Source organism: Methylocella tundrae (assembly GCF_901905185.1).
GTDB lineage: Bacteria > Pseudomonadota > Alphaproteobacteria > Rhizobiales > Beijerinckiaceae > Methylocapsa > Methylocapsa tundrae.
On record NZ_CABFMQ020000078.1, the window covers coordinates 1 to 56,812 of the forward strand.

Below are 56,812 nucleotides of genomic sequence, written 5' to 3' on the forward strand. Positions count from 1 at the left end.
CCAGAAGATACCGTTCAAGACGCGACGATCATCGACGCGCGGAACACCCCGCGGCTTGTTCGGCAACAACGGCTCAATCACCGACCATTCGAAATCCGTCAAATCAAACCGCGCCATCTCAGCCTCCGTGATTTGAATCACGCCACAGCCGATTCGGGAATCCCGATAATGGGTCTATGACCTAGGCGCCGGTGATAATCAAAAGAGGCGCTTCAACCTTTGGCTAAAAGCGACCGGCGCCATTCAGGCTGCCGAAGCCGGCCATTTCAGCCATGCTGAGGCCCTGTGTCCGATGGAAGAGATCCTGTGCGCCAGCGCCCTGTCCCGAACGCGGGCGATCAATACCGTTCGAACCAGCTGTGGCATATGTCACGCTTAAGGGCGCAGCCCCTACATCCGTGTTGACGACAGTTGCTCCATGGTCGGAGACGCCCAGCGCCGCCGCCTGCTGCGCGACGCCGACCGAGACCAATAAAGCGCCGGCGGCGAGGAGAATTTTGGTGTTGTTCATGGCTTTTCGCTTTCGAGAGATGTTTCGTTCCCACCGCTCCAAGTTAAATATGACCGGTCATATTGAGAATCCAGTAGCTGGAGGCGTGAACTGATCAGTCTCACGCGAAGGTGAAAGGTTTGGCTTCAGCAAGGGGTTTTTGGGAACGGCCCCGGCGCGGCGCAGGACGCGGCGCTCTCAAGCAGAATGCGTTCAAACGGAATCGCATTCTGCTCCTTAAGTCTTTGTTGTGACGGATCATGTTGACCCGGAAGTCTAGAACCTTTCGGCGTCATTTTCTAGGAGCGCACCGCCAATTGGACGGCGAAGCCGTAGATGCGGCGCCTTGCGGCGTCCGGCAGCGCGGCGAGGGTCTGGAGGTAGACCTCGCCCGCCTGGCACATCTCGCCGTCTTCGAGCGGCGGAATGGTCGCCTTTCCGTCGAGGAGGGCCTCGATCGCCGCGTTGGACAGCCCCTGCGCGCGCAGAGCGTTCTCCAGCGTATGAAAGTCCTCGTCGGTCGGCGCCTCCCGTTTGATCCGTTTGGCCCGTCCGTCATTGATCGCGTCGAGGCCCGCGGCCGCCATGGCGGCGAAGAGCGGGCGATGGGCGCGCAAAAAAGCGACGAAATCGCCATTGCCGCCCGAGAGAAAATCAACGCAGAGGGCTTTGTCGGCGCCGGCGAGCGCACGAAGAAAGGCGAGCTTCGCGTCGAAATAATGGTCGAGAGCAGGGCCGTCCGCGCTCGCCGCCAAAATGCCATGCGATCTGCGCAATCCGCGGGCCGCGTCGATCATAAGGGCGTCCGCGTTCGCGCCTTCGCCCGCTTCGGCGGAACCCTCGGCCGCGCGCGCGATAAAGGCTTCGTACTCAGCCGGAAAGGCGGCTTTGAGCTCATCGAAGAAACCCGCGTAGTCTGGCTCTCCCGCGACGGTTCGCTCGATGGCGCGCCGCATCGCCGCGACCTCTTGCGGCGAGGCCCGTCTCCCGTCGGTCCGAGCGCTGGAATCGGGTTCCCGAGGGGCGTTATGCAAAAATGTCCAGCCCAAAATGATCGCGACGAGCGCGGCGAGGCTCAGCAGCGCGAGCCGCAGCGTGTTCATGCCGGCCGTTCTCCCTGACTGATTTTGCGCTTGAATGTGCCCCACAACCGTGAGTCAGGGCAAGCTTCCTCGCGACCTGGACGCACGATGGCGGCGTTCAGCCCGAAGAGATCGCAATGACTCGCCCGCAAGCTCCTCAGCCCGCTTTGCGCAAACGTTCAAAACCCCGGTCGAGATCGGCCTTGAGGTCTTCGACATCTTCGAGGCCTATGTTGAAGCGGAGCGCCGGACCTGGCGGATTCCATGGCGTCGCCGTGCGGTAGGAGCGGCAGTCGAAGGGAATGACGAGACTCTCGAAGCCGCCCCAGGAAAATCCCATGCCGAACAGTTCGAGTCCGTCCAGCATGGCGGCGACAGCTCTCTGCGAACAAGGCGCGAGCAGCACCGAAAAAAGCCCTGATGAGCCCGAAAAGTCGCGTTTCCATAAGGCGTGTCCAGGACAGGACGGCAGCGCCGGATGCAGCACGGCGGCGACTTCCCGCCGGCCCTCCAGCCATCGCGCGATATCGAGCGCCTGGCGCTGCGCCTCGCGCAGCCGCAGTTCGAGCGTTCTGAGGCCGCGCAGGGCGAGGAAAACATCTTCCGGGCCGGCGCACATGGCGAAAGCGTCGGCGGTGGCGCTGAGACGGCCGAGCCACTCGGCATTGGCGGAGACGAGCCCGAGCAGCAGGTCAGAGTGGCCCGAAAGATATTTCGTTCCGGCCTCGATCGCCATATCGGCGCCGCGTTCATGCGGCGGAAAGAACAGGGGAGTCGCCCAGGTATTGTCGAGAATGACGCAAACGCCTTTTGCCCGCGCGAGGGCGGCGATAGCGGGAACGTCCGGCAGCTCGAAACTCTGCGAGCCCGGCGTCTCGAGGAATATCACGCTGGTGTTGGGGCGTATCAAGTGCTCGACCTTATGGCTGATCCAGGGATCGAAATAGGTCGTCTCGACGCCCATGCGGGCCAAAATCGTGTCGCAGAAGATGCGCGAAGGCCGGTAAATCGAATCAGTGACGAGGATGTGATCGCCGGCTTTGACCGCTGTCAGCAAAGCGAGGGTGATCGCTGCGAGCCCTGTCGGCGCGAGAATGGTCCCCGCCGCGCCTGACAACTCCGTCCATGCGTCCGTCAGCGCCTTCGTCGTTGGAGAGCCTTGCGTCCCATAGGTAAACTCGGCATTGCGCGTCACGAGATCGTGAAAGGTCGGAAACAGCACCGTCGAGCCGCGATAGATCGGCGTATTGACGAAACCATGTTGCTCCGAGGGGTGGCGCCCGGCATAGACGAGCTTTGTGCGCGTCTTGAGATTTTTGCGGTCTTTTTCGGTCGTCTCGATCATGGGGTCGTCCACTCAGCCTTATGTGCGGCGCAAACTGCGGGTCTCTCGTCCTCCTCGTCAAGCCCGCGTCGAGTTAAGGAGCCCTTAAGATGGTCTGGCGCCATTTTGATCCCGGCAAAATCAAATAGGGTTCTGTTTGCCGCCTGATCCATTTGATTGATGCAAATTTCGGTCGACGCAAGCCCAGACCGCCGAGACGAGGGGCGGGCGGCGAAGGATTGGCTCCCTTGACCGGATTTGCCAAAGCCCTCTAGTTGCACAAGTGGCCACGCATCCTCGCGCAGGATCAAATCCGGAACTTTTTCACATGCTCAAGATGAACGTGTTGATGAAAATCCTTGCCTTCGCCCTGCTGACGGCGTTCGCGCAAGCGGCGGCGCAGGCCGGCACGCTCGATCAGGTTCAAAAGCGCGGCTATCTGATGTGCGGCTCGAGCCCCGGCGTGCCGGGCTTCGGCCTTCCCGATGACAAGGGCGTCTGGACCGGCTTCGACGTTGATTTCTGCCGGGCGGTCGCCGCCGCGATCTTCAACGATCCGACCAAGGTGAAATTCATACCCCTCAGCGCCAAGGATCGCTTCACCGCCCTGCAATCGGGGGAAGTTGATGTGCTCGCCCGCAACACCACCTGGACGATATCGCGTGAGACAGGGCAGGGCTTTCTCTTCGTCGGCGTCACTTATTATGACGGCCAGGGCTTTCTGGTGCGCAAAAAGCTCAATCTGTCGTCGGCGCTCGAACTGTCCGGCGCCTCGATCTGCGTTCAGCAGGGCACGACGACGGAACTCAACCTCGCCGACTTCTTCCACGGCAACAATATGAAATATGAGCCGGTGAATTTCGCCAATGCCGACGAAGCCGTCAAAGCCTATGACGGCGGCCGCTGCGACGCCTACACGACGGATGCGTCCGGCCTTTACGTCGAACGTCAAAAGCTCGCGAACCCCGACGACAGCGTGGTGCTGCCGGAAATCATCTCCAAGGAGCCTTTGGGGCCGGCCGTCCGGCAGGGCGACGATCCGTGGTTCAATCTGGTAAAATGGGTGAATTTCGCGATGGTCGATGCGGAGGAACTCGGCGTCACCTCGAAAAACGTCGATGAAAAAGCGAAATCCGAGCGCCCGGAGATCCGGCGGCTTCTCGGTTTTGAAGGAAATTTCGGTGAGGGCCTCGGTCTTGGCGCTGATTGGGCCTTTCGCATCATCAAGCACGTTGGCAATTATGGCGAAGTCTTCGATCGAAACCTCGGCGAAGGGTCGCCCCTGAAGATCAAGCGCGGCATCAATGCGCTCTGGACCAAGGGCGGCCTCCAATATGCGCCGCCGATCCGATAGGGCCGAGGCCGCGTGGCGGAGAAGGCCGGGTTTCTGACGCCGGGCGGAGACGGGCCCGGCCATGTGCGGCGCCATCCGGCGCTTGCGCTTTGGTATGACGCCAAAGCGAGAGCCGCGCTGATCCAGCTCGCCTTCGTCATTGGCTTCGCGGCTCTTGCGGCGATGGCTTTCCTGGATGTCCGCGACAATATGCAGGCGCGGGGCATAGCGACGGACTTCAGCTTCCTTGGCAAAGTCGCTGGTTTTGACATTAACCAGAGCCTGATCCCCTATAGCGCCGCCTCGACCTATGGACGCGCCTTTGTCGTCGGCCTTCTGAACACATGCCTCGTCGGCGCGCTGGGCCTGATCTTCGCCACCATCATCGGCTTTTCCGTCGGATTCGCGCGGCTTTCAAAGAACTGGATCGTCGCCAGATGCGCGATGGCCTATGTCGAAACCTTGCGCAATGTGCCGCTGCTGCTCCAGTTGTTGTTCTGGTACAACGCCGTTCTGAAGCCGCTGCCGCCGCCGCGCGAGTCGCTCGAATTGCCTTTTGGCCTGTTTCTCAACAATCGCGGGCTTTTCGCGCCTGAGCCCGTGTTTGGCGGCGGGGCGGTCTGGATCCTCCTCGCGGCGCTTGTCAGTTGTCTCGGCGCGATTGCGCTGCGCTCCATGCCGGCGCGCAGAAAGTTCGGGAGCGATCGCGCCGCTTTTCTCAGCGGCGTCGCCGCGGCGTTGCTGCTCGTGCTTCCCCTCGCCGCTTTCGTCATCGCCGGAAATCCGATCGATTTCGTGCGGCCGGAGTTGCGGGGGTTCAATTTCAGCGGCGGCGTTCGCCTGCTGCCGGAATTTGTCGCGCTGGTTTTGGGCTTGAGTCTTTATACGGGCGCCTTCATCGCCGAGATCGTGCGCGCCGGCGTCGAGGCCGTGCCGCGCGGCCAGCGCGAGGCGGCGGCGGCGCTCGGCCTTTCCGCGCCGGACGCGAACCGCCTCATTATCGCGCCGCAAGCGATGCGCCTCATCATTCCGCTGCTCACCAGCCAATATCTGAACCTCATCAAGAATTCATCCCTCGCGGTGTTCATCGGCTATCCCGATCTCGTGCAGATCTTCGCGGGAACGGTCCTGAACCAGACCGGCGCGGCGGTGCAGGTGATCGTCATCACCATGGCGGTCTATCTTGCGATCTCGCTTCTGGCTTCGCTGGCGATGAATCTCTACGCCCGGCGCTTCGCGTTGAAGGAGCGCTGAGATGGCCACCACCAGGCTTCGAGCCACAGGCCGGGAAGCCTTTTATCTCAGGCGCGAGAGCGTCGCCGCCCGTCCGCCGCCGGACGTCAGGCCGAGCTTTGCCTCGGCGATCAGAAGCAATCTCTTCGATGGCTGGCGCGCGAGCCTTCTGACCATTGGCGCTTTGGCGTTGATCGGGATCTTTCTTCCCGCGCTTTTGCGCTTTCTCGTGTTCGACGCGGTCTGGTCCGCGCCCAACGGCGATCTCTGCCGCGCGCCCGGCGCCGGAGCCTGCTGGGCGTTCATTGGGCAAAAGCTTCCCTATTTCACCTATGGCTCCTATCCGCTGTCGGAACGCTGGCGCGTCGACGTGACGCTGATCATCGGCGCCGGCCTGATCGTCTGGTTGCTTTGGCTTGACGCCTCGCGCCGTTTGACGGCGGCGATTCTCTTTTTCGGCGTCTATCCGATTCTGTCCTTCATCCTGCTGCATGGAGCGCCTTGGGCAGGCCTGCCGCGCGTCGATTCCGATCTCTGGGGCGGCATTTTCGTGAGCCTTCTCGTCGCCATCGTCGGCATCGTCGTCTCGCTGCCGCTTGGAATTCTCCTCGCGCTCGGGCGTCGTTCGGCCTTGCCCGCGCTCAGCATCGCCTGCGCGAGCTTCATCGAGATCGTGCGCGGCGTCCCGATGATCACGGTCCTGTTCATGGCTAACACGATGCTGCCGCTGTTCGTGCCCGAGGATCTGGCCCCTGACAGGCTCGTGCGCCCGCTTATCGGCGTCGCGCTTTTCGCCTCGGCCTATATGGCGGAAGTCGTGCGCGGCGGCTTGCAAGCCATGCCCAAAGGCCAGTTCGAGGGCGCGCAGGCGCTCGGCTTCAGCCGGTGGCAGATGCTGCGGCTGATCATCCTGCCGCAGGCGCTCCGGCATGTCATCCCCGGCATCGTCAACACCTTCATTGGCCTCTTCAAGGATACGACCCTCGTCGCCGTCGTCGGCATCTTCGACTTTCTACGAACAGTCGATTCGGCGCGGCTCGATCCTGTCTGGGCGGGGCCTACCATTTCAACGACCGGCTATATTTTCGCGGCGCTGTTCTATTTTGTGTTCTGTTTCGGCATGTCGCGCTATTCGCTCTTTGTCGAGCGGCGCCTGTCGCTGGCAAGAGATCGCTAAGATGACCGATGAGGACAGGTCCGGCGCCGCGTCGGCGGAACAATCCATCGCGATTGAGATGATCGCCCTCAACAAATGGTTCGGCGCCTATCACGCGCTGCGCGACATTGACCTCTTGGTGGAGCGCGGCGAGCGCATCGTCATTTGCGGCCCCTCCGGCTCCGGCAAATCCACATTGATCCGCTGCGTCAACGGGCTCGAGGCGCATGAGAGCGGCCGCATTATCGTGGAGGGAACCGAACTCACGAGCGATCTGCGCCAGAGTCACGAGGTGCGCCGCGAGGTCGGCATGGTGTTCCAGCATTTCAATCTGTTTCCGCATCTGACGATCCTGGAAAACTGCACGCTTGCGCCGATCCATGTGCTCAAAATGGATCGCGCGGAGGCGGAAGCGGCCGCCATGCACTATCTTGGCAAGGTTCAGATCCCCGAGCAGGCCGACAAATATCCAGGTCAATTATCCGGCGGCCAGCAGCAGCGCGTCGCCATCGCGCGCGCGCTCTGTATGAATCCGAAAATCATGCTGTTTGACGAGCCGACCTCGGCGCTCGATCCTGAAATGGTCAAGGAGGTCCTGGAGACTATGGTGCAATTGGCGCGCGACGGCATGACCATGCTCTGCGTCACGCATGAAATGGCTTTCGCCCGTCAGGTCGCCGATCGGGTGATTTTCATGGACGCCGGGGCAATCGTCGAGATCAATCGCCCCGAAGCGTTTTTTTCCTCCCCCAAACATCCCCGCACCAAGCTTTTCTTAGGGCAAATATTATAGCAAAGGTTTGGAACAGCCGAGCTTGGTCGGGCGTTTATGGAATGGTTGAGGGCGGGTGCGCTCCACCGCGTGTGAGCCACGGAGTGTCGGGGGCGTCATTCGGTTGGACCGTCGCTGGCCCATTTGGAGGAAGTCATGAAGATCCAGAAGAGCCTGTTGCTTAGCGCGGCTCTCGGCTTTTGCGCCTTTGGACTTGCGACGCAAACGGCGTCGGCCCAGGCCGGCGCGCCGTTCAATGCGCTCGACCACACCTATCGTTCGCTCGAAGATTTGAGGGACGAGTCGCGCGCTGAAGCCGGATACCGGAAGCCGGAATGGGTCTGCCAGCCGGCGGGCCCCTGCGTCTGGAAGCCCGGCTATTGGGGTCCCCGGCCCGCCGCGCGGCCGCCCGGCGCCTATATCTATGTGCGCCCCTTCGATGGCGCGGGATGGAGCGGATATTATCCGGCTCCGCCGTACTGATCGGCTCTGCCGCCTCCGGCGCGGCGGCAGCGCCGCGCGGGCTTTCCCAACACCTCAGGGAGCGAGCGGCATGACCGATTCGGACGGTCGTTCATGCCGCTGATTTTATCGCCGCATGATCTGACGCGAAAACGCCGCGGCCTTCGGCCGCGCCAGCTCACCGCCGGAGGAGCCGTCTCGCGTTTTTTCTGGCGGCTCGCATGGCGTGGATCATCGCCGCCTTGGAGCGGTCGGCGACGATCGATTGTCCGGGCGAACGCGGCGACAGGCCGAGACGGCGCAGATAGTGGTTCGCGCGGTAGACATCCGCCTGCAGCCAGTTCGGAAATTCCATATTGAGGCTCAGCGAGACCGACACCTCATTGTGGTTTTGCACCCAATGGGCGCCATGCGTCGGAATGTGCACGGCGTCGCCCGGATGAAGCGTAAATTGCCGGGCCACCTCTTCTGCGTGAGGCTTATAGGTCCCCGCCGATATCGACACGCCGTAATATTGCTCGATCTCTTCTTCCGTTGTGACGCTGCGATCATTTGGGTCACAGACCCAAAGATTTTTCGATCCGGTGATCTGCACGAGAAAATTGACCTCGGCGTCGAAATGATAGGGCGTTTTGCGGTTCGGCGATGTGATGAACACCAGCATTTCGGCGTTCGTCAGAAGTTTTGAGCCCTCGGGCCCCGCGATTTCGCGCACGAAAGCCTCATATTCGTCGAGAAGCCGCTTATAGGCCGGATCGACCTCCACATGTTTCAGCACGACCCATGCGCCGGCCGTTTCAATTCGTTCGATAATCTCGGGAATCGGCATGGTGGGCGCCGGAACGGAGCCCCATTTATCGGTCAGTGAAAGATCGCCGACATCGGCGTAAAGGTCGCCGCTCCGTTTCGCAGCCCGCTCCGCCGCCGCGGTTAAAGCTTCAATGCTGAACAGTGGATGGCCGGCAAGGGGATGATGAACTGCAAAGGCCTTCTTGTGCAGCGCCTGGCGGCATTCCTCGATCGGATCGACCGTCGTCCATTTTTTAGCCACACGGGCTGACGGGGGCATGGTCAGCATTGAACGTCTCTTCAAAGCGGGGCCAGAGCCCGGCTCTATACCGCGAGTCGCCAATGAGGGCAAACCAAGCATCATTTCTGAAAAATGAATGCGGGCATTCGGATATCAATGAAGATCAAAAATGCAGTGCGCGGTTGCATTTGGCGCGCCAACGCAACTGTTCTTAGCATCCGCAGGCGAAACCGAGCCCGGCCACGCTGCCTCCCTAAAACGTTGGATGACAGCGCGGCCGTCGCAACGCGCCGTCGCTTTCAGCGCCGACTGGCGCTAGAATCCATCCTGCCGAATTTTGTATGGCGGCCGAATGTCGAGACCTCAATGGATCCCATGTCTTTAAGCCGCATCGAGGCCGACGTCGGCTTTGTGCACCTTCATGTCCATAGCTCTTATTCCCTGCGCGAAGGCGCGATGGGCATCGGCAAGCTCGCCAAATTCGCTTGCGCCGACAAAATGCCGGCGCTGGCGATCACCGACACCAACAATCTCTTCGGCGCGCTCGAATTTTCCGAAAAGCTGGCGAAAGAGGGCGTGCAGCCGATCGCAGGACTGCAGATCACGCTCGATTTCGGCGATGGCGCGACGCTCGCCCCGCGCGGAGAGGAGACCGGCGCCGGGCGCGCTTCAGTCGTTCTCCTCGCCAGGAACGAAGCCGGCTATCTGAATTTGATGCATATCGCCTCCCGCGCGTGGCTTGATCCCGAGCCCGGCGAGACGCCTCACGTCGCGCTTGCGCGCTTGCGCGGCCACACCGTAGGTCTGATTGCGCTGTCCGGCGGCCCAGGCGGGCCGCTCGACCGCGCCTTCGCCCTTAATCGCCCCGAACAGGCCACTTTGCGCGCAGAGGCGCTTCAAGAACTTTTCCCGGATTGCTTCTACGTCGAACTTCAGCGGCACAATCTGCCGTCCGAACGCGAGGTTGAGCCGCGCCTCCTCGATCTCGCCTATCGCCGCTCCCTGCCGCTCGTCGCAACAAACGAGGCCTATTTCGCCGCCGCGTCCGATTATGAGGCTCATGACGCCCTGATCTGCATTGCCGAGGGCGCGGTCGTCGGCGACGGCGCGCGCCGCCAGCTCTCGCCCGAGCACCGCTTCAAGACCCGCGCGGAGATGATCGCTCTCTTCGCCGATCTGCCCGAAGCGACCCGCAACACCGTCGAAATCGCGCGGCGCTGCGCTTATCGGCCGCTGACGCGCAAGCCGCTGCTGCCGCGCTTTTCCGCGACTGGCGCGTTCGAGGAAGAGGCGGCGGCGCTGCGCGCTGAGGCCGAGGCGGGGCTTGAGGCCCGCATCGCCACGCATGGTCTGACGCCCGGATTCACGACCGAGCAATATCGCGCGCGGCTGTCTTTCGAGCTCGACGTTATCGTCAAAATGAAGTTTCCGGGCTATTTTCTGATCGTTTCGGATTTCATCAAATACGCCAAGGCGCAGGGCATTCCGGTCGGCCCGGGCCGCGGCTCGGGAGCGGGATCGCTCGTCGCTTACGCGCTGACCATCACAGATCTCGATCCGATCCGCTTCGGCCTCCTGTTCGAGCGCTTTCTCAATCCCGAACGCGTTTCGATGCCGGATTTCGACATCGACTTCTGCCAGGACCGCCGCGACGAGGTGATCGCCTATGTCAGGCGCCGCTATGGCGTGGACAAGGTCGCGCAGATCATAACCTTCGGCTCCTTTCTGGCGCGCGGCGTGATGCGCAATGTCGGCCGCGTGCTCGAAATGCCGCTCGGCCAGGTTGATCGGCTGGCCAAGCTCGTGCCGCAAAACCCGGCGGCGCCCGTCAGCCTGAAACAGGCGATCGACACCGAGCCGCGCCTGAAAGAAGCCGCCGAAGCTGAGCCTCGCGTCGCCAAAATGCTGCAGATCGCGCAGACGCTGGAAGGGCTCTACTCCAACGCCTCCACCCATGCGGCCGGCATCGTAATCGGCGACCGCCCGCTCGAAGAACTCGTGCCGCTCTATCGCGATCCGAAATCCGACATGCCGGCGACCCAGTACAATATGAAATGGGTCGAGCCGGCCGGCCTCGTGAAATTCGATTTTCTGGGCCTCAAGACGCTGACGACGCTATCCACATGCGTCAAGCTTTTGGCAAGGCGCGGCATTGCGGTCGAAATCGACAAGATCCCCCTTGATGACGCAAAAACCTATGAAATGCTGGGGCGCGGCGAGACGGTCGGCGTGTTCCAGCTGGAAAGCGCCGGCATGCGCAAGGCTCTCGTCGAAATGCATGCCGACCGTTTCGAGGACATCATCGCGCTTGTCGCCCTCTACCGGCCGGGACCGATGGCCAATATCCCGCGCTATTGCGCCGTGAAGGCGGGCGAAGAGGAGGCCGACTACATTCACCCAAAGATTGAGAGCATTCTGAAGGAGACTTTCGGCGTCATCATCTATCAGGAACAGGTGATGCAGATCGCGCAGATCCTCTCCGGCTATTCGCTCGGCGAAGCCGATCTCCTGCGCCGCGCCATGGGCAAAAAGATCAAGGCCGAGATGGACGCCCAGCGCGACCGCTTCGTGCGCGGCGCCATTGATAACGGGCTGAACAAGGCCAAGGCCAACGAAATCTTCGATCTGCTCGCCAAATTCGCTGATTACGGCTTCAACAAGAGCCATGCGGCGGCCTATGCGCTGATCGCCTATCAGACCGCCTGGTTCAAGGCCAATTACCCGCTGGAATTTCTGGCCGCCTCCATGACGCTGGAAAAATCCAACACCGATAAGCTCGCCGAATTTTCAAACGAGGTCCGCCGTCTGAAGGGGCGCGTCGAGCCGCCCTCGATCCAGCGCTCGGGCGTTGATTTCGAGGTTCATCCCGATGCTTCCGGCGAACTTTCCATCCGCTACGCGCTCGGCGCCATCAAGGGCGTCGGCGAAGGCCACGCCGAAGCAGTGGTCGCCGCAAGGGGCGCAAAGCCGTTTCGGGATTTCGCCGATCTCGCCGGGCGCGTCGATCCGCGCGGGATCAACAAGCGCATGCTCGAAAGCCTCGTCGCGGCGGGCGCCTTTGACGAGCTGGAGCCCGACCGCGCCCGCGTTTTTGGCGCCATCGAAGCGGTCCTCGCCTATGCCCACCGGCGCGACGAGGAGCGCCGCGCCGGCCAGAGCGCACTCTTTGGCGCGGGCGCCGACGCACAATTGCCGCTGCCGAAAGCAAAACCCTGGACGCTCGCCGACCGGCTTCAGCGCGAATTCGACTCCGTCGGGTTTTTTCTCTCCGGCCATCCGCTGGACGCCTATGCCGCCGTGCTGAGCCGGTTGCGCGTGCAGCGCTGGACGGATTTTGCCCGCTCGGTCAAACAGGGGGCGTCCGGGGGGCGGCTCGCCGCCACTGTGCTCGACCGGCAGGAGCGGCGCACTAAATCCGGCTCGAAAATGGGGATCGTGCAGCTCTCCGATCAGTCCGGCCAATATGAAGCGATCCTTTTTCAGGAAGGCCTCAACCAATATCGCGACCTTCTGGAAAAAGGCGCTTCGCTCCTGCTCGGCCTGCAGGCCAGCGCCGAGGGGGAGGACGTTCGCGCCCGCATCGTCTCCGCCGAACCTTTGGACCTCGCCGCGAGCCGTGTGCAAAAAGGCTTGAGGATCTTCGTCGCGGACGACCGCCCATTGCCCGAGATCAAGCAGAACCTCCGCCCCCAGGGCGACGGCGAGGTTGCGCTGATCCTGCAAACGTCGACAGGCGAAGTGGAGCTAAAGCTGCCGGGCAAATATCTGGTGTCGGCGCAGGCGGCGGGGCTGCTCAAGGCGATTCCGGGCATTATCGGCGTGGAGCATGTGTGAGGCTGTGAGATGGGGCCCCCGGGGTCCAGAAGCTGTATGCGCTTTTAAACCCTAAAAGCGGATGACGTCGCGAAAACTGGTCCATCACGGCGCCGTCGCGCTGCGACATCCTACCGCCCGGGAAACGCGGGCCTTGTCGTCACATTTGGCGAGGCGGGCGAGCGCGGCCATTCCGGCCGTAACATTTTTGTGTTATTGCCAGCTTTCGAGGGAAGGCTTGCGATGACTGGGCGGTTGGGGCGGTTAGGAAACATCGGGCGGATTGCCGCTTGCGTGGCCGCCTATGCGCTTGTTTTACAGGTTGTCCTGACGAGCGCGCTTGCCGCCAGCATTCCGGCGGCCCAATTCAGCGGCCTCGGCCGTCTCTGTCTCAGCAGCAATTCATCGCCGAGCGACGGTGAGAGCGGCCACCTAAAATCCCATTGCCCGCTGTGCGTATTGCGTGTGGCCGCCGCGGCGCTGCCTCCCCCTCCGCCCACGCCGATCATCGACCGCATCGCCGTAGAATTTCATTTCCGGGCTGTCTTGCGCAGCTCGCTTCGAGTCTTTGAGCCTCGTTCCGCCTGCCAGCCGCGCGCTCCTCCGGCGCAGGCGTAAGAACGCCGCCCGGCGCTCGCTCCGCGCGCGCGGGAAAATCTAGCTTCATTCCTCCATCGCTGAGCTGGTCGTGAAGACGGCTGCAAGACGCGCGACCCGTTGTGCGTCGCGGCTGCGCCGGCTCGCCGCCCTCATTACGGACATCACCATGCAAACCTCGTCCATTAGCCGCGGTCGCGCGGCCTTGCGTCTCACAAGCGCGCTCGTGCGCCCATCGCTTGCCCTTATGTGTTTCAACTCACTCTTTGTCACTGCCGCTGCCGCCCAGGCCGGGCAGGATCTCCCGACCGTGGTCGTCCGCTCGGGTCTGCCGCGGGCGACTGACGACGGCTCTTCCTACGGCCCGTTGATTCCGGCGGATGCGACAACGATCTCCGGCGCCGACGCCGCCAGAGTGGATCTTTGGAGCAGCGACTCAGCATCCTTGATCAAGGACATCCCAGGCGGGGGGGCCTGGGGCGCAGGCGGCGTGTCGAGTCTGCCGACCGTTAACGGCATGGGCGCCGACCGCGTTCAGGTGTCTATCAACAGCATGCTGTTCGCTCCAGCCTGTCCGAACCAGATGAATCCGCCGCTCTCTTTCGTCAACCCGGCGATGATTTCCAGCATGCGCGTTTATAACGCCGCCGCACCAGTGAGCGCTGGCGGCGACTACACGGGCGCGAGGGTTGACGTCGCCGTGGCGCCGCCGATCTTCGCGTCCGGCCCAGGATGGATCACGAGCGGAAGCATCTCCGGATTTTTCCGCAGCAACGGCGCCTCTTACGGCGTGAACGAGAACACGACCGTGTCTAACGCGGATACGAGCATTGCCTTTAGCGGCGGTTGGGCGCGAAGCGGCGACTACACGGCCGGCAACGGGATGAAAATCAAGTCCACCTTGTACGAAACGCAAAACTACGCGCTCAGCGTTGCGAAAAAGGTCCAGGACGGGCTCCTTTCGGTGGAGGTCGGCGGCCAGGCCATTCCCTATCAGGGCTATCCTAATCAATATATGGACATGGTCGATAATCACAGCTTCTACGTCAACGGACGTTATGAAGGCCTGTTTGACTGGGGCAAGCTTGAGACGACGGCGTTCTTCAATCACGTCCGGCACACGATGGGTTTTATTGAGCCCGACAAGAGCGGCGACATGCCGATGGACACAAAGAGCACAGACGCCGGATATGCAATCAAGGGCACGATCCGGATATCGGCGCAGGACCTCATCAGAATCGGCAACGAACTTTACTATAACAATCTCGACGACTGGTGGCCCCCTGTCTCCAACTCGACGATGATGGGACCGGACGCCTTCGTCAACATCAACAACGGACAGCGCACGCGCGTTGGGACCTTCGCTGAGTGGGAGCGGCATTGGGACGCGCCGTGGACAACCGTCTTCGGGTTGCGAAACGACATTGTGATGATGAACACGGGCGACGTTCAGGGCTACAACACAATGATGTACGGCGCCTCGGCCGCCGCCTTCAACGCCCTCAATCATGCGCGGACCGACGTCAACATCGACGGGTCGGCCCTGATCCGATATGAGCCCGATCAGGTGAGCCTTTATGAGCTCGGCTTTGCGCGCAAGACGCGCTCGCCCAATCTCTACGAGCGTTACAGCTGGTCGACGAGCGCCATGGCGATGAAGATGATCGGCTGGTTTGGCGACGGCAACGGCTACGTTGGCAACATCAACCTCGCGCCGGAGAAGGCCAATACGGTCAGTTTCACCGCGGCGTGGCGCGACCCCGACAGGAAGGCGTGGGAGTTCAAGGTCTCTCCCTATTACAGCTATGTTGAGGATTACATCGACGCCGACCGCTGCGCGCTCTCCGGCTGTCTTGCGAATCTTCCCGCAAATCTGACCACGACAAACAACTTCGTATATCTGCAGTTCGCCAACCATGACGCCTGGCTCTACGGCGTAAACCTCGATGGAAAACTGGCGCTCTGGGACACCGACACATTCGGCCAGGGGGGCTTCCGGGGAAACCTGAATTTCGTGCGGGGTCAGCGGACGGATGGCGTCAACCTCTACCACATGATGCCCGTGAACGCGACGCTGGCGATAGATCAGGCGTTTGGCGCCTGGAACTCGAGCCTCGAACTCCAGCTCGTCGGGTCGAAGACCCTTGTGAGCCAGGTTCGAAACGAACTCGCAACATCAGCTTACGCTCTCTTCAATTTTCGCGTGGGCTATCAATGGGAGGCGGTCAGGATAGATTTCGGCATCGACAATATCTTCAACCAGAACTACGACCTGCCGTTGGGCGGAGCCAATCTCGTAAATTACCGAGTAACCTCTATGATGGGAACGTCGCCCATCTATGGCTATCCGGTAGCCGGGCCGGGCCGCTCATTCAATACGCGTCTGTCCGTGAAGTTTTAATTGCCGAATTGGGAGCCCGGCGCGATGCAGAACATTCCATCAAAGGCGAATCGCAAATGGAAGAACTGCTTCTCGCCATTCCTATGCGACAACCGCAACGCATCGAGCGCATGTTCCGCCGCCTGAGGACTTCATGCGCGTGGCTCCGGCGGCCTCTTATTCGTTGAGCGATCTTGGACCGCTGACGAACGGATTGTCCCGAAGATAAAATCGCAGGAGGCGGTTCGCATCCTGCGAAATGCCGATCCTGATGCTCCGCCCGATTTCGCCGGGTTCGTCGTCGCCGCATCCGAGCCATAGAGGGCCTTCCCGGCAAAGATCGAGCCCGTCGAGCCGACGATCAATCCGCAACGCCGCGGCGAGCCTTCCGGGTCCGCGCGCCAGGTCGCGCAGGCGCTCGACGCCGCGATTGAGCCGCATGATCGGGATGCCCTCGAGTGGTTCGAGCGCCCTGATCAGGACGCCGGCTCCGATCCCGGGCGTCTCGCTCGAGACGTTCAGCATGTATGAGCTGCCGTAGGCGAAATAGATGTAGGCGTGGCCACGCTCGAGATACAGCGACTGATTGCGCCGGGTCATCCCGCGGTAGGCGTGCCCGGCGGCGTCGCCGACGACATACGCCTCGGTCTCAACAATACGACCGCTCGCGACGCCTTCAGGCAACTCCCGCACCACTGCCTTGCCAATGAGATGGCGGGCGAGAGAGACCGTATCAACCGGCAACTCCGAGCGCGCGAGCGGGCGGCGGATGGCCATCCTTATGGCGTCCAGCTGTCAGGGCATCCGCTCGACCCATTGCGCGCGCGAGGGGCCCGGCTCGAACGGATCGCCGAAATACTGGGTCTCGCGGGCCACTTTCCCATCGAGGAACTCCATGATGCTCACCGTGTAAGATGGCCGCCCGTCATAGGTTAGGACATATTCAGTGACCCAGAGGGCGCCCGCGCCGATGATCCGCCGCACTGCGAAGCGTTTCCGGTTCGGCTGCGCGGCGCGAGACGACTGAATCTTCCGCCGCCCGCGGATGCGCTCGCCCGATTGAGGATATTCGAGCACCGCGTCCTCTCGGTAAATCTGGTGCTCCCCCTCGAGGTCGTTCGCATCGGAGGCGGCCCAGTGGCGATCCAGAGCCGCTCGAATCTCTCTGTCCTCCATATCAAAGCTCCGTGACCATCTCCGTCGTACCATGCGCTGGCTGTAGCAGCCTTCCAGATGGGGCAGGAAGGCCATTCCCACTGCGCTGAGGCCAAAACCCGAAAGCCGCCAGTGCGCTTCCGGCCAAGACCGGCCTACGCCGGGATTTTCCTGATGTCCGCTGGTGGCGCAAATCTCCTAAAACCGCGGCAGGTCCGGGAACGGCAGCTGCCCCGCGTGCACATGCATGCGGCCCATTTCGGCGCAGCGGTGCAGCGTTGGAAAAACCTTTCCCGGATTAAGCAGGCGTCTTTCGTCAAACGCGCATTTGACCCTGACCTGCTGGTCGAGGTCGATCTCGTTGAACATCTCCGGCATCAGATCGCGCTTCTCGACGCCGACGCCATGTTCGCCGGTGAGCACGCCGCCGACTTTTACGCAGAGGCGCAGGATGTCCGAGCCAAAGTCCTCGGCCCGTTGCAACTCGCCGGGCTTGTTGGCGTCATAAAGGATCAGCGGGTGCAGATTGCCGTCGCCCGCGTGAAACACATTGGCGACGCGCAGCGCGTATTTTTCGGAAAGATCGCGGATGCCGGCCAGCACCCGCGGCAGGGCTTTGCGCGGAATCGTGCCGTCCATGCAGAGATAATCGGGCGAGAGGCGCCCAACGGCGGGAAAAGCCGCCTTGCGCCCGGCCCAGAAGGCGAGGCGCTCAGCCTCGCTGGTTGAAATCCGGCATTGCGTCGCGCCGCGCTTCAGCGCGATCGCCTCGACGAGCCCAACGAGATGATCGACTTCGACCGGCGGCCCGTCGAGTTCGACAAGAAGCATGGCTTCGGCTTCGCGCGGATAGCCGACGTTGACGAAATCCTCGGCCGCCTCGATCGCCGGCTTGTCCATCATCTCCATGCCGCCCGGAATGATGCCCGCCGCGATGACGTCAGCGACGCACGCGCCGGCGCTTTCGCTGGAATCGAAAGCGATCATCAAAGCTCTCGCGCATTCGGGCTTTTGCAGAATGCGGACCGTGACTTCCGTGACGACGCCGAGCATTCCCTCGGAGCCGACGATGAGCCCGAGAAGGTCATAGCCGTCAGAATCGAGATAGCCGCCGCCGAGCCTGATGATTTCGCCGTTCATCAGCACCATTTCAACGCCGAGGATATTATTGGTCGTGAGGCCATATTTCAGGCAATGCACGCCGCCGGAGTTTTCCGCCACATTGCCGCCGATGGAGCAGGCGATCTGCGAGGAAGGGTCCGGCGCGTAATAGAAGCCCTTGTGCTCGACGGCGCGGGTGATCGCCGAATTGGTGACGCCCGGCTCCACGACAGCGAACCGGTTCTCGAAGTCGATCTCCTTGATTTTGTTGAACTTCATCATCGAGATGAGGACGCCGTCCTGAAGCGGCAGCGAGCCGCCGGAGAGCGAGGTGCCAGCGCCGCGCGGCACCACCTTGACGTCATGAGCGTGGCAATAGGAAAGGACGGCCTGGAGCTCTTCGACAGAAGAGGGCAGCACCACCGCGAGCGGCAGATTGGCGTAAGCGGTGAAGCCGTCGCTTTCATAGGGACGGCGGCCGATTTCGTTGTCGATGACGCCTTCGCCGCGCACAATTTTCCGCAAGGCGGCGATGATTGTCTCGCGCCGCGCCAGAATGGTTTGATCCACGTCCATCGGTTTCATTGCCAAAGCCCATATGATATCAATTAGCCGCGCAATATGCGCCGGCGCCGCCGCCGAGGCAAAGGCTTTGCGCCCTAAGGCCTGCGAACCTTCGCCTTGCGTTCGGGCGCAAGCGCCCTTATAAGCACGCCCATTCCACACGCGGATCGCGCGACCCTGATTTAAGGGCCGCTCCCGGTGGCTTTTTCCTATGGCGCCTTCAAATGGCGCTTCGGAAAAGGTCCATAACGCTCCGCGGCGGCTTTAACCGGAGAAAGAAACGCTATGTCCCTGCCTGATTTCACAATGCGCGGCCTGCTCGACGCCGGCGCTCATTTCGGCCACCAGTCGCATCGCTGGAACCCGAAAATGGAGCCCTATATTTTCGGCAGCCGCAACAATATTCATATCATCGACCTCGCGCAGACAGTGCCTTTGCTGCATCAGGCGCTGAAGGCCGTGTCGGATACCGTCGCGCGCGGCGGCCGCGTGCTGTTCGTCGGCACCAAGCGGCAGGCCCAGGACGCGATCGCGGACGCCGCCCGCCGGTCGGCGCAATATTACATCAATTCGCGCTGGTTGGGCGGCATGCTGACCAACTGGAAGACGATTTCCGCCTCGATTCAGCGCTTGCGCAAGGTCGAAGACATTCTGGGCGGCGGCGCCGTCGGCCTGACCAAGAAAGAGCGCCTGATGATGTCGCGCGAGCGCGACAAGCTCGAAAAGGCGCTTGGCGGCATCAAGGAAATGGGCGGCATCCCCGACCTCATTTTCGTGATCGACACCAATAAGGAGCAACTCGCGATCAAGGAGGCCGAGCGGCTGCATATCCCGGTCGCGGCGATCCTCGACACCAATAGCGACCCGGACGGAATCACGTTCCCGATTCCTGGCAATGACGACGCTGGCCGCGCCATCACCCTTTATTGCGATCTCATCGCCCGCGCCGCGCTCGACGGCATCGCCCGCGGCCAGGGATCAAGCGGCATTGATTTCGGCGAAGCCGAACAGCCGCCGGAAGAGGTTTTGCCGGTGGAAGCTTCCGAGCCCGCCGTCGCCGCTGAGGCGTTCGAGGCGCCCGCCGAGGCTTTCGAACTGCTGACCGCGCCGCGCGGCGCGCCGGACGATCTCGGCAAATTGCCGGGTATCGGCCCGCAGATCGTCAAGAAGCTGAACGACGCCGGCCTATTCCACTTCTGGCAGATCGCCGCGATGACGCCGGAAGACGCGGCGAAGACGGATCATGACCTGAAGCTTGGCGGCCGCATCGCTCGCGACGGCTGGATCAATCTGGCGCGTAGCCTCGTCGCCGCCTGAACACGGCGGTCGGCGGGCCGGACGATAGCGGTCACAAAACGGAACTTGAAGGAACACGATTATGGCGAGCGTCACGGCCGCAATGGTGAAGGATCTTCGCGAGAAGACCGGCGCCGGCATGATGGATTGCAAGAATGCTCTCAACGAGACCGAGGGCGATATCGAGGCGGCGGTCGACTGGCTGCGTAAGAAAGGCCTTTCGAAGGCCGCCAAGAAGTCCGGCCGCGTCGCGGCGGAGGGCCTTGTCGCCGTCGCCGTGCATGGCACGGACGGCGTTGTCGCCGAAGTCAATTCGGAGACGGATTTTGTCGCGCGCAACGAGGAATTTCAAGCGCTTGCCCGTACGATCGCGCTCGTCGCGGTGGAAAAGGGGTTGACCGACGTCGAAGCGATCAAGGGCGCGCATTACCCGGGCGGCGGGACGGTCGCGGACGCCATCGCCAACGCCATCGCGACGATCGGCGAGAACATGACCTTGCGCCGTGTCGCCGCGGTGCATGTCGCGCAGGGCGTCGTGGGGCAGTATGTGCATAATTCGGTCGCCGACGGACTGGGCAAGATCGGCGTCCTCGTCGCGCTGGAATCCACCGGCGATACGGTCGCGCTTACGCCGCTCGCGCGGCTTATCGCCCTGCACGTGGCGGCGGCGAGTCCGCTGGCTCTCGAAGCATCCGAGCTCGATCCGGCGATCGTCGCGCGGGAAAAGGCGGTGCTCGCCGACAAAAACGCCGGCAAGCCGGCTCATGTGCTTGAAAAGATCGTCGAATCCGGCCTCAAGACCTATTACAAAGAGGTTTGCCTCCTCGATCAGCCGTCGATCCACGCGGAACATGCGAACAAGACCATCGGGCAGGTGGTGAAAGAAGCCGAAAAGGCGGCAGGCGCGCCTGTGAAGTTGGCCTCTTTTGTGCGCTATTCCCTCGGCGAAGGCATTGAGAAACAGGAGAGCGATTTCGCCGCCGAAGTCGCCGCCGCCGTCGGCGGGCAGGTCTGACCCGGTACACGAAAGTCCTGCGAACGCATTGAATGAAGAGCCGCAGACGCCGACGCGTCGGCGGCTTTTTGCATGTGGTGAAGCCGAGTGATTCCAAATTGACCGATGTCCGATTTCGCAGGAAGGTTGAAGCTCAACGCGCGGCGCTGCGTTGATTCGTGTTTCCCGCGTTGGAGAATGCTCATGCCGTCTCGATTCGCACGCTCGCTTCGCCTCAAAGGCCAACTGATTGCATTCACGATCCTTTCCAGCGCCTTTGGCTTGGCGCTGGTCGACCCCGCAGCGGCGGAATCGGTTCGCAAGGAATGCAGCCAAAAATATCAGGCGGCCAAGGCCGCCGGCACGCTGAACGGACAAGCCTGGCCGCAATTTTATAGCCAGTGCGCGGCTGAGGCCAAGGGCGCCGCGCCTGCCGCGACGCCAGCCGCCGCTCCCGGCCCCGCGCCAGCGGCGCCGCCGCCCGCGGCCCCGACAGCGGCGAATCCGCTGAAGCCGGCGCCGGCGCCTGCGGCCCCCGTGGCGGTCGGCAATGCTGTGTTTCCCTCAGCCGTCTCAGCCGCCTACGCCAATGAAAAGCCAGGCAAGGCGCGCATGAAGACATGCCTCGACCAGTACAACGCTAATAAAGCGACCAACGCTAACGGCGGCCTGAAATGGATTCAAAAGGGCGGCGGCTATTACAGCCAATGCAATGCGCGCCTCAAGAGCTGATCGCGATCGCGCGTTCTGATCACGAGATCCTGGGCGTCGCGCTGGCCGGCGTCTGGGGTTAAGCCGATGTGCGTCATTCTTTGACGCGGCTGAGCATCATAAGGCTCGACCGGAGAATTCGTCATGGCTGATCGGTCCGCTGCAATGCGCTCATCGATAAATTATGGCATGATGTCGTCCGAAAACCGGGTTCCATTTTTCGGGATCATGCTCTGAGGCCGGAGGGCGGTACGGGGCGCTGACGAAAAAGCCACACACCATTGACAATCCACGCCGGCCGGGCCGATCGAATGGACAGAGAAAGCGGGGCATCATATAAACTCCACCGTTGCGGCGGCATATGAGCCTGTCCGACTAGGATCTCGACGACAATGCAGAACACCAGCATCGACCCGAGCATCTCCGATCGTTCGGCTTTTTCCCGCCGGACGATGGTCGACTGCCAGATCAGAACATTCGACGTAACGGATTCGGCGCTCCTCGCGCGCATGCTCGATGTGCAGCGGGAGCGGTTTCTACCGCCGGAGCTTGAGCCTGTCGCTTATTCGGATTCAAGTTTGCAGCTAAAATCGGACGCTCCAGGCGCGAAGCCGAGGAGCCTTCTGCCGCCCCTGATCCTGGCGCGTCTCATTCAAAGCGCCCGCGTCCTCGCGGGCGACAAGGCTCTGGTCGTCGCGGCCGCAGGCGGCTATTCGGCCGCCCTTCTTGCGGGCCTTGCCGCCGACGTCGTCGCTGTCGAGAGCGATCCGGCGCTTTTCGAAGAACTGCGCGTCAATCTCGATGCATCCGGACTAAAGAACGTTCGCGCGCTTCTCGGCCCCCTTGGAGCTGGCGCGCCGAAGGAAGCGCCTTTCGACGTGATCCTGGTCGACGGCGGGGTCGCCGCCAATCTCGATCCGCTGCTCGCGCAATTGAAGGACGGCGGCCGGCTCGTCACGGTTCAGCGCCTGGCCGATGGCGTCTGCAAAGCCGTCCGCTACGACAAGGCAGATGGCGCGACAGGCTATCGCATCCTGTTCGACGCTTCGGCTCCTGTCCTCGACGCGTTTCAGCCGGCGGAAGAATTCACGTTTTCTTGACTCCGAGGACACCCGTTTCGCCGCGGTTCTTCGTGCTAGCTTGGGCGGCGCTTTGGCATGACCAATCAATGGTGCGACCGGCGCACGCCTCGAAGCGAGCCCGCCAGAGCGTGCGCGTCGACATCGCTAAGACAGGGACAAACGAATTTGCTTTATCTGCCGCATCGCGTCTCTTTGTCTGTGAAGAGGTTCGCCGTCATCCTCGCTGGGGGCTTTGCGCTAGCTTCGCCGGTCGCGGCGGAAACCATGTCGAGCGCACTTGTTCGCGCCTATGTCGGCAACCCGGATCTCAACCAGCAGCGCGCCGGCGTTCGCGCGCAGGACGAAAACCTGCCGCGAGCCTCCTCACTCGGACGCCCAACCGTCACGGCGGATGGCCAGTTCGGCTATAATTACCTTGATACGACGCAAGGGGGAGTGCGGACTCGCGGAAGCACGCCGCCGACAGCTGTCGGGCTGACCGTCACGCAAAATTTGTTCAACGGCAATCGCACGCAAAACAGCGTCCGGCAGGCGGAATCGAACATTTTCGGGTCGCGCGAAAATCTCCGCACCACCGAGGAGAACGTGCTTCAGAACGGCGCGACAGCCTATATGAACGTGCTGCGCGACACCGCGATCCTCAATCTGCGCCGCAACAACATCACCGTTCTCGAAGAGCAGCTGCGCCAGACGCGCGATCGCTTCAATGTCGGCGAGGTGACGCGCACCGACGTCGCCCAGGCTGAATCGAGCCTCGCGAGCTCCCGTTCCGACTATTTCACGGCGCAAGCCAATCTGCAGAACAGCGTCGCAAATTTCCGCCAGATCATCGGCGTCGAACCGACGCGGCTGGAGCCGGCCCGAACCATCGAAGCTCTGCTGCCGAAAGATATGGGCACGGCCGTCGCTCTCGCGCTGGAAGAGCACCCGGTGGTACAGGCGGCGCTGCACGCGGTCGACGCCGCCGCCCTGCAGGTCAAGCTGGTCGAGGGCGAGCTTTACCCGACTCTCAACGTTGTCGGCAACGTCCAGCATCAGACGGATTATATCGGCATTCGCAACGCCACCTTTTTGAACGGTTCGGTCGTCGGCCAGCTCTCCGTGCCGATCTATGAAGGCGGCGAAGTTTACGCGCGCGCCCGTCAGGCGAAGGAAACGCTGGCGCAGGCCCGGCTCCAGGCCGATCTGCAACGCGACACTGTGCGGGCCGCCGTCGTATCCGCCTGGGGCTCGCTCGATTCGGCGAAGGCGGTCATCCAATCGGCGAAAGCTGCGGTCAAGTCCGCCGAGATCGCGCTCGATGGCATCCGCGAGGAGGCGAGGGTTGGGCAGCGTACGACCTTCGACGTCCTCTTTGCGCAGCAGACCTTGCTCAATACGCGCGTCAGCCTCGTCTCCGCTCAACGCGACAGGGTCGTCGCCTCCTATAATGTGATGGCGGCCATCGGCCGGCTTTCAGCGGCGAACCTCAGCCTCAACGTCGCGGAATATGATCCGACGGTCCATTTCGAACAGGTCAAGGACAAATGGATCGGCCTGCGCACGCCTGACGGGCGCTGAGCCCGGGTGATCGCGGGCGCGGCGCGGCTGCGTCTCCTCTCGCGGCGTCCGGCGAGCTTTCCGCCATTATTCCCCTTATGGCTGTGGACCGTCGATTGTTCGTCTTGCCAGCATGGATGAGCTAAGACTACCTTAACGCGTCGATCCGCCGCGGCGCGGATCATGTGGGGTTGCCTGTCGCGTGATTGCCTCGATGCGCATCCGTCTGATCGGCGCATTTTCGTTGGAAAGCAGTAGAGGCCATGAGCGCAGCCAATCTTGTTCAAACCTCCGGCGAGCCGTCCGACGCCAAACCGCGGGAGCCTTCGATGGAGGACATTCTGGCCTCGATCCGGCGCATCATCGCCCAGGATCAAGCGCTTTTTGCTGCTGAGGACGCCTCCCGGGAGGAGGCGGGCCAAGAAGCCGGCTCGGAAGAGGTTAATGACGGCGCGGATTCCGCGGTCTACGGGCTGGCGCAGTCTGTTGCCGCGCAGGGCCTTGCGGACCATCAGGAGGAGAATCGAGCAAGGGAGGAAGCAGCGGATCCGTCAGAGCCGGTCGCCGATTGGGGCGGAGCCGAAGACGAGCCGCTGGTTTCAAAAAGAACGGATGATTCCGTCGCGGGAGCATTCAACGCGCTTATCGCCAGCCGCTTCGCGCAAAATTCCGATGCCGTTCTGGCGATGACCCGCGAAGCTTTGCGCCCCTTGCTGGAGGCCTGGCTCGACGCGCATTTGCCGGCGCTTGTCGAGCGTCTCGTCCGCGCCGAGATCGAACGGATGACAAAGGGCGACTAAACCCGTCGCGAAAAGGCGCGGGTTTTTCAAACGAGATATGGGCCGAGTCCAAAAGGACCGCCTTGCCGGAATGACCGTACCGCTTACTTTTCTTTCCGGGCGAGCCGCAAGCGGCGCGGACTTGCCTTTTCCCCTGCCTTTTGCGATCGCTTGACCTAATCCGCATGGCAAGACCTGCGCCGCCGCACCGCGCGCGCGGTCCAGACGAACAGAAAATGATTCAATGATGGAAAAGACTTTCGATCCCCAGGCGGTCGAAGGCCGCATCTCGGCGGCATGGCGCGAGGCCGACGCCTTCAAGGCCGGGCGGCCGGACCGCGCCGAGGCGGAGCCCTTTGCGATCGTCATTCCGCCGCCGAACGTCACCGGCGCGCTGCACATGGGGCACGCCCTCAATACGACTTTGCAGGATATTCTCGCGCGCTTCGAGCGGATGCGCGGCAAGGACGTGCTGTGGCAGCCGGGAACGGATCACGCCGGCATCGCGACCCAGATGGTCGTCGAGCGGCAACTGATGGAACGTCAGGAACCCGGCCGGCGCGAGATGGGCCGCGAGAAATTCCTGGAACGGGTCTGGGCCTGGAAAGCCGAGTCAGGCGGCGCCATTGTCAACCAGCTGCAGCGTTTAGGGGCCTCCTGCGACTGGTCGCGCGAGCGGTTCACGATGGATGAAGGCCTCTCGCGCGCCGTCGTCAAGGTGTTTGTCCAGCTCTACCGGGAAGGGCTGATCTATAAGGACAAGCGGCTGGTCAATTGGGACCCGAAGCTTTTGACGGCGATCTCCGACCTTGAAGTCGTGCAGGTCGAGACCAAAGGCCATTTGTGGCATTTCAAATATCCGGTCGTCGACGACGCCGGCGCCGAGACCGGGGAATTCGTCATCGTCGCGACGACGCGGCCGGAAACCATGCTGGGCGACGCCGCGGTTGCGGTTAATCCGGCGGATGAGCGCTATTTCCACCTGCGCGGCAAGCGCGTGCGGCTGCCGCTCGTCGGACGTCTTATTCCGATCGTTGAGGACGAGTATTCCGACCCGGAAAAGGGGACCGGCGCGGTCAAAATCACGCCGGCGCATGACTTTAACGATTTCGAAGTCGGACGGCGCCACGGCCTGCCGCTCATCAATATCTTTGACGCCGAAGCCAAACTGACGCTGATCGGGAACGAACCTTTCCGCGCCGGCGCGGAGCCGATCGAGGGGCTCGACGGCCTGCACGGCGCGTCGCGGGAAAATGCGCGCAAGCAAATCGTGGAACTGATGGAGGAGCGCGGGCTTCTCGACCAGATCGAGCCCCATCCTCACATGGTTCCGCACGGCGATCGCTCGGGCTCCATCATCGAGCCGTGGCTGACGGATCAATGGTACGTCAACGCCGCGGTTCTGGCGCAGCCGGCGCTCGATGCGGTGCGCTCGGGCAAGGCGAGCTTCATCCCGAAAAACTGGGAAAAGACCTATTTCGACTGGCTGGAGAATATCCAGCCCTGGTGCATCTCGCGCCAGCTCTGGTGGGGGCACCAGATTCCGGCGTGGTACGGGCCGGACGGCAAAGTCTTTGTCGAGGCCACGGAAGCCGAAGCGGCGGCGGCGGCGCGCGCGCATTATGGCGAGCCGACCGCTCTGGCGCGCGATCCGGACGTTCTCGACACCTGGTTTTCCTCGGCGCTCTGGCCTTTCTCGACGCTCGGCTGGCCGGACGAGACGACGGAGCTCAAGCGTTATTATCCGACCAATGTGCTCGTCACCGGCTTCGACATCATCTTCTTCTGGGTCGCGCGGATGATGATGATGGGTCTTCATTTCATGGGCGAGATACCGTTCCACGACATCTATATCCATGCGCTCGTCCGCGACGAGAAGGGCGCCAAGATGTCGAAGTCGAAAGGCAATGTCATCGACCCTTTGAGCCTGATCGAGCAATATGGCGCGGACTCCCTGCGCTTCACCCTGGCCGCGATGGCGGCGCAGGGACGCGACATCAAGCTCTCGACGCAAAGGGTCGAAGGCTATCGCAATTTCGCGACCAAGATCTGGAACGCCGCGCGCTTCGCGGAGATCAACGGCTGCGTCCGCGTCACGGGTTTCGACCCCAGGGGCGTCAGCATCACCCTCAACGCCTGGATCATCGGAGAAGCGGCCAAAGCCGTCGCCGAAGTAACGGGCGCGATCAAGACCTACCGCTTCAATGACGCCGCCAACGCGGCCTATCGCTTCGTCTGGAACATTTTCTGCGACTGGCATCTCGAACTGGCGAAGCCCCTGCTGCAAGGCGAGGACGGTCCCGCCAAGGATGAGACCCGCGCGACGACCGCCTTCGTCCTCGATGAGATCACCAAGCTGCTGCATCCGTTCATGCCTTTCCTGACGGAGGAGCTTTGGGCGATCAAGGCGACCGAGGATTCTCCGCGCGCAAGTCTTCTTGCGCTGACCGCCTGGCCGCGGCTCGAAGGCCTCGAGAACGCCGCCGCGGAGTCCGAAATCGGCTGGGTCGTCGAGCTCATCTCGGAAGTGCGCTCGGTGCGCTCCGAGATGAACGTGCCGGCCGGCGCGCTGATCCCTCTCGTTCTGGTCAACGCCGATACTGATGTGGGCTCGCGCGCGAAAAATTGGGACGAGACGCTGCGGCGCCTCGCGCGGCTCTCGGATATATCCTTCGCCGCCGAGGCCCCCGAGAAATCGGTTCAGCTTGTCGTGCGCGGCGCCGTCGCCGCTCTGCCGCTGCAAGGGGTGATCGATTTCGACGCTGAAAAAACCCGGCTGGCGAAAGAGATCGGCAAGCTGGCGGCGGACGCCAGGAAAATCGAGGCGAAGCTCGGCAACGCCGATTTCGTGGCGAAGGCGCCCGAGGAAGTCGTCGAGGAAAATCGCGAAAGATTGGACGAGGCGCGCGCCCGCGCCGCGAAGCTGGAGGCGGCGCTGAAGCGGCTCGGCTGAACCCGCCGCTTTCACACGCTCTTTTTCGGCCTATCCCTGCAAAAATGGCAATGAAACGCCAAACGTCTGCAGCAGAAGAATCGTATTGAGGAACAGCACTACCGCGGCGCCGACGACGGCGCCGACGCGCGTCATGGGGCCGTTGACGAAAGCCCCCATGATGTCGCGGCGCTGCGTGAAGTAAAGCAGCGCGATCATCGGGAGCGGCAGCGCAATGCTGAGCACGACCTGACTGACGACAAGGGCGTTGGTGGCGTTGACTCCGAGCGCAACGACGATAAAGGCCGGGATGATGGTGACGAGCCGCCGCAGCCAGACCGGAATTCTGAAGCCGACGAAACCCTGCATGATCATTTGACCCGCGAGGGTTCCGACCGTCGAACTCGATATGCCGGACGCGAGGAGCGAGATCAGAAATACTGTCGCGGCTCCGGCGCCAAGAATCGGGGTCAATGTATGATATGCGGTCTCAATCTCGGCGACGCCGCTGTGGCCCGCGTGAAAGGCGGCGGCGGCCATCATCACCATGGCCATATTGATGGCGCCGGCGATCGCCAGCGCGACGATGACCTCCCGGTTGGAATAGCGCAGGAGCTTGCGCCTGTCGCCGTCGTCGCGCGCGATCGTACGGGCCTGCGTCAGGCCTGAGTGCAGGTAGATCGCATGAGGCATGACCGTCGCGCCGATGATTCCGACGGCGATCGTAACCGCGGCCGCGTCCTGCAGTTGGGGCGTCACTAAGGAAAAAGCCGCCGAGGCCCAGTCGACGGGGGCGATGAATAATTCGATCACATAACAGAGCCCGATCATTGCGACCAGCGCGCCGATGACCAGTTCGAGCGGCCTGAAACCGCGCCGGTCGAGGGTCAAAATACCATAGGTCACGATCGCGGTGACGACCATTCCCCAGATCAGCGGCAAGTTGAAGAGGAGCGAAAGCCCGATCGCGCCGCCGAGGAATTCAGCCAAATCCGTCGCCATCGCGGCGATTTCACTGACGATCCACATGGCCCAAACAAGCGGGCGCGGCAATTCGTCGCGGCACATTTCCGCGAGATTCCGGCCCGTCACGATGCCCAGCTTCGCCGACAGGGCCTGAAACAGCATTGCAATGAGGTTGGCCAGCAAAACCACCCAAAGCAGGCTGTAGCCATATCTGGCGCCCGCCTGGATATTGGTCGCAAAATTGCCGGGGTCCATATAGGCGATCGAGGCGATGACCGCTGGTCCAACCATCGGAATGAATGCGCGAAATCCGCTCCGGCGCCCGTCGAGAACCTCGCGGATCGCGCGCTGGATTTGGGTCGGGTGAGCGACGATTCCGCCGCGCTCTGCGATATCCGTCATTCGGCTTTCCTGCGGTCGAAGCTGGCGACGCCACGCTACGGCATGAGTTCGGGAGACCTTGCTGGCGATCTGCTATTGATGCTGCATAATGTAGCCGTGGCTACGGATTAGTCAATGGCGCTCGCCAGCGCCTCCCTGCGATCAAGAGCGGCCGGAGTTGCGACAATTCAGGATCGTTAGGCTAAAACAAAAAGGACTGACGCCTTATGTCGAGTCGCTGATGGGGGCGGCGACGGGCGAAAGCGGCGCCCGGAAGGGCTGAAACGCGTGATCGCTAAGGCGCCAGATCGCAGGCCGGAGGGAAGCCGAAGATGACGATGAAGCATCAAGAGCCTCATGCCTGCGCGGCTGAACTCCCGGCCGAGGCGGAGCAGGCGCTTCGCTTCGAAAAGGCGCGCTCGGCGCAAGCCGGCGCCGTTCTCGAAGACTACGTCGAATTGATCGATGACCTTCTGACGAACGGCGGCGAGGCCCGTCCGACCGACATCGCGCGCAGGCTCGGCGTTTCACACGCGACGGCGATCAAAAGCATCGCGCGGCTGAAACGGGAAGGGCTTGCGACGTCGAAGCTTTATCGCGGCGTTTTTTTGACGCCCGAGGGCCGGGCGCTCGCCGCGCGCGTGCGCGCGAGACACCGGCTTGTCGTCGATTTGCTGGTCGCCGTCGGCGTGCCGCTGCATTGCGCGGAACTCGACGCCGAAGGCATCGAGCATCACGTGTCCGACGTCGCGCTGGACGCGTTCTCGCGTTTTCTCAAGCGGTAACGCAAATCCTCAATCGGTAACGAGAAATTTGAATGCGCCGCGGGCGGTTCGCCATAAAGCGAACGCGATTGAGATGCACTTCGCCGGATGTTGATCGGTGTGGTCTGCGGGAGCTGGCGCTTTTCGCAGATCATGTTTTTTGCGGCTGGTGATCGCCGCAAAAGGCATGGCTGGCGGCGGTTGGTCCTCGACGTGGCGAATGTCCTGATCTGGCACGATTATCTGTGCTTTTTTGGACACATGCGGAGATAACTTAACCTCAACTTGACGCGGCAAGAAGAAGATCACTTTTCAGCCCCATTCAACTGGGTAATTGTGGTTCAAGCAAACATATCCTCGACGGCGCCTGCGCGAGTCGGACGAATGGCGTCATACAATTCGACGCCCGCCTGCTCACCCGGCATTCCCTTCCAATCGAGAGCTGTTTTTCGCCAGATCATGCAGGGCGGCATCTATGAGCGCGCGCGTTGTCAAAGAGGTTATGTCTTCCAGACGTCGTGTGACGAACGTCACCTCGCGCGCGCCGCTTGAGGCTTATCTCTTCGCGGGCGCTGGAGATGATCGTGCTGCGCGGCTTCTGCGAAACGATCAGAATTTTATGACAAATGAAGCGATTAGCCACCATCTGGGTGATGCGCGGTTGATCGACCGCAAATTATTTTCGAACGGGCGCGACCAAAATGGGTTTTTGCGCGTTATGGGTCCATACGCAGTTTTTTGGCCCTGCAGCGACCGGAGCGATGACTCCTGGCGCTCGGAATTTGCCCATGTCTATGAGGTTTAGTCGCCTTGGAGCTTTGGCTCTGTTCGGACTGGCTGCGAGCATGCCGGTTACGAATATTCGCGCCTTGGAAGGGGCGGACAGCGCCGCGGCGGGCGATAAATCGATCGTGTCGCAGGCCTATAAGACGCCGCGCGCCGCCTTGCTCGCAGGCCTTCAGGACTTTCGTTCGGGCGCGGCCGACTCGGCGATCGCCGCCTTGAAATATGCCGCCGCCGGCGGCGAGGCATTGGCGCAATGGAAGCTTGCGACCATTTACGCGGCTGGCGACGGCGTTCCACACGATGACGTCAAGGCCTATGAGTATTTCTCACAGATCATCCATGGCTATGATGAGGATGATCCGAACTGGCGTGACAAATCTGTCGTTTCGAACGCCTTCGTCGCGATCGGAACCTATAGCCTGAACGGCATAGCCGACACTAAAGTGCGCCCGGATCCGGCGCGTGCGCTCGACATGTTCAAATATGCGGCCACGAACTTCGGCGACGCGACGGCTCAATATAGCCTCGCGAGAATGTATCTTGACGGCGTTGGCGGCGATAAGGATGTCCGGCAAGGTTTGCGCTGGCTTTATCTCGCCGCGGACAAGGGCCATGTGCAGGCCCAGGCTCTGCTCGGGCAGATGCTCTTCTCCGGGCAGGAGGGGTTGCGTCCGCAGCGCGCGCGCGCGCTGATGTGGCTGACACTGGCGCGCGAAGCCGCGATGGACGCGAAGAAGGATCAATGGATCATCGACGTCTACGACAAGGCGATGGCTACTGCGAGCGAAAGCGAACGCCGCGTTGCGCTCTCCTATCTCGAAGATCATCTGAAACGGCGGAATTGATTGCGGGGAGAGACCCCGGCTAAGTTCGCATGGCTTGCTCATCGAGCCTAAGCCAGCGCGGGCTGGGAGCAGCGCGATGCTTGCGGGGCAATTGGCGCTCACCCTCGCGGCGCTCTTCACGGGCGCCGCCATTTACATCAATCTCGTCGAGCAGCCGGCGCGTCTTGGGCTCGATGATAGATCGCTGCTGCAGCAATGGAAGCCGGCCTATGAGCGCGGCTTCAGGATGCAGGCTTCGCTGGCGCTCGCTGGCGGCGTGCTGGGCTTGATCGCGGCCTATGAGCTACGCGACTGGCGCTGGGCGCTGGGCGCCGTCGTCCTCCTCTGCAACTGGCCCTTCACCTTGCTCGTCATCATGCCAACCAATCGCCGTCTCGAAGCGACCGAACCGCAGAACGCGGGCTTGGAGAGCCGGGAGTTGATCCTGAGATGGGGTAAGCTGCACGCGGTTCGCAGCGGCCTCGGCGGCTTGGCCACTCTGGCGTTCCTATGGGCCTCAGTAAGATGATCGCGCCCCGTTAAGCTTTGGACGAGATGCTGAACGAATCAGCGACGAATCGGCGACAGCGCACCGTTTCACCTCATGTTCGCGCTATATCTAGCAAAACCCTCGTCGTCGTGGGATAGAGGCGTGCGGGCAGACCGCTCGCCGCTTCCTCATTTTTAATGTTTTTGCGTCATTTTGAGCCAGGCTTATGACGATCGGACAAATAAGGGTCGGCGTTGGCGGCTGGAGCTTCGCGCCCTGGCGAGAGAGCTTCTACCCGAAAGGCCTGCCGAAACGGCAAGAACTCGATTTCGCCAGCCGCAAACTGACGTCCATCGAGATCAACGCGACCTTCTACCGGACGCAGACGCCGGAGAGTTTCCGCCGCTGGGCGTCGGAGACCCCCGACGATTTTGTTTTTTCGGTCAAGGCGCATCGGCTGACGACGCACCGCAAGCTGCTCGCCGAAAGCAAGCCCGCGATCGATCATTTTCTGTCGAGCGGCCTCTTGCAGCTCGGCGGAAAGCTGGGGCCGATTGTCTGGCAATTCGCGCCGACCAAGAAATTTGAAGCCGGGGATTTCTCCGCCTTTCTCGAGCTTCTTCCAGGGCAGTTGGACGGGCTGCGGCTGCGCCATGTTCTCGAGGTGCGGCACGAAAGCTTTTGCGTCCAACCGTTCGTCTCTCTCGCGCGCCATCACCAGGTCGCGATTTGCCTCGCTCAGTCCGACACATATCCGCTGATTCCGGATCTCAGCGCTGATTTCGTGTACGCCCGGCTACAGAAAAGCTCAGCCGCCTATGCCGCGGGCTATTGTCCGGGTGAAATCGACATATGGTCCGGTCGCGCCAGGCAATGGGCGAAAGGCGAGCAACCACAGGATTTGCCCTATGTGAGCGGCGCGCCGGAGAAAAAGCGCGCCGCGCGCGACGTCTTCGTCTATTTCATCAGCGGAGCCAAAGAGAAAAACCCCGCCGCCGCATGCGCCCTGATCGAGCGGCTTAAGGCATGACGCCGAAAAGCGGGGCGCGCGCCTTGGGGGGCGCCATCCGATCATGCGCAAGCCATCTCTGACCGATAAATCACGCCAGTTCGATTCGAACCGGCACGTGATCGGAGGGTTTGTCGTCGCCGCGCAGCGCCTTGTCGATGGTTGTTTTGACGAGGCGATCGGCGGCCTGCGGCGACAACAGAAGATGATCGATGCAAATGCCTTTGTTGCGCTGCCAGGCCCCGGCTTGATAATCCCAGAAAGTGTAGAGTCCCGCATCGTCCGTGGTGGCGCGCAAGGCGTCGGTCAGGCCAAGGTTCACGAGCGTGCGAAAGCGCGCGCGCGTCTGTGGCAGAAACAGCGCGTCGTTGATCCAGGCGGCGGGGTCGGCGCAGTCGCGCGCGGCCGGGATGACATTATAGTCGCCAGCAAGGATCAGCGGTTCTTCGAGCGCCAAAAGCGTTTTCGCGTGAGCGATGAGGCGATCCATCCAGGCGAGCTTATAGGCGTATTTGTCGGTGTCCGGCGGATTGCCGTTCGGCAAATAGATCGACGCAACGCGGACGGCCCCGCCATCGTGAGGCACGATCGCTTCGATGTAGCGCGCATGCTCGTCGGCAGGATCGCCGGGCAGGCCGCGTGTCACCTCGATCGGCGCCTTCGACAGAATGGCGACACCGTTAAAGCCCTTCTGGCCGTGAACCGCGGCGTTGTAGCCGGCCGCCTCGATCTCTTGCCAGGGAAAGGCTTCGTCGACGCATTTCAGCTCCTGAAGGCAGAGCACGTCGGGAGACGCATCGCGCAGATAGCGCAGGAGATGCTCGATCCTCTGCCGCACCGAATTAACGTTCCAGGTGGCGATTTGCACGCAGGCCCTCGTGAGGAATTCACATCGGCTAAATCAGGCCGATGATTGAATGCTGAAGCAGATAACGTCCTACTACAGAAAACGAGATAGGAGGCTGCCAATTCAATTGGGATTTTGGGCTCCGGCAAAGTTCCCGAGAAGTGTGGGGAGTTCGGCGACAAAGAGGTCCCGCGTGCGAATGCCGGCGCTTTCGGCGACCTTGGTTTCGTCCTTCGTCAAACGTGCGAACACTACGCGTCGATCGCCTTTGATGGCCCAGCCTACGAACCACCCGAACTGACGGTCCTCGTCCAAAACCCCGTCCTGGCCGCGCTGAAACCCCGCGCCTGTCTTGCCTTGAACCATCCATCCGTCGGCGGCCGCGAAACGGGGCATGATCGCGATTGCTTTCTCTTGCGCAGGCGCGGACGCTGGCAATTGCAGTTTGAGCAATCTTCGCAGAAAAGCGACCTCTTCAATTGGGGAGATCTGGAGAGAGGCGCTAAGCCATGCGTGCGTCAATCCGTCGTCCTTCCCGGCGTTACCCGAAAGATCACGGTTGCCGTAGGAAAATAAATCCACGTATTGTTGGAGCCGTTGCGCTCCCAGCGCGCGTGTAATGCCCCACGAATACCAAACAACCGAGTCGCGCATCCAGGACGCCGGATCGACATTCGTCTTCCAATTCTCACGCCACGCCTTGTATTCTTCCCGGTACGGCCAAACGGGCGAGTGTGCATCCGTCAGAATTCCCGCATCATAACCCATAACGCTGAGCGCGACCTTGAAGGTGGACGCAGGACTGTTTCGCTGATCGCATCGCCCGTCCTGACGAAGAACGGCGCCGCTGTCCGCGTCGACGAGCAGGGTGCAAACCGGCGCCGCCAAAGAGGCGGTAGAAATCGAACACAGCAAGGCCGCGAAGGGCGCAACTCTCTTCATGACTTTAGTCTAACGCATGATTTGCAATTTTTAGGGCCGATGCCTCAGCCGCCTGTGGCGACCGCGCCGCGCCGGGGCCGCGCCTGCATCAAACGCGGCAAAGTTTGATGGGTCAGGACGCCTTCCCGCATCAGCGCCCGCCGCAGCGGACCGATCATCGAAAAGGCGAAGAATCCCGCGCCGCGCATGAGGTCGACGGGCAGGAATTCCGTGAGCAGCGAGCGATTTAGAATATCGACGCCATTGGTGCGCAAGGAAATGTCGCCCCGGCGCGCAGTCCCGTAGGCTTTGAGGCTTGCCGCGGCGCCGATGTCTTTTCCATCCGCCCGAGCGTCTTCGAGGGTTTCAACGAGAGCCGCGATGTCGCGTAGGCTGAGGTTCAGCCCTTGCGCGGCCAACGGCGGAAAAACATGCGCGGCTTCGCCGATGAGCGCGATGCGCCTGCCAAATAGTTTTGCGACGCTCATGCCGGCCATCGGAAAGAAGCCGCACGGTCCATCGAGCTCCATAGCGCCCAAAAGTCCGCCGACCTGCAACTCGATCTCGCGCGCCAGTTCGCCGGGCGCGAGATTACGTCGGCGCTCGGCGTCGGCGGCCGACATCAGCCACACAAGGCTCGAACGATGAAGCTTTTCACCGTGCGGGCGCAGGGGCACCAGAGTGCAAGGGCCTGATCTTGTATGAAATTCGGTTGATATATTTCGATGCGGCTTGGCGTGCGCGAGAAGCGCCGTCAGGGCGACCTGGGGATAGGTCCAACTGCGCGCGTCGATATTGGCCCTGGTTCGGGCCAGCGAGCCGCGACCGTCGGCGGCGACGACCAGCTTGGCTCTAATCCGCCGGCCGTCGGCGAGCGTGGCGCGCACGTCGTCGTCATCGAAACAAATGTCCTCGATGAGGCTTTGGCAAAGGGCGAGGCGGGAGCGGGCGGCGGCGGTCTCCGCGAGTCCATCGACCAGAACATTGTTTTCGATATTCGCGCCAAAGGCCGAAAGGCCGATCTCGCTTGCGGCGAAGGAGACCGAGGGCGCCCGGAATCTGGCATTTGTCGCGTCGACCATCGCGATCTTTTCGAGCGCTGCGGCCTTGTCCCGAAAGCGCGGCCAGAGGCCAAGCGATTTGTAAAAGCGCAGGGAGGCTTCAAACAAAGCCACCGTCCGGCCATTGGCGCGACGATCGATGAGACCGGCGCAAGCGACGGAAAAGCCCGCCTGATCGAGAGCGATGGCGGCCGAGAGCCCGGCGGCGCCGGCGCCAGCGACGAGAATATCGACGTGAAACGGATCAACCTGTGTCATCGCGCATCCCTCGCCGTCTTTCTAGACCGGCAACACGCGGATGGCGAGCGGGCGCCGTGGTTTTCTTGACGCCCGGCTCAAACGCGTGCGACGGGAGGCGGCGCCGGCGCCGCCTCCCGCGACATCTTGTCTCGTCAAGCGTTTAGCGTTTATCGGACGCCACATAGTCGCGCTGCGGCGCGCCCGTATAGAGCTGACGCGGGCGGCCGATCTTCTGGCCCGGATCTTCGATCATTTCCTTCCATTGCGCGATCCAGCCGGAGGTGCGCGCGACAGCGAAGAGCACGGTGAACATGGAAACAGGGAATCCCATCGCCTTAAGCGTGATGCCGGAATAGAAATCGATGTTCGGATAAAGCTTTTTCTCGATGAAGTATTCGTCGTGGAGAGCGATGCGCTCGAGTTCCATCGCAACCGCCAGAAGCGGATCGTTCTTGACGCCGAGTTCGTTCAGCACTTCGTGGCAGGTCTGCTGCATGATCTTCGCGCGAGGATCATAATTCTTATAGACGCGATGGCCAAAGCCCATCAGCCTGAACGGGTCATTCTTGTCCTTGGCGCGCGCGATGAATTTTGGAATATTTTCGACGGTTCCGATTTCCGTCAGCATCTTCAGCGCCGCCTCATTGGCGCCTCCATGCGCGGGCCCCCAGAGGCAGGCGACGCCCGCGGCGATACAGGCGAACGGATTGGCGCCCGAGGATCCGGCGAGGCGCACCGTCGAGGTGGACGCGTTCTGCTCGTGATCGGCATGGAGAATGAAGATGCGGTCGAGCGCGCGTGCGAGGGTCGGCCTGACCTTATATTCCTCGGTCGGGACCGCGAAGCACATGCGCAGGAAATTCGATGCGTAATCAAGTTCGTTCTTCGGATAAACGAACGGCTGGCCGATCGCGTATTTAAACGCCATGGCCGCCAGCGTCGGCATTTTTGCGATGAGCCGCATTGAGGCGACCATGCGCTGACGCGGGTCCGAAATGTCGGTCGAATCGTGATAGAAGGCCGACAATGCGCCAACGCTCGCGACCATCACGGCCATCGGATGCGCGTCGCGCCGGAAGCCCTGGAAGAAGCGGGCCATCTGCTCATGGATCATCGTGTGGCGCGTGATCCGATAGTCGAAATCGCGCTTTTGCGTCGGGGTTGGCAATTCGCCGTAGAGCAAAAGGTAGCAGGTTTCGAGATAGTCGCCGTGTTCGGCAATCTGGGCGATCGGATAACCGCGATACAGCAGCACGCCCTCGTCGCCGTCGATATAGGTGATTTCGGACTCGCAACTCGCCGTCGATGTGAAGCCGGGATCGTATGTGAACATCCCGGTCTTGGCGTAGAGCTTTCCAATGTCTACGACTGCGGGGCCAATCGATCCAGTTTTGACCGGCATTTCGACTGTAGTTTCACCGATACTAAAAGACCCAGTCGTCGTGCTCATGAAGGCTGCCTTTTACCAAAGGGTGGCGGGGGGCGCCGAATTCATCATCCGGGCGCTTTTCTTGGATGTGAGAACTCCAACGCAATGACTAATAATGCGATGCGATGGTCTTAGCCCATGAGAAGCTTGGGTTCAAGCGGCGCCCGCTCGCGCCGCTCATTTCACCAAGTCTATCGCGTGCATTTGTCTCCATTATTGTAGATCTGCGAATTCAATATTGTTCAGCTATGCATAATGCCTGTGCTAACGCGAGATATACCTGCAAATTCGCAGGCGGATATTTCATCGCTTGAGAACGAACCGGCAGTGTCGGGGCGCCAACAAGTCGAGCCAGCGCCGCGCGGATAGGCGATATGCACATTTATACGTCAATAACCTACAGACGATGACATTCCCGGCCTTGGTCGCCCTGTGAAGCAAAAAACAATCCAATCCGCGCCACAGGGCCGCGCGCCTCGTCAGCCGGCCTGGTCTCGCAGGCGGCCGAGGCTTTCGTCACGCCCGAGCACGGCGAGGACGTCGAAGATGCCAGGCGATGTTGAGCGGCCAGTCAACGCCGCGCGCAATGGCTGCGCCACCTGGCCGAGTTTGACCCTGGCGCTTTCGGCATAGTCGCGCACGACGGCTTCAGCCCCCGCGGCCGACCACTCTTCCAGCGCGGCGAACAAGGGCAGCAGATTGGCGATGTGGGCGCGGCCTCCGTTAGCGAGAATCTCCTCGGCCTTGGCGTCAATGGGCAGCGGCCGGCGGGCGAACAAAAACGCCGCGCCGTCGAGAAGCTCGATCAGGGTCTTGGCGCGTTCCTTCAGTCCGGGCATGGCGGCCAGCAATTTTTCTTGCATCGCAGCGTCAAGCTGATGCTTGCGCTCGGCACCGCCCGGCAGATAGGGCAACGTTTCTTCAAGTTCGCGGGCGAGAGCCTCATTGGGGGTCGCGCGGATATAGTGGCCGTTCATATTTTCGAGCTTTGCGAAATCAAAGCGGGCGGGCGAGCGGCCAACGTGAGCGAGATCGAAAGCGTCAATCATCTCCTGCGTCGAAAAGAACTCCTTGTCGCCCTGGCTCCATCCGAGACGAACGAGATAATTGCGCACGGCTGCCGGCAGAAAGCCGAGCGCGCGATAGGCGTCGACGCCGAGAGCGCCGTGCCGCTTCGACAATTTGGCGCCGTCGGCGCCGTGGATCAGCGGAATATGCGCCATGGCGGGCGCGCTCCAGCCGAGGGCGGCGTAGATCTGCATCTGCCGCGCCGCATTGGTCAGGTGATCGTCGCCGCGAATGATCTGCGTGACCCCCATGTCGTGATCGTCGACCACGACGGCGAGCATATAGGTCGGCGTGCCGTCGGAGCGCAAAAGGACGAGATCGTCGAGATCCTTGTTGGCCCAGCTGACGCGGCCCTGAACCTTGTCCTCGATAATGGTTTCGCCATCGAGCGGGGCCTTGAGCCGCACCACGGGCTTGACGTCGCCCGGCGCCTCAAAGGCGGCCCGATCGCGCCAGCGCCCGTCATAACGCGGCGGGCGTCCCTCGGCGCGCGCCTTCTCGCGCATTTCGTCGAGCTCCTTCGGCGTCGCATAGCAATAATAAGCATCGCCGGAGGCGATCAGGTTTTCGACGACCTCGCGGTGCCGGGCCGCGCGCTGGAACTGGTAGATGACCTCGCCGTCCCAGTCGAGGCCGAGCCATTTCAGCCCGTCGATAATGGCTCTGATCGCCGCCTCGGTCGAGCGCTCGCGATCGGTGTCCTCGATGCGCAGCAGCATCTTGCCGCCGAAGTGGCGCGCATAGAGCCAGTTGAATAGCGCCGTGCGAGCCCCTCCGATGTGAAGAAACCCCGTGGGGGAGGGCGCAAAACGAGTGACGACCGCATCGGACATAAGGCAGATTTCCACTAATGGCCTACGGTCTCTTCGTGGAAAAGCGGCTCGCTCTGCCAAAAAGATCCCGCGTTAAAAACAAGCATATCAGGAGCATGATCGATCCAAGCGGGAGCGCTCGCGCTCGCGGCGATAAAATCTTCGGCGCTTCGACGCCGGGCCTTACGCGCCGCTGCGGCTCGTGTAACATAGAACCGCCGAAAAAATAGAGGCATATGCCGCTGATCGGCAAAGCGATTGGGCGAAGGGCCCCGCCCGTCGGGCCGCCGATGCGGCGCCGCGGCTGGCTCACCCTGAATGTATGACCGGCGGCGCTATTGTCGAGACCAGCGGAAACAGCCATAGCCGATGGAAGTTCGCGCGGAGCGGGCCGAATCTCGGCCGGGCTCGGCGGCGCCATGTCGCAGCTCCGCCGGATCCTTGTCGATGCGTTCGAGACCGAGGTCGCGCTTCGCCGCGTGTTTCTCTGGCTGCCGGCGGCGGCTGGCGCCGGCGTCGTCAGCTACATGGCGGCCGATCGCGAACCTTCCTTGTGGCTGCTCGTCCCGCTCACGGCCGCTTTCGCAGGCCTTGCGTTTTTGGCGCGCGGGCGGCGTCTCGCCTTTTTCCTGCTCTGCGGCCTCTGCGCCTTTTTCGCGGGCGATCTTTCGGCAGCCTGGCGCTCGGCGCGCGTCGCCGCCCCGATTATCGATCGGACGACGATTGGCGTTGTCGAGGGTTTTATCGAACAAATGGATTTCCGCCGCGCCGGCGCGCGTTTCGTCCTGCGGGTGCATGCGATCGAGGGGCTCGCCGCCGCGGCGACGCCTTACCGCGTCCGGCTTTCAATACACCGCGCGCCGCCCTTTGAGGCGGGCGCCTATGTCAGGCTCAAGGCGCGGCTGCTTCCACCGGCCCACGCCAGTCTTCCGGGGGGCTATGATTTCGCCAAGGACGCTTGGTTTGCCCGCATCGGGGGCGTCGGCAATGCGTTAGGCCGCATCGAAACCGCCGCGCCGCCCGCGCCGCCCGGTTTGGCGCTGCGAACGATGATGGCGCTCGATCGCGGGCGCAACGCGCTGGCCCGCCGCATCGACCAGATTGTCGGCGGCGACGCCGGAGCAATCGCCGCCGCCATGGTAACCGGCAAGCGCGATCTTTTGTCCGATGCGGCCAAGGACGTCATCCGCGAGGCCGGCATTTTTCACATCATCACGATTTCCGGCGTCCAGATGACGCTGGTCGCCGCTATTTTTTTCGTCGGTTTTCGCCGGCTTCTGGCTTTAAGCCCGACGCTGGCCCTGCGCTATCCGATCAAGAAATGGTCGGCGGCCCTCGCTATGGCTGGCGCGGTTTTTTACGACGTCGCGACGGGGTCCCGGGTCGGGACCGAGCGCGCATTGTTCATGACGTTGATCATGCTCGGCGCGGTGCTTCTCGACCGTCAGGCCTTGACCATGCGAAACCTTGCCTTCGCCGCGCTGATCGTCATTCTGACCGAGCCGGAATCGATCATGGGCGCGAGCTTTCAGCTATCTTTCGCCGCGGTCGCCGCGCTGGTCGCGGTCTATGAGGCGCGTATGGCCGCCGCCGCCGCCGATCGCGAAGATGGGCTGATTCTGCGCGCTCGCGCCGTCGAAGGCGAGCGCCTACGGCTCTTCTGGCGCGCCTGCAAAAATCTGCTGGCGCGTGGCCCCGGAGGTCTTTTGTTCGCGACCTTTTGCGCCACCGCCGCGACGGCCTCTTTCATGGCCTATAATTTTCACGAACTCAGCCCCTATGTGCTGATCGGCAATCCGCTGACCCTGACCGTGATCGAGGTGTTCGCAGTGCCCGGGGCGCTTATCGGAACATTGCTCTATCCGCTCGGACTTGACGCATGGGTCTGGCGATATGTCGGGCTTGGCATCGACGGCATCATGTGGGCGGCGGCGGAAATCGGAAGGCTGCCGGGGGCGACCCTCCATCTGCCCGCCTTCGCGCCCTGGTCCATCATCTTCCTGACCCTCGCAATGCTCTGTTCCGTGCTGTGGCGGACCGCCGTTTTTCGCGCGATGGCTTTGCCGCTCGCCGTTATCGGCGTGTGGGGCGCGCTCTGCGGACCCTCGTTCGACATGGCGGTCGCCCCGAACGGCGAAGCCGCAGCGTTTCGCGGGCAGGATGGCCGGCTCGCGGTCATCGCGTCGCGCCCGAGCCTTTTTGCTTCGGAGCAGTGGCTTCGCGCCGACGCCGACGGTCGCCCCGCGCGCGAGGCGGTGAAAAAAGACGCCTGCGACAAGGTTGGCTGCGTTGGATATCTCGCGGATGGCCGTTCCCTGTCGCTGGTGTTCGACAAAGCGGCGTTCGCCGAAGATTGCGGCCGCGCCGACATCATCGTGACGCCGCTTTTTGCGCCGGCGGGCTGCGCCGCGGGCCTTGTCATCGATCGGGATGAGCTGAAAGAAACTGGCGCCATAACCTTGTTGTTTACGGCGTCCGGCGTCGCAAGGCGCGCGGCCCGGACGCCGGACGAGGACCGCCCGTGGTCTCCCGCGCCGAGGCGAAAATGGGGGCCAAGCTCGCGTCCGTTCGCAGCGTCGCGGCCAACGCGGGCCGCGTCCTCCGATCTTGACCCTTCCAGCGTCGCGCGGGCCGCTGGCGAGGCGCCGGGCAGCGTCGAGGACGAAGACGGCGACGCCTCGCCGCTTGAGTAGACGCGCAAGCAGCCAACCATCACGCTTTAATAACGGCGAATGAGGCTGACGAGCTTGCCTTGAATGCGCACGCGGTCCGGTCCAAAAATGCGCGTCTCATAGGCGGGATTTGCGGCTTCGAGCGCGATCGAGGCGCCGCGCCGGCGCAGCCGCTTCAGGGTCGCCTCCTCGTCGTCGATCAGCGCGACGACAATGTCGCCCGTTTCCGCCGTGTCCTGCTTGCGGATCACTACCGTGTCGGCGTCGAATATTCCGGCCTCGATCATGGAGTCGCCGCGCACTTCAAGGGCGTAATGTTCGCCTTGCGGCAGCATCTCCGGCGGCAGGCTGATGGTGTGGCTGCGGTTCTGCAGGGCCGTAATCGGCGTGCCCGCGGCGATTCGCCCCATGACCGGGATGGCGACGGTCCCCCGCGGGCCGTCGTCTTCTTCCCGGCTCGGGCTCGCAGGCAAGGAGCGCACCCGCCCAAGATTGCCTTCGATGACGCTCGGCTCGAATTTCTTGTTCCGGTTGAGCTCCGGCGGCGTCGAAGAATCGGGCATGCGCAATACCTCCAGCGCGCGCGCCCGGTTGGGCAGGCGCCGGATGAAGCCACGCTCCTCAAGCGCGATGATCAGACGATGAATTCCCGACTTCGACCGCAGGTCGAGCGCGTCCTTCATCTCGTCGAAAGAGGGGGGCACGCCCGTCTCCTTGAGCCGCTCATGGATGAAGCGCAACAGCTCGCTTTGCTTTTTCGTCAACATCGGCTCTGACTTTCTCGTAAACGATCTGCGCGCCCCGCCGCGGCGGCGCGGGCGCGCTTTAGCTGGCGCTTCCGCGGCAAGCTCCGACTCTGTGTTCAAAGGTTAAGCGTGGCCGCTGCCGCAAGGCCAGGGATAAAACAGGGCGCAGGGCGATAGCGAAGCGCAAAACCGATGGATCGCGGATCATGGGCGGCCAGTAAACTCGCACAAAGAGTGAACAGACCATATCTGTTCGCGCTGCGTTCCGCAAGGCGCCAGATGCGAGACCTCGGCGCTTTTTTTGCGCGCCGGGCACGACGGATCGTTCACGGAACTTTCAGCTTTGCCATACGTTGATGTAAACGGCCGGCGCACGGCGTCTCTTCTTCGCCGAGCGGTTCCGGCCTCTTACGAGAGGAGACCACGCATGGATCGACCGCTGCAGATCGTATTCCGCGACATACAGCACTCCGAGGCCCTCGCGAAGCTCATCGAGGAGAGAGTGCAACGGCTCGAACATATTTACGCGCACATCATCGGGTGCCGCGTGGTCGCGGGCGCGTCTCATCGCGGACCGAGGAATACGGTGGCGCCGCTCGCCCTCTGCGTCGAAGTCGAGGTGCCCGGCCGGCCGTTGATCGTCGCAAAGTCGGAAGCGAAGCGGAAAGGCCAGCAGAACACACTCGTCCATCGCGTTTTCGATGCTGTTCAGCGCCAGCTTGAGCAGCTTGCCGAGATCATCAAGGGAAATGTGAAGCGGCACGAGAACGGCATCGAGTCGGGCGTCGTGGTGCGTCTGTTTCCCGAGCAGGACCATGGCTTCGTGGAGGTGAAAGGCGGCCCGGATCTTTACTTCTCCCGCAGCTGCGTGCTGCGGGGAAGCTTCGACAATCTGAAGATCGGCGCCATGGTGCATTTCACGCGCGCCGCTGCGGAAGGGGTGATGGGCCCCCAGGCCAGCGCCGTCTATGTGTTGGAGCAGCGCGAGACGGGACGCGACAAAGCGGCGCGACCGGCGGGCGCGCTTGAGCCGATCGTGACCGGCGCCTGACCATTTGCGTGCAGGATGCGGATTCGAGCGGGGCCGCGCATGTCGCGGCCCCGGTTTTTTTAGTGAGCGTCGCCGCGAAACGGCGTGGCGGTCTCGCCTGCGCTCAGGCGATCGCCTTTTCGTAGAGTTGCTCGACATATTCCCAGTTGATGAGATTATCGACGAACGCCTTGAGGTAATCCGGCCGGCGATTGCGATAATCGATGTAGTAGGAATGTTCCCACACATCGACGCCAAGGATCGGAGCGGCGCCATGAATCAGCGGATTTTCGCCGTTCGGCGTCTTGCTCACGATGATCTTGCCGTCCTTAACGGAGAGCCAGGCCCAGCCCGAGCCGAACTGCGTGACGCCGGCCTGGATGAAGTCTTCCTTTGCTTTCGCGACCGACCCGAGGCTGTCGATAATGGCTTTTTCGATCTTGCCGGGAATAGCGCCGCCGCCATTTGGCTTCAACCAGTTCCAGAAATGAAGATGGTTGTAGTGTTGCGCCGCATTGTTGAACAAAGGAACGTTCTTGCCGAATGAGTCCTTGACGACGTCTTCCAGCGACTTGCCATCGAGGCCGCTGTCCTTGATGAGATTGTTGGCGTTGGTCACGTAGGCCGCGTGATGCTTGTCGTGGTGATATTCCAGCGTCTCTTTGGACATATAGGGCTGGAGCGCCTCATAGGCGTAGGGAAGCTCAGGCAGGGTGAACGACATCTTGGATCTCCTGATGAGAAAATGCAGCCCGGAAGGGCAGCCTCCCGCGGCCGCATGGTGTTAAGTAGACGGCGCGAAGCTGCGCAGCAACCTTCTAGCGGCGCATTGGACGAGGTTCCGGCGCGTTCGTTCAATGCATTCGGCTCGCGGTTCGTTCGCGCGCCTTCGAGAATGGGAAAGCCGGCCGCCGTCGTCCGTCAGGCAAATTTTTTCCAAGCTTTGCGCGCGGATGTTTTGCGGCTAATTTCTCAGCCTGTCGGATTTGCGGCGCATTTCGTTCGCCAATGCTCTGATCCGCAAGAGGCCGCGTGGATAGAACAAGATGAGTTACCTGATTTTCGGCCTCGGACTTTTGCTTGCCGTCTGCGGCGCCGCCTCGATTTCCTTCGGCTATGGCATCATTAATGTCGAGCGCGGCTGGTCGAGCGTCATTGCCGGCGCGGCGGCCCTGTCCGGCGGCATCGTGACGATGGCGCTCGCGACCATTTTGCACAGCCTCGCGAGACTGCGCGCGTTTCTCAAGGCCGAGCGCGATGCGCGCGCAAAGGCGGCGGAGGCGCCGTGGCAGGCCGAACTGCGCGTTACCGAGGCAGCCGGCGCGCAAGCCTCAGTCGCTCCCTGGCAAGAGGCGGCGTTGCAGGACGCAGCGTTCGCCTCCTTGGCCGGGATTGGCGCCGAGCCCGAGATTCCGCCGCCGGAGCCCGGCCCCACGCCCTCCGTCCCGAATCAACGTGTCGAGGCGGCGGCCTCGCCTGTCGCCCAGGCCTCGATCGAAGACATCCGCCGTGTCGTCGCGGAGACGATCAAAAGCAAGCCGCAGACGTCTCGCCACGAAGAAGGCGATGCGTTTGCCGGCAGATCGCAGGCTCGCGCGGAGCCGTCGTACGCGGCTCCGGCGCAGCAGGCCGAGCCGCCAGTCGAGCAGGTTCAGAGGCGGCGAGCGCCGCCGCTCTCGTTTGGTCTGCCGCGCGCGCTCGGCTTGAAGGAAATCCCGCAGCCTTTCGACGCCGCGCAGGCGCCGGCGGCGCGGTCCGAAGCTGAAACGGGAAGCGAAGACAATTCGTCTCTCGCCCTGGAAAGGGGCCGGCGCGAAGCGGAGGCGGCGTTAAATCCGGCCACGCCTCACCCGCCCGCCTCTCCCGCCGAGAGCGCGGCCGAAACCCGCTCCGATCCGGCGCAAGAGAGGCGCGCCGTCATCGGGCGTTATGAATCCGAAGGCACGACCTATGTGATGTTCGCGGATGGATCGATCGAGGCGCGTTCCGAGCGCGGCGCCTTTCATTTCACCTCGATGGCTGAACTCAAGGTCTTCATGGATTCCCAGGCGCGGGGGGAGTAACCCGCGCGCCTTCGAGCGGTCATGCCGGGGCCCCAAAAGCGCCCTCGACGCAGGCGAGCGCAAAAGCATATTGCAGCGCCGCGTCCTGGAGCCGATCGAAGCGGCCCGGCGCGCCGCCATGTCCCGCGCCCGTGTTGATCTTGCAGAGAATCGGGCCGCCGCCGGTCATGGTGGCGCGAAGCCGCGCCGTCCATTTCAGCGGCTCCCAATAGGTGACGCGCGGGTCGGTCAGGCCGCCGAGGGCAAGAATCGGCGGGTAGCGTCTCTCAACTATGTTGTCGTAAGGCGAATAGGATCGGATCGCCGCGAAAGCCTCGGCGTCCGTGATCGGATTGCCCCATTCGAGCCATTCCGGCGGCGTCAGCGGCAGTTCGGCGTCGAGCATGGTGTTGAGCACGTCCACAAACGGCACATCGGCGATGACGCCGGCGAAAAGGTCCGGAGCGAGGTTCACCGCGGCGCCCATCAGCATGCCGCCGGCGCTGCCGCCCTGGATGACGATGCGCCCTTCCTTCGTCAGGCCCGTGGCGATCAGATGGCGCGCGGCGGCGACAAAGTCCGAAAAGCTGTGCGGCTTGTTGGCGAGCTTGCCGCCGACATACCAGCGCCAGCCCTTCTCCGTGCCGCCGCGAACATGGGCGATCGCATAAATGAAGCCGCGATCGACGAGTGAGAGGCGCGTCGCGCTGAACGAGGCCGGCGTCGGATGGCCATAGGCGCCGTAGCCATAGAGCAGCACAGGCGCCGAACCCTCGAGAGGGAGGTCGCGGCGATAAAGGATCGAAACCGGCACAAGCTCGCCGTCCGCGGCGGGAGCGAAAAGCCGCCGGGTGACGTAAGCGGCGGGGTCGTGGCCGGAGGGAATCGTCTGGCGCTTGCGCAGGACGCGCGCGCCCGTCGCAAGATCGTAGTCGTAAGTCTCGCGCGGCGTCGTCATCGAAGAATAGGTGAAGCGCAGCAGGCGCGTATCAAATTCGAGACGTTCATTGATCGAGAGCGAATAGGCCTCTTCCGCGAAAGCGACGGCGTGTTCCTCTCCGCTTTCGAAACATCTGATGACGATGCGCGGCAGTCCCTCCTCGCGCTCGAGCCGAACGAGATACTCCGGGAACACGGACAGGGCGATGATCATCCGGCCGGGCTTATGGCCGATCTCGTCGGCCCAAAACGCCTTCGCGGGCGTCGCCAGCGGAGCGACGACGATCTTGAAATCCTCGGCGCCGTCGGCGTTGGCGCGGATATGGAGCTGATCGCCGCAATGCTCGACCTCATAGCGAAGGCCTGGCGCGCGCGGCTCAATCAGACGCGGCCGCGCGGCGGGATCATGAAGGTCGAGGAGGTGACACTCCGACGCGTCATGGTCGCTGACGCTGATGATGCCGAAGGCGCCGGATTGACTGCGCCTTACGTGGATGAACCAGCGCGGATCGCGCTCCTCGAAAATCAGCGCGTCGGTCGAGGGGTCTTCGCCAAGCCGATGCCGGAACACGGCCGCCGGGCGGTGATGCTCATCGACGCGCACATAGTAGAAGCTGCCGGAATCGGCGGTCCAGACGAGGCTTCCATCGGTGTCCTTCACGATGTCCGCGCCATCCCGGCCCTGATCGAGATCGCGCACACGGATGGCGTGAAGCTCGGAACCATTCTCGTCGGCGCTCCAGGCGAATTTGCGATGATCGGGGGAATGGCGCGCTTCGGCGATGTCGAAGAAAATCTTGCCCGCGCCTTCGGCGTCGCCATCGAGAAGGGTCGCCGCTGCGGCGCCATCTTCTTCGGAGCGGCAAAAAATCGGGTGCTGGCCGCCCTCATTGTAGCGGAGATAGTAGAGAAAGCGGCCGTCGCGCAGCGGAACTTCGGCGTCGTCCTCCTTGATGCGCCCGCGCATCTCCTTAACCAGAGCCTGGCGCAAGGGCTCTTGCGTCTCGAGCGCCCTGGCGGCGAAATCATTCTCGGCGTCGATGACGGTCCGGATGGCTGCGGGAAGGGCGGCCGGGTCGCGCAGAACCTCCTGCCAATTGGCGGCCTTGAGCCACGCATATTCGTCTGCGATGGCGACGCCATGCACCGTTTTCGTCTCAAATTCTTTCTGGATGGGAGGCGGCGGCTCTGGAAGTCGGTTGGCCACTGGGCGGCATTCCTTGCTCTGCTCGGGGGTGACGTTTCGGTCTTGAGGCCGCCGCAAATATTGCTTGGGCCCTTCACAACCCGATTTTTTGGCCGCGCTTTGACAGTCGCGTCTGTTAGCGCAAGATATTTATTTAGTTCTCTATGAGCAAGCCGGGTCAGGGTTACCGGGCCTCGCCTTCCACCGTGGTTATTCCGACGCGAATGCCGGTCGCCCTACCAACATCAACCTTGGGCGCCGCTTCTTTCACCTCTACCTTGATTTGATCGAAGCGCACGCGTCTTCCGCTTTTTTTGCTTGTTAGCAATAAAGTCTGCTGGTAGCTACTTGCGGATACCGTGTTTCAGTTCTAGAAAAGAAACATGTTTCAAAGAGTCGATTCGAGGCGGTCGATTAAAAGAACTTCTGTGTGACATGGTTCTGTCGCCATTTGCGAAAATTGCGGCGCCCCTATTTAGGCCATGTTCCAGCGGCGACGCCTTCTACTCGGGATATTGATCGTCATGAGCGATACGTCAGGTTCGAACAGTTATATAGAATTGGCCGCGGACATTGTGTCTGCCTATGTCAGCAACAATTCAGTGCCTGCGAGCGATCTTCCTTCACTCATAAGTGAAGTTCATTCGGCCTTGCTGCGCGTCACTTCCGGCGCCGTGGTGCCCACGGTCGAGACGCCAAAGCCCGCGGTTCCGGCGAAGAAGTCCGTCACCAACGATTTTCTCGTGTGTTTGGAAGACGGCCGGAAATTCAAGTCATTGAAGCGGCACCTGCGCACCCAATACAATATGTCTCCGGACGAGTATCGCGAGAAATGGGGTCTTGCGCCCGATTATCCAATGGTTGCGCCGAATTACGCCAAGGCCCGCTCGAATCTCGCCAAGCAGATGGGCCTCGGGCAGCAGCGCCGGCGCGCCTGAACGCCGCTGGATGCAGGCGGCCTTGACTATCGTCGGGCCGTCTCAACCTCTGCGTCATCTCCGGCCGCGGCGCCTGCGCGCAGGCGCGTCCGCCTTTGGCCGGGTTCGCTGACGTCGCCTATGCCGGCCGGCAACTCGCGCAAGAGTCGGCTGGGCAACCTCGCCCGGCGCCGCGATAAGCCAGTGTTTCGTGCAGCTTCAGGCGCTTCTCAAGAGACGTGAGCCGCCGCCATGCGCGCATCGGTTTTGATGCGCTCAATCATGGAGCGCACGCCGTTGCTGCGCTGCGGCGTCAAATGGCCGGAAAGGCCGAGCGATTGGAACAGCTCCTGCGCGTCCGTCGCCAAGATCTTATCCGCCGTGTGGCCTGAATAGATCGCGAGCACGAGAGCAACGAGGCCGCGCACGATGTGCGCGTCGCTGTCGCCCTTGAACCTCAGGACGGGTCTTTCCGAAGGATCCCGCGAAACGCTCGTCTCAAGCCAGACCTGGCTGGCGCAACCGCGCACCTTGTTCACGTCATTGTGAGCTGCTTCGTCGAGCGGCTCCAGCGTCCGTCCGAGCTCGATCAGATAGCGATAGCGATCATCCCAATCATCAAGATAGGTGAAGTTCTCAAGGATTTCGTCGAGGCTCATGGCGGTCCGGGCGGCTGAATGGATGATCCTTCTCTATATGGGGATGGCGCTCGGGGGGCCACCGAAAAATGCGCGATGGACCCGGCTCACCGTGGGGGGCCGCCCGCCGGGACCGTCTTGACCTCGGCCTTAGGCCTTGCTTCGTCCGGCCGCTTGTCCGCAGTGAGTTGAGTGAGTTTGGCCGCCGCTTCAAGGCAGGCGATGGGCGCATCCCTGCAAAGCTGCTGGCTCTTGGTCCGGACCTGCCCGACCGCCGCGCCGATGGCGTTGCGCGCGCCCGTCCAGATCGCGGCGGAGGGATGCAGGCCGGCGCCTTCCGGCCAGGGCATCAGGGCGAACACGATCGAGAGCCAGAACACGGCGCGGATGAGAAACCACATCGATCGATCTCCTTGCTGGAGATCAAGCCGTTAGGGGATGTTTATTAAAATCCGGACAAAGCCGCGGGCAGGATCTCGCCGGGATGGCGCAAGATCAAAAATAGCAAGGATTTCTACACCATAGACAGAATTTGGCGGATCCGCGCCGGCTAATCCCGGCTTTTTCCCGCTTTTGATGCAGACGCGCCGCAGCAATTTAGGGCGAACTTAAGACGCCGATGGCAGCGTGGCGCTCGAACCGCCGCGGCAGGAAGCGGCATGTGCGGAGCGAAACTTGGGCTACCCCCTCAGTCTTGAAGGCCGGATCGCCAGCCTCATCCACCCTGGCGCCCTATCCTCCCCGGACGAGCGGGCGCGCCATGAGAATTTCATCTTGCGACGGCTTTCGGTTTCGCTCGCGATCGTAGCGGCGGCTCCCTTTTATCTCGCCTCGCATGGCGGCCCAGGCCTCGTCGATTCGCTTGTGTTCGCCTGGCTGACGCTGCCTCTCGCCGCCGTCGTGCTTCTGTCTTCGACCGGCAGGCTCATGCGGGCGGAGGCGCTGTCGACCTTTGGCCTAATCGCAGCCGGGCTGACGGCGGCGATCGGCGGCGCGGGCGAGGGCGCCCTCGCCTGGCTCATTCTCGCGCCCCTCGACAGCCTGTTTTCCTTCAATCTGGCGGTCATCGGCGCCAGCGGCCTTGTCGCGGCGCTCGCCGTCGCAGGGGTCGCCGCGGCGGACGCGCTGGGCGTCTGCGACGCCGTTTCGGGGCTGGCGCGTCCTTCCCTCTTTCTGCTCCCAGCCATCGCCTATGCAACGCTCGTCGCGCTCTCCTTCGTGCGGGATCAGGCCGCCCGCTCCCACGCCGAGCAGCGCCGCGCCGAGCGCTTCAGCATCCTCACCGAAACCGTTGGCGATCTCGTCGTCACGCATGATCGAACGGGAGCCGCGACCTCGGTCAGCCCCACCTGCGAAGGCCTCTTCGGGCTGCCTCCCTCCGAACTGATGAGCCGAGGCTTCTTCGAACATGTTCACGTCGCCGACCGTCCAGCGTTTCTGAAAGCGATCGCTGAGGCGAGCGCCGGCGGCGCGACAGTCAACGCCACCTTGCGCCTCAGGAGCTCAAGCGTCGTCGATCGCGGCCATTACGCGGAGCCGGTATTTGTCTGGCTCGACATGCGGGCGCGCCGCTGCGAGGCGGACCCCGGGGGGCGGGGGGCGGCGAATGGCGGAGGCGCCATCGCGATCTATCGCGACATCACCGAACTGAAATGGCGCGAGGACGAACTCGAAGCCGCAAGAGCCCGCGCCGTGGAAGCCAATCACTCGAAAGATCATTTCCTCGCTAATATGAGTCATGAACTCAGAACGCCCTTGAATGCGATCATCGGCTTTTCGGAAATTCTTGGCGACGCCGAGCAGACCCCGCGCGATGGCGCAAAGCAGCGCGAATATGCCGCAATCATTCATCAATCAGGGCAGCATCTTCTCTCCGTCGTGAACTCGATTCTCGATCTGTCGAAAATACAGTCCGGCTCCTTTGATCTGACGCCGGCGCACTTCTCCATTGCCCCTCTGATCGACATCTGCTGCGACATGGTCAAACTCAAGGCGGCCGAACGCAACATCGAGATCAAGCGGGCGTGCCCGGACGGCCTTGAAGAGGTTATCGGCGACAAGCGCGCCTGCAAACAGATCCTGATCAATCTTCTCTCCAACGCGGTGAAGTTTACGCCCGACGACGGCAAGGTGTGGATCAGCGCGAAGCCCGAGGGCAATACGCTGCTCATCCTTGTCGCCGACTCAGGCGTTGGCATAGACGCGCAGGATCTCGCGCGCCTCGGCAATCCTTTCTTCCAGGCGAAGGGCGCGCTCGACCGGCCTTATGAGGGAACGGGGCTTGGCCTCTCCATCGTCAGCGGGCTTGTCGGATTGCATGGCGGATCGATCGTCCTGGCGAGCGAGCCAGACGAAGGCACATGCGTTCTCGTGCGCCTGCCGATGGATTGCCGCTCCGCCGCCGATAAGGCGCGGACATGCGCCAAGATTGAGACCATCGCGCGCTATCGTCGCGGCGACGAAATGGGCGATCTATTCCAACAAATCACGGTGAAGAAAATTGCGTGAAGCTCTGGCTACGGCTGATCATGATTACATCCTGACCGAACCTTCAAAGCCGAGGGCGCGGCCAAAGCGCGACAAGGGGGCGTCTTCGAAACGGCGCGGCTCGTCGCGCAAATCGTCCGTAAAGACGCGGCGCGCCCTCGTGCTTGTCGGCAGCGCGCTCTGCGTCGCGGCGCTCGGGGGTATTGCGATCAACGCGCTGACGATGCAGAAGACGCGCCATCCGGCCCCTTTGTTCGGTCACGCCGCGCCCGCTCACGCGACAAGAGAGCCAAGCACAATCGAGCTGGCTCCCGCGACGCTTCCCATTCCAGCGCCCCGGCCGCAACAGCTCGCGCCGGCGCAGGCGGATGACAGCCAGTCCGCAAAGACGCCGACGGACGACAAGAGCAGCCTCCCTCATGCTCATCAAGCGTCCGCCCCGGCTCCGGCCGGCGCCGAAGCCGAGACCAAGCCGCGCGACGCCATCACTGAGCTGTTGCTCGGCAACGGACACGAGGTCCAGGCCGCGGGCCCGTCCAAGACCGTGCTCGCGGCCCAAAAAGCCCTGGTCAAATTGGGCTTTGTGCTGAAGCCCGATGGCGTCATGGGCGCAACGACCAGGCAGGCGATCGAGCGCTATGAGCGCGATCATGGCCGCGCCAGCCACGGCGAGCTGACGCCCGCCATTTCGCGCCTTCTCAGCGCGGAATCGGGCGTTCCGATCAATTAGACTGGACGGGGTCGCCGCTTCGGCAAAAAGTAAAGAGGCGACCGTGCCGGAGCATGATCGCCTCGATGGACTGGCGCTTTGCGCCGGCGTTTAGTCCCCATTGAGCCTAGAAGAACAGCTCGACCTTGCGGAACACAAAGAACAGCAGCGCGGAGAGCGCGATGGCGCAAGGCAGCGTCAACACCCAGGCCAGCGCAAGGCTCCGGATCGTCGACATCTGCACCCCCGAGCCGTTAGCCGCCATGGTCCCGGCGACGCCGGACGAAAGCACATGCGTCGTCGAGACGGGCAGGCCGAAATTATCGGCGGCGGCGATGGTGCCCATCGCGACGAGTTCGGCGGCGGCGCCCTGGCCATAGGTCAGATGGGTCTTGCCGATCTTCTCGCCGACTGTGACGACGATGCGTTTCCAGCCGATCATCGTGCCAAGGCCGAGCGCGATCGCGACCGAAATCTTGACCCAGTCCGGGATGAACTTCGTCGCGCTGTCGAGGTTCTTCTTGTAGGCGGTGAGAGTCGCAAGGTCCTCTTTCGTAAGGTCGCCCGCCTTGTCCTTTTGCAGGACGCGGATGGCTTCGGAAGCCAGATACATATCATTGCGGGTATTGCCGGCCTTCGCCGCCGGAATTTTGGCGATGGACCCATATTGCTGAATCTGGTCCGCGATGTCGCGGATCAGCGCGGCGAGCGAGGGGAAGGTGCCCTCGTTGATTTCATGCGAGGTGATATAGTTGGTGACGGCTGGCCGTGGGTCGCCCAACACTTCATAGCCTGAGGCCTTGGCGTCGACCACTTTTGACGCTGCGTGCGAATGCTCGATGAAACTCGCAACCTGGCTTTCCGGCATTGCGCGGTTCAGCGCATAAGCCGTCGGCACGGTGCCGATGAGGATGAGCATGATGAGGCCCATCCCCTTCTGCCCGTCGTTAGAGCCATGCGCGAATGAAACGCCGGCGGACGTGAAAATCAGCAAGCCGCGAATCCACAGCGGCGGGGCGGCGTGCAGTTTTGGCTCGGAATAAAGTTCCGGGCGTTTGATGAGGATCTTCATGACCAGTAGAAGAATGGCCGCGCAGACGAATCCGACGACCGGCGAAAGCAGCAGCGCGTAGCCGATCTCGGTGGCCTTGCTCCAGTCGACGCCCGAGGTGCCGTCGCGACCGCGCATCAGCGCATTGGCGACGCCGACGCCAATGATCGAGCCGATCAGAGTATGCGAACTCGACGCCGGCAAACCGAGCCACCAGGTGCCGAGATTCCAGATGATCGCCGCGATCAGCATCGCAAAGACCATGGCGAAACCCGCCTCCGAGCCGACCTGGAGGATCAGTTCGACCGGCAGCAAAGACACGATGCCGAAGGCGACCGCGCCGGTCGAAAACAGAACGCCGAGGAAATTAAAGCAGCCCGACCAGACGACGGCGACGGGCGGCGCCAGGGAATGGGTGTAAATGACTGTTGCGACCGCATTGGCGGTGTCATGGAAGCCGTTGACGAACTCGAACCCGAGGGCGATCAAAAGGGCGAGGCCGAGCAGAAGAAAGGGAAGGATGGTGGTGACGCTCGTGCCGGAAGCAGCGACGTCGCGATAAATGCTGAAAGCGGTGAAGAACAACCCGAGCGCGACGATCGCCAGGAAAATCAGTATCGCCTGCAGCGACATCGGCTGGTTGAGATAGGGCTTTGAATCGACTTTTGGCGTCGCCAGAATATCTGGCGCGGATAGCGACGTCATGAAAATCTCCTCGTTTTCGCCAAGCCGGGTGTCCGGGCGGGAATGACGCGGCTATGGGTATTTTTCACCTATCTTTGACCGGCGACACTTTCATGACGCAATCATCATGAACGCGCGCGAGGTTGGGCGGGCTGCATCGTCAGGTTGCATCGGAAGGGCGGCACGGAGCTGCCGGGGCGCGCTTGATTTTGGCGGCCGCTTGGCGCTAGCTCGAACACATCCCGACCAGGAACGAGGCTTCCATGCAAGATCTCATTGCGCGCATTTCCGCATCCGCCGGCATTGAGCCAGGCACCGCCGAGAAGGCGGTCGGGGTCATATTGGCTTTCCTGCGGAAGGAGGGGCCGAAGGGGGAGATCGACGAATTATTCGCGACCGTGCCGGGCGCCGCGGAGGCGGCCGCGGCCGGCGCGGAGAGCGGCGGCCTGATCAGCGGCCTGATGGGCATGATGGGCGGCGGCCTCATGGGGCTCGCCGCGAGGCTATCGGGGCTCGGCCTCAGCATGGGGCAGATGCAGGCGGTGGGCCATGAGGTCTTCGCCTATGTCAAGGAACGGGCCGGCGAGGAGCGCATCCGGCAGGTCGCCGCCGCCATTCCGGGCCTCAGCCAGTTCCTTTGACGGAGTGCGCGCGGCGACGTGCGATTGCTCACAGGCGGATGGCCCGGGTTCGGGCAGGGTCGAACGTATCGACCTTGCCTCAAATGCGCTAAGCAAATGCGTCCCATTTTGGATCGGCTTTTGAAACTTTGGCAAGATCGGCGCGGTACTGTGAATCGGAGCAGGGACTGGGGCCAGCGCGCAAAGGCGAAGCCGCCCGGTCGATCTTTTCGGAGACAACGCCAATGGGTGAACTCGTAGCTTTCAAATTGCCGAAAGGCGCAAGGTCCGGCCGGCCGCCGATGGCGCGAGGCAGGGGCGAGATTGTTTTTTTCACCGGCATCCGCCGGGAAACCATATGCGAGGCCGCGCTGTTGTGCGCCCCCCACGAAGACAATGCGAAATCATCCGGCAAGGGTCAGGGCAAGGACTCACGCTGAGCCGGGCGGCCTCTTCCTATTCCGGCGAGGCCTCGGGTGCGCAGCTCATGGCTTTCACCCTCTGTTCGGCCTCAAGCCTTTCGCTCGGAAAGGCGGCGAGGGCGTTGATAAGAACAATTCCTTTTGTTGTCGGCGCGACAAGCCGCAGCTCCTGCGGCGCCTCGTCCTCTTCGTCCGAAGCCTCGAGGGACTCGAGTTGCTCGGCGGTGAGAACCAGCACGTCAATCTTGCCTCGCTGCGCCGCGCGCTCGGTCATCGAATAGAAAATTTCACCCGTCGGCGTGCGAAACGAGAGCGTGAGCATCCGGTCGGCGTCGACTTCGCCGGAAAGCCGCATCGGATTGCGCGACAGGTCGTAAAGACAAGCGCCCTGCGCAAGAGCCGGATCGGAGAAGGGCGCCCATTCGGCCTGAGGCGTCGCGCGCGGCAGCACGGTGAGTTCGCTGGTTTTCGCGAAGGCCGACAGACGGCTGAACGGGTCTTTCCCCTCATACCTTGGCAGATAAAAGACGGCGAGGATATGAACCGCGGCCGCCACGAACAGCACGCCGAGCAGCCAGAGGACGCCGGAAAGGAGGCGATCAAGACGGTTCATCGGCATGCTCCCCTGACGATCGTCGGCAGGCTCGATGCGTCGAAGGCGAGCGTCGCGGCGCTGAATTCAGTCTCATAGAGGCGCAGGACAAGGATGAAGCTCCTGTCGCTGCCGAGCGCCAGCCAGTTCCCCGGCCGGGCGTTATGCGACAGGGTGATGGCGAAGCCGCCATCGGCGGAGCGCAGGATTTCGCTGGAGGTGAAGCCGTTGCGCTCGGCCGGGTTCGCGATCAGCCGGCCCTTCGGCGTCATCACAGTCAGCGTCCAGTAGCGCGCCTGCGGCGTCTGCCCGCTCACCGTATAGTCGCAGGAGGCGTCGAAACGATTGCCGGCGCTGTCATCCAGCGCGACAAAGCTGATGCCTTCCGATGCGCCGAGGGGGATCTCGCCCGAGAGAGCGAGCGTGGCGCGCGAATAAGGGTCGATATTGCCGGCGCCGTTCCTCGGCCAGGCGGTCCACGGACCCGCCTCGACGGCGCCGAAGCCGAAGCCGTTCCGCAGCGCCGCGAAAGTGACGCAAAGGCCGATCACGCCGCCGGCGACGCCGACGAGCAGGAACTTTCCGAGGAGGGCGGCGCGGTCGCGTAATCTGTGTCGGGAGGGGTCGCGGTAGAGCATGAGGTCTTTAAATCCG

51 protein-coding genes and 1 pseudogene are annotated in these 56,812 nt (G+C 62.4%); 29 read left to right on the forward strand and 23 right to left on the reverse strand.

The annotated features are described in order from the left end of the window. The 4 genes from MPC4_RS09660 to metC all read right to left on the reverse strand — a co-directional run. The coding region (locus MPC4_RS09660) for a transposase (RefSeq protein WP_174511329.1) at positions 1-117 on the reverse strand (117 nt) is incomplete at its 3' end. 106 nt (positions 118-223) lie between these two features. Then, the gene (locus tag MPC4_RS09665; RefSeq protein WP_174512335.1) at positions 224-511 is read right to left on the reverse strand and encodes a hypothetical protein; all 288 of its coding nucleotides are present in this window, start codon (positions 509-511) and stop codon (positions 224-226) included. A 278-nt stretch (positions 512-789) separates the two neighbouring features. After that, entirely contained in the window at positions 790-1,593 is an 804-nt protein-coding gene (locus MPC4_RS09670) for a hypothetical protein (protein WP_174512336.1), read from the reverse strand. Between the two features lie 136 nt (positions 1,594-1,729). Further along, positions 1,730-2,917: a cystathionine beta-lyase gene (gene metC, locus MPC4_RS09675; protein ID WP_174512337.1), complete on the reverse strand. Its 1,188-nt coding sequence runs from the start codon at positions 2,915-2,917 to the stop codon at positions 1,730-1,732. 316 nt (positions 2,918-3,233) lie between these two features. On the opposite strand from metC, the gene MPC4_RS09680 reads away from it, so the two are divergent. From MPC4_RS09680 to MPC4_RS09700, 5 genes are all read left to right on the forward strand, one after another. Continuing rightward, positions 3,234-4,250 carry an amino acid ABC transporter substrate-binding protein gene (locus tag MPC4_RS09680; RefSeq protein ID WP_244628938.1) on the forward strand — a complete coding sequence of 339 codons (1,017 nt, stop codon included), beginning with the start codon at positions 3,234-3,236 and terminating at the stop codon, positions 4,248-4,250. Positions 4,251-4,262: 12 nt separating this feature from the next. Continuing rightward, positions 4,263-5,483, forward strand: coding sequence for an amino acid ABC transporter permease (locus tag MPC4_RS09685; protein WP_244628934.1), 1,221 nt, complete (start codon positions 4,263-4,265; stop codon positions 5,481-5,483). Position 5,484: 1 nt separating this feature from the next. After that, positions 5,485-6,639: an amino acid ABC transporter permease gene (locus MPC4_RS09690; RefSeq protein ID WP_174512339.1), complete on the forward strand. Its 1,155-nt coding sequence runs from the start codon at positions 5,485-5,487 to the stop codon at positions 6,637-6,639. Between the two features lies 1 nt (position 6,640). Beyond that, entirely contained in the window at positions 6,641-7,411 is a 771-nt protein-coding gene (locus MPC4_RS09695; protein WP_174512340.1) for an amino acid ABC transporter ATP-binding protein, read from the forward strand. A 135-nt stretch (positions 7,412-7,546) separates the two neighbouring features. After that, positions 7,547-7,873: a hypothetical protein gene (locus tag MPC4_RS09700; protein WP_174512341.1), complete on the forward strand. Its 327-nt coding sequence runs from the start codon at positions 7,547-7,549 to the stop codon at positions 7,871-7,873. 157 nt (positions 7,874-8,030) lie between these two features. Here MPC4_RS09700 and MPC4_RS09705 read toward each other — a convergent pair whose 3' ends face one another. Then, a complete protein-coding gene (locus MPC4_RS09705; RefSeq protein WP_174512342.1) occupies positions 8,031-8,930 on the reverse strand; it encodes a cupin-like domain-containing protein in 900 nt (299 codons plus the stop codon). 327 nt (positions 8,931-9,257) lie between these two features. Here MPC4_RS09705 and dnaE point away from each other — a divergent pair, with 327 nt between their 5' ends. The 4 genes and pseudogenes from dnaE to MPC4_RS09720 all read left to right on the forward strand — a co-directional run. Then, complete coding sequence (dnaE, locus tag MPC4_RS09710) at positions 9,258-12,716, forward strand: DNA polymerase III subunit alpha (protein ID WP_174512343.1); 3,459 nt, start codon at positions 9,258-9,260, stop codon at positions 12,714-12,716. A 222-nt stretch (positions 12,717-12,938) separates the two neighbouring features. Further along, on the forward strand, positions 12,939-13,313 hold the full coding sequence (locus MPC4_RS21610; RefSeq protein WP_341264072.1) for a DUF2946 family protein: 375 nt from the start codon (positions 12,939-12,941) through the stop codon (positions 13,311-13,313). Between the two features lie 148 nt (positions 13,314-13,461). Continuing rightward, the gene (locus MPC4_RS09715) at positions 13,462-15,693 is read left to right on the forward strand and encodes a TonB-dependent receptor (RefSeq protein WP_174512344.1); all 2,232 of its coding nucleotides are present in this window, start codon (positions 13,462-13,464) and stop codon (positions 15,691-15,693) included. 18 nt (positions 15,694-15,711) lie between these two features. Further along, positions 15,712-15,821: pseudogene (locus MPC4_RS09720) on the forward strand (IS5/IS1182 family transposase); the annotation flags it as partial. A gap of 28 nt (positions 15,822-15,849) precedes the next feature. Here the strand turns inward: MPC4_RS09720 and MPC4_RS09725 are convergent. The 3 genes from MPC4_RS09725 to MPC4_RS09735 all read right to left on the reverse strand — a co-directional run bounded on the left by MPC4_RS09725 (position 15,850) and on the right by MPC4_RS09735 (position 18,513). After that, on the reverse strand, positions 15,850-16,449 hold the full coding sequence (locus MPC4_RS09725; protein WP_174512345.1) for a DNA-3-methyladenine glycosylase: 600 nt from the start codon (positions 16,447-16,449) through the stop codon (positions 15,850-15,852). Between the two features lie 18 nt (positions 16,450-16,467). Continuing rightward, complete coding sequence (locus MPC4_RS09730) at positions 16,468-16,848, reverse strand: nuclear transport factor 2 family protein (protein WP_174512346.1); 381 nt, start codon at positions 16,846-16,848, stop codon at positions 16,468-16,470. 177 nt (positions 16,849-17,025) lie between these two features. Continuing rightward, positions 17,026-18,513 carry an FAD-linked oxidase C-terminal domain-containing protein gene (locus tag MPC4_RS09735; protein WP_174512347.1) on the reverse strand — a complete coding sequence of 496 codons (1,488 nt, stop codon included), beginning with the start codon at positions 18,511-18,513 and terminating at the stop codon, positions 17,026-17,028. 264 nt (positions 18,514-18,777) lie between these two features. On the opposite strand from MPC4_RS09735, the gene MPC4_RS09740 reads away from it, so the two are divergent. The 7 genes from MPC4_RS09740 to MPC4_RS09770 all read left to right on the forward strand — a co-directional run bounded on the left by MPC4_RS09740 (position 18,778) and on the right by MPC4_RS09770 (position 27,846). Then, positions 18,778-19,809 (forward strand): 30S ribosomal protein S2, encoded by a 1,032-nt coding sequence (locus MPC4_RS09740; RefSeq protein WP_174512348.1) that lies wholly within the window; start codon positions 18,778-18,780, stop codon positions 19,807-19,809. A 61-nt stretch (positions 19,810-19,870) separates the two neighbouring features. Further along, complete coding sequence (tsf, locus tag MPC4_RS09745) at positions 19,871-20,803, forward strand: translation elongation factor Ts (protein WP_134491032.1); 933 nt, start codon at positions 19,871-19,873, stop codon at positions 20,801-20,803. A 183-nt stretch (positions 20,804-20,986) separates the two neighbouring features. After that, the gene (locus MPC4_RS09750) at positions 20,987-21,514 is read left to right on the forward strand and encodes a hypothetical protein (protein ID WP_244628935.1); all 528 of its coding nucleotides are present in this window, start codon (positions 20,987-20,989) and stop codon (positions 21,512-21,514) included. A 371-nt stretch (positions 21,515-21,885) separates the two neighbouring features. Then, a complete protein-coding gene (locus tag MPC4_RS09755) occupies positions 21,886-22,593 on the forward strand; it encodes a protein-L-isoaspartate O-methyltransferase family protein (protein ID WP_174512349.1) in 708 nt (235 codons plus the stop codon). A 57-nt stretch (positions 22,594-22,650) separates the two neighbouring features. Continuing rightward, the gene (locus tag MPC4_RS09760; RefSeq protein ID WP_174512350.1) at positions 22,651-24,135 is read left to right on the forward strand and encodes a TolC family outer membrane protein; all 1,485 of its coding nucleotides are present in this window, start codon (positions 22,651-22,653) and stop codon (positions 24,133-24,135) included. 242 nt (positions 24,136-24,377) lie between these two features. Continuing rightward, positions 24,378-24,914: a PopZ family protein gene (locus MPC4_RS09765; protein WP_174512351.1), complete on the forward strand. Its 537-nt coding sequence runs from the start codon at positions 24,378-24,380 to the stop codon at positions 24,912-24,914. Between the two features lie 223 nt (positions 24,915-25,137). After that, entirely contained in the window at positions 25,138-27,846 is a 2,709-nt protein-coding gene (locus MPC4_RS09770) for a valine--tRNA ligase (protein WP_174512352.1), read from the forward strand. Positions 27,847-27,876: 30 nt separating this feature from the next. On the opposite strand, the gene MPC4_RS09775 is transcribed toward MPC4_RS09770, so the two are convergent. Next, positions 27,877-29,193 (reverse strand): Nramp family divalent metal transporter, encoded by a 1,317-nt coding sequence (locus MPC4_RS09775; RefSeq protein WP_174512353.1) that lies wholly within the window; start codon positions 29,191-29,193, stop codon positions 27,877-27,879. Positions 29,194-29,510: 317 nt separating this feature from the next. Here MPC4_RS09775 and mntR point away from each other — a divergent pair, with 317 nt between their 5' ends. After that, positions 29,511-29,957 (forward strand): manganese-binding transcriptional regulator MntR, encoded by a 447-nt coding sequence (gene mntR / locus MPC4_RS09780; RefSeq protein ID WP_174512398.1) that lies wholly within the window; start codon positions 29,511-29,513, stop codon positions 29,955-29,957. A 9-nt stretch (positions 29,958-29,966) separates the two neighbouring features. Here mntR and MPC4_RS09785 read toward each other — a convergent pair whose 3' ends face one another. Then, positions 29,967-30,245 (reverse strand): hypothetical protein, encoded by a 279-nt coding sequence (locus MPC4_RS09785; protein WP_174512354.1) that lies wholly within the window; start codon positions 30,243-30,245, stop codon positions 29,967-29,969. A gap of 166 nt (positions 30,246-30,411) precedes the next feature. On the opposite strand from MPC4_RS09785, the gene MPC4_RS09790 reads away from it, so the two are divergent. The 4 genes from MPC4_RS09790 (at position 30,412) to MPC4_RS09805 (ending at position 33,066) form a co-directional block, all read left to right on the forward strand. Beyond that, the gene (locus MPC4_RS09790) at positions 30,412-30,741 is read left to right on the forward strand and encodes a hypothetical protein (RefSeq protein WP_174512355.1); all 330 of its coding nucleotides are present in this window, start codon (positions 30,412-30,414) and stop codon (positions 30,739-30,741) included. Then, the gene (locus MPC4_RS09795; RefSeq protein ID WP_244628937.1) at positions 30,725-31,567 is read left to right on the forward strand and encodes a tetratricopeptide repeat protein; all 843 of its coding nucleotides are present in this window, start codon (positions 30,725-30,727) and stop codon (positions 31,565-31,567) included. Before MPC4_RS09790 ends, MPC4_RS09795 begins: the two co-directional genes overlap by 17 nt. A 76-nt stretch (positions 31,568-31,643) precedes the next feature. Next, positions 31,644-32,075 (forward strand): anthrone oxygenase family protein, encoded by a 432-nt coding sequence (locus tag MPC4_RS09800; RefSeq protein WP_174512356.1) that lies wholly within the window; start codon positions 31,644-31,646, stop codon positions 32,073-32,075. 187 nt (positions 32,076-32,262) lie between these two features. Continuing rightward, a complete protein-coding gene (locus MPC4_RS09805) occupies positions 32,263-33,066 on the forward strand; it encodes a DUF72 domain-containing protein (protein WP_174512357.1) in 804 nt (267 codons plus the stop codon). 70 nt (positions 33,067-33,136) lie between these two features. Here MPC4_RS09805 and xth read toward each other — a convergent pair whose 3' ends face one another. The 5 genes from xth to gltX form a co-directional block, all read right to left on the reverse strand. Then, on the reverse strand, positions 33,137-33,913 hold the full coding sequence (gene xth / locus MPC4_RS09810; RefSeq protein ID WP_174512358.1) for an exodeoxyribonuclease III: 777 nt from the start codon (positions 33,911-33,913) through the stop codon (positions 33,137-33,139). Between the two features lie 102 nt (positions 33,914-34,015). After that, positions 34,016-34,834 carry a class D beta-lactamase gene (gene blaOXA / locus MPC4_RS09815; RefSeq protein ID WP_174512359.1) on the reverse strand — a complete coding sequence of 273 codons (819 nt, stop codon included), beginning with the start codon at positions 34,832-34,834 and terminating at the stop codon, positions 34,016-34,018. Positions 34,835-34,878: 44 nt separating this feature from the next. Then, positions 34,879-36,132, reverse strand: a complete 1,254-nt coding sequence (locus MPC4_RS09820) for an FAD-dependent monooxygenase (RefSeq protein WP_174512360.1) — start codon at positions 36,130-36,132, stop codon at positions 34,879-34,881. Positions 36,133-36,274: 142 nt separating this feature from the next. Beyond that, positions 36,275-37,564 (reverse strand): citrate synthase, encoded by a 1,290-nt coding sequence (gene gltA / locus MPC4_RS09825; RefSeq protein ID WP_174512361.1) that lies wholly within the window; start codon positions 37,562-37,564, stop codon positions 36,275-36,277. Between the two features lie 458 nt (positions 37,565-38,022). After that, positions 38,023-39,444, reverse strand: coding sequence for a glutamate--tRNA ligase (gene gltX / locus MPC4_RS09830; RefSeq protein ID WP_174512362.1), 1,422 nt, complete (start codon positions 39,442-39,444; stop codon positions 38,023-38,025). Between the two features lie 398 nt (positions 39,445-39,842). Between gltX and MPC4_RS09835 the strand changes: the two genes are divergently transcribed. Further along, positions 39,843-42,116, forward strand: a complete 2,274-nt coding sequence (locus tag MPC4_RS09835) for a ComEC/Rec2 family competence protein (RefSeq protein WP_174512363.1) — start codon at positions 39,843-39,845, stop codon at positions 42,114-42,116. A 26-nt stretch (positions 42,117-42,142) separates the two neighbouring features. Here the strand turns inward: MPC4_RS09835 and lexA are convergent, their stop codons facing one another. Next, a complete protein-coding gene (lexA, locus tag MPC4_RS09840) occupies positions 42,143-42,862 on the reverse strand; it encodes a transcriptional repressor LexA (protein WP_174512364.1) in 720 nt (239 codons plus the stop codon). Between the two features lie 406 nt (positions 42,863-43,268). Between lexA and MPC4_RS09845 the strand changes: the two genes are divergently transcribed. Further along, entirely contained in the window at positions 43,269-43,892 is a 624-nt protein-coding gene (locus MPC4_RS09845; RefSeq protein ID WP_174512365.1) for an HPF/RaiA family ribosome-associated protein, read from the forward strand. Between the two features lie 103 nt (positions 43,893-43,995). Here MPC4_RS09845 and MPC4_RS09850 read toward each other — a convergent pair whose 3' ends face one another. Next, the gene (locus tag MPC4_RS09850) at positions 43,996-44,595 is read right to left on the reverse strand and encodes a superoxide dismutase (protein ID WP_174512366.1); all 600 of its coding nucleotides are present in this window, start codon (positions 44,593-44,595) and stop codon (positions 43,996-43,998) included. 322 nt (positions 44,596-44,917) lie between these two features. On the opposite strand from MPC4_RS09850, the gene MPC4_RS09855 reads away from it, so the two are divergent. Beyond that, positions 44,918-45,934, forward strand: coding sequence for a hypothetical protein (locus MPC4_RS09855; protein ID WP_174512367.1), 1,017 nt, complete (start codon positions 44,918-44,920; stop codon positions 45,932-45,934). A 19-nt stretch (positions 45,935-45,953) separates the two neighbouring features. On the opposite strand, the gene MPC4_RS09860 is transcribed toward MPC4_RS09855, so the two are convergent. Then, positions 45,954-48,059: a S9 family peptidase gene (locus MPC4_RS09860; RefSeq protein ID WP_174512368.1), complete on the reverse strand. Its 2,106-nt coding sequence runs from the start codon at positions 48,057-48,059 to the stop codon at positions 45,954-45,956. A 503-nt stretch (positions 48,060-48,562) separates the two neighbouring features. On the opposite strand from MPC4_RS09860, the gene MPC4_RS09865 reads away from it, so the two are divergent. Beyond that, positions 48,563-48,976 carry a Ros/MucR family transcriptional regulator gene (locus MPC4_RS09865; RefSeq protein ID WP_134491064.1) on the forward strand — a complete coding sequence of 138 codons (414 nt, stop codon included), beginning with the start codon at positions 48,563-48,565 and terminating at the stop codon, positions 48,974-48,976. A 209-nt stretch (positions 48,977-49,185) separates the two neighbouring features. Here MPC4_RS09865 and MPC4_RS09870 read toward each other — a convergent pair whose 3' ends face one another. Together MPC4_RS09870 and MPC4_RS09875 are read right to left on the reverse strand one after the other, a co-directional pair. Then, a complete protein-coding gene (locus MPC4_RS09870; protein WP_174512369.1) occupies positions 49,186-49,614 on the reverse strand; it encodes a SufE family protein in 429 nt (142 codons plus the stop codon). Positions 49,615-49,700: 86 nt separating this feature from the next. Next, positions 49,701-49,994: a hypothetical protein gene (locus tag MPC4_RS09875; protein WP_174512370.1), complete on the reverse strand. Its 294-nt coding sequence runs from the start codon at positions 49,992-49,994 to the stop codon at positions 49,701-49,703. A 274-nt stretch (positions 49,995-50,268) separates the two neighbouring features. Between MPC4_RS09875 and MPC4_RS09880 the strand changes: the two genes are divergently transcribed. Further along, complete coding sequence (locus MPC4_RS09880) at positions 50,269-52,101, forward strand: PAS domain-containing sensor histidine kinase (protein ID WP_174512371.1); 1,833 nt, start codon at positions 50,269-50,271, stop codon at positions 52,099-52,101. Further along, positions 52,094-52,810: a peptidoglycan-binding domain-containing protein gene (locus tag MPC4_RS09885; protein WP_174512372.1), complete on the forward strand. Its 717-nt coding sequence runs from the start codon at positions 52,094-52,096 to the stop codon at positions 52,808-52,810. Before MPC4_RS09880 ends, MPC4_RS09885 begins: the two co-directional genes overlap by 8 nt. Before the next feature lie 106 nt (positions 52,811-52,916). Here the strand turns inward: MPC4_RS09885 and MPC4_RS09890 are convergent, their stop codons facing one another. Then, on the reverse strand, positions 52,917-54,545 hold the full coding sequence (locus tag MPC4_RS09890; protein ID WP_174512373.1) for an inorganic phosphate transporter: 1,629 nt from the start codon (positions 54,543-54,545) through the stop codon (positions 52,917-52,919). A gap of 242 nt (positions 54,546-54,787) precedes the next feature. On the opposite strand from MPC4_RS09890, the gene MPC4_RS09895 reads away from it, so the two are divergent. Both MPC4_RS09895 and MPC4_RS09900 read left to right on the forward strand, forming a co-directional pair. Continuing rightward, entirely contained in the window at positions 54,788-55,165 is a 378-nt protein-coding gene (locus tag MPC4_RS09895) for a DUF2267 domain-containing protein (protein WP_134491075.1), read from the forward strand. 224 nt (positions 55,166-55,389) lie between these two features. Beyond that, entirely contained in the window at positions 55,390-55,584 is a 195-nt protein-coding gene (locus MPC4_RS09900) for a hypothetical protein (RefSeq protein ID WP_174512374.1), read from the forward strand. A 16-nt stretch (positions 55,585-55,600) separates the two neighbouring features. Here MPC4_RS09900 and MPC4_RS09905 read toward each other — a convergent pair whose 3' ends face one another. Both MPC4_RS09905 and MPC4_RS09910 read right to left on the reverse strand, forming a co-directional pair. Then, on the reverse strand, positions 55,601-56,179 hold the full coding sequence (locus MPC4_RS09905; RefSeq protein WP_174512375.1) for a DUF1254 domain-containing protein: 579 nt from the start codon (positions 56,177-56,179) through the stop codon (positions 55,601-55,603). Then, positions 56,176-56,796, reverse strand: a complete 621-nt coding sequence (locus MPC4_RS09910; RefSeq protein WP_174512376.1) for a DUF1214 domain-containing protein — start codon at positions 56,794-56,796, stop codon at positions 56,176-56,178. Before MPC4_RS09910 ends, MPC4_RS09905 begins: the two co-directional genes overlap by 4 nt. Positions 56,797-56,812: the final 16 nt, after the last annotated feature.

Excerpts from the sequence above, each read along its gene's own strand:
- MPC4_RS09665 (WP_174512335.1), bottom strand. The coding sequence starts at position 511 with ATGAACAACACCAAAATTCTCCTCGCCGCCGGCGCTTTATTGGTCTCG.
- MPC4_RS09670 (WP_174512336.1), bottom strand. The coding sequence starts at position 1,593 with ATGAACACGCTGCGGCTCGCGCTGCTGAGCCTCGCCGCGCTCGTCGCG.
- metC (WP_174512337.1), bottom strand. The coding sequence starts at position 2,917 with ATGATCGAGACGACCGAAAAAGACCGCAAAAATCTCAAGACGCGCACA.
- MPC4_RS09680 (WP_244628938.1), top strand. The coding sequence starts at position 3,234 with ATGAACGTGTTGATGAAAATCCTTGCCTTCGCCCTGCTGACGGCGTTC.
- MPC4_RS09690 (WP_174512339.1), top strand. The coding sequence starts at position 5,485 with ATGGCCACCACCAGGCTTCGAGCCACAGGCCGGGAAGCCTTTTATCTC.
- MPC4_RS09695 (WP_174512340.1), top strand. The coding sequence starts at position 6,641 with ATGACCGATGAGGACAGGTCCGGCGCCGCGTCGGCGGAACAATCCATC.
- MPC4_RS09700 (WP_174512341.1), top strand. The coding sequence starts at position 7,547 with ATGAAGATCCAGAAGAGCCTGTTGCTTAGCGCGGCTCTCGGCTTTTGC.
- MPC4_RS09705 (WP_174512342.1), bottom strand. The coding sequence starts at position 8,930 with ATGCTGACCATGCCCCCGTCAGCCCGTGTGGCTAAAAAATGGACGACG.
- dnaE (WP_174512343.1), top strand. The coding sequence starts at position 9,258 with ATGTCTTTAAGCCGCATCGAGGCCGACGTCGGCTTTGTGCACCTTCAT.
- MPC4_RS21610 (WP_341264072.1), top strand. The coding sequence starts at position 12,939 with ATGACTGGGCGGTTGGGGCGGTTAGGAAACATCGGGCGGATTGCCGCT.
- MPC4_RS09715 (WP_174512344.1), top strand. The coding sequence starts at position 13,462 with ATGCAAACCTCGTCCATTAGCCGCGGTCGCGCGGCCTTGCGTCTCACA.
- MPC4_RS09725 (WP_174512345.1), bottom strand. The coding sequence starts at position 16,449 with ATGGCCATCCGCCGCCCGCTCGCGCGCTCGGAGTTGCCGGTTGATACG.
- MPC4_RS09730 (WP_174512346.1), bottom strand. The coding sequence starts at position 16,848 with ATGGAGGACAGAGAGATTCGAGCGGCTCTGGATCGCCACTGGGCCGCC.
- MPC4_RS09735 (WP_174512347.1), bottom strand. The coding sequence starts at position 18,513 with ATGAAACCGATGGACGTGGATCAAACCATTCTGGCGCGGCGCGAGACA.
- MPC4_RS09740 (WP_174512348.1), top strand. The coding sequence starts at position 18,778 with ATGTCCCTGCCTGATTTCACAATGCGCGGCCTGCTCGACGCCGGCGCT.
- tsf (WP_134491032.1), top strand. The coding sequence starts at position 19,871 with ATGGCGAGCGTCACGGCCGCAATGGTGAAGGATCTTCGCGAGAAGACC.
- MPC4_RS09750 (WP_244628935.1), top strand. The coding sequence starts at position 20,987 with ATGCCGTCTCGATTCGCACGCTCGCTTCGCCTCAAAGGCCAACTGATT.
- MPC4_RS09755 (WP_174512349.1), top strand. The coding sequence starts at position 21,886 with ATGCAGAACACCAGCATCGACCCGAGCATCTCCGATCGTTCGGCTTTT.
- MPC4_RS09760 (WP_174512350.1), top strand. The coding sequence starts at position 22,651 with ATGACCAATCAATGGTGCGACCGGCGCACGCCTCGAAGCGAGCCCGCC.
- MPC4_RS09765 (WP_174512351.1), top strand. The coding sequence starts at position 24,378 with ATGAGCGCAGCCAATCTTGTTCAAACCTCCGGCGAGCCGTCCGACGCC.
- MPC4_RS09770 (WP_174512352.1), top strand. The coding sequence starts at position 25,138 with ATGATGGAAAAGACTTTCGATCCCCAGGCGGTCGAAGGCCGCATCTCG.
- MPC4_RS09775 (WP_174512353.1), bottom strand. The coding sequence starts at position 29,193 with ATGACGGATATCGCAGAGCGCGGCGGAATCGTCGCTCACCCGACCCAA.
- mntR (WP_174512398.1), top strand. The coding sequence starts at position 29,511 with ATGAAGCATCAAGAGCCTCATGCCTGCGCGGCTGAACTCCCGGCCGAG.
- MPC4_RS09790 (WP_174512355.1), top strand. The coding sequence starts at position 30,412 with ATGAGCGCGCGCGTTGTCAAAGAGGTTATGTCTTCCAGACGTCGTGTG.
- MPC4_RS09795 (WP_244628937.1), top strand. The coding sequence starts at position 30,725 with ATGTCTATGAGGTTTAGTCGCCTTGGAGCTTTGGCTCTGTTCGGACTG.
- MPC4_RS09800 (WP_174512356.1), top strand. The coding sequence starts at position 31,644 with ATGCTTGCGGGGCAATTGGCGCTCACCCTCGCGGCGCTCTTCACGGGC.
- MPC4_RS09805 (WP_174512357.1), top strand. The coding sequence starts at position 32,263 with ATGACGATCGGACAAATAAGGGTCGGCGTTGGCGGCTGGAGCTTCGCG.
- blaOXA (WP_174512359.1), bottom strand. The coding sequence starts at position 34,834 with ATGAAGAGAGTTGCGCCCTTCGCGGCCTTGCTGTGTTCGATTTCTACC.
- MPC4_RS09820 (WP_174512360.1), bottom strand. The coding sequence starts at position 36,132 with ATGACACAGGTTGATCCGTTTCACGTCGATATTCTCGTCGCTGGCGCC.
- gltA (WP_174512361.1), bottom strand. The coding sequence starts at position 37,564 with ATGAGCACGACGACTGGGTCTTTTAGTATCGGTGAAACTACAGTCGAA.
- gltX (WP_174512362.1), bottom strand. The coding sequence starts at position 39,444 with ATGTCCGATGCGGTCGTCACTCGTTTTGCGCCCTCCCCCACGGGGTTT.
- MPC4_RS09835 (WP_174512363.1), top strand. The coding sequence starts at position 39,843 with ATGTCGCAGCTCCGCCGGATCCTTGTCGATGCGTTCGAGACCGAGGTC.
- lexA (WP_174512364.1), bottom strand. The coding sequence starts at position 42,862 with ATGTTGACGAAAAAGCAAAGCGAGCTGTTGCGCTTCATCCATGAGCGG.
- MPC4_RS09845 (WP_174512365.1), top strand. The coding sequence starts at position 43,269 with ATGGATCGACCGCTGCAGATCGTATTCCGCGACATACAGCACTCCGAG.
- MPC4_RS09850 (WP_174512366.1), bottom strand. The coding sequence starts at position 44,595 with ATGTCGTTCACCCTGCCTGAGCTTCCCTACGCCTATGAGGCGCTCCAG.
- MPC4_RS09855 (WP_174512367.1), top strand. The coding sequence starts at position 44,918 with ATGAGTTACCTGATTTTCGGCCTCGGACTTTTGCTTGCCGTCTGCGGC.
- MPC4_RS09865 (WP_134491064.1), top strand. The coding sequence starts at position 48,563 with ATGAGCGATACGTCAGGTTCGAACAGTTATATAGAATTGGCCGCGGAC.
- MPC4_RS09870 (WP_174512369.1), bottom strand. The coding sequence starts at position 49,614 with ATGAGCCTCGACGAAATCCTTGAGAACTTCACCTATCTTGATGATTGG.
- MPC4_RS09875 (WP_174512370.1), bottom strand. The coding sequence starts at position 49,994 with ATGTGGTTTCTCATCCGCGCCGTGTTCTGGCTCTCGATCGTGTTCGCC.
- MPC4_RS09890 (WP_174512373.1), bottom strand. The coding sequence starts at position 54,545 with ATGACGTCGCTATCCGCGCCAGATATTCTGGCGACGCCAAAAGTCGAT.
- MPC4_RS09895 (WP_134491075.1), top strand. The coding sequence starts at position 54,788 with ATGCAAGATCTCATTGCGCGCATTTCCGCATCCGCCGGCATTGAGCCA.
- MPC4_RS09900 (WP_174512374.1), top strand. The coding sequence starts at position 55,390 with ATGGGTGAACTCGTAGCTTTCAAATTGCCGAAAGGCGCAAGGTCCGGC.
- MPC4_RS09905 (WP_174512375.1), bottom strand. The coding sequence starts at position 56,179 with ATGAACCGTCTTGATCGCCTCCTTTCCGGCGTCCTCTGGCTGCTCGGC.
- MPC4_RS09910 (WP_174512376.1), bottom strand. The coding sequence starts at position 56,796 with ATGCTCTACCGCGACCCCTCCCGACACAGATTACGCGACCGCGCCGCC.